Source organism: Campylobacter sp. CNRCH_2016_3089, from assembly GCF_025772505.1.
Lineage (GTDB): Bacteria > Campylobacterota > Campylobacteria > Campylobacterales > Campylobacteraceae > Campylobacter_D > Campylobacter_D lari_D.
In genome coordinates this window covers 57,672-115,342 of sequence record NZ_JAKMSF010000006.1, presented here as the reverse complement: position 1 = coordinate 115,342, position 57,671 = coordinate 57,672, and the positions used below count along the sequence as shown (strand labels likewise).

At 30.1% G+C, this 57,671-nt stretch carries 57 protein-coding genes and 2 pseudogenes (2 of these 59 cut by a window edge); 10 read left to right on the top strand and 49 right to left on the bottom strand.

The window, feature by feature from the left end; all coding sequences use genetic code 11:
• The 27 genes from L8W69_RS05605 to L8W69_RS05475 all read right to left on the bottom strand — a co-directional run.
• A protein-coding gene (locus L8W69_RS05605) for a hypothetical protein (RefSeq protein WP_263664594.1) crosses the window boundary here: on the bottom strand, positions 1 to 1,015 show its 5' portion. It extends 170 nt beyond the left edge of the window; the window shows 1,015 of its 1,185 coding nt (coding positions 1-1,015); it begins with the start codon at positions 1,013 to 1,015; its stop codon lies beyond the left edge, outside the window.
• A 1-nt stretch (position 1,016) separates the two neighbouring features.
• Positions 1,017 to 1,430, bottom strand: coding sequence for a peroxide-responsive transcriptional repressor PerR (perR, locus tag L8W69_RS05600; RefSeq protein ID WP_133319550.1), 414 nt, complete (start codon positions 1,428 to 1,430; stop codon positions 1,017 to 1,019).
• A gap of 81 nt (positions 1,431 to 1,511) precedes the next feature.
• Positions 1,512 to 3,341, bottom strand: coding sequence for a 1-deoxy-D-xylulose-5-phosphate synthase (gene dxs / locus L8W69_RS05595; RefSeq protein WP_263666623.1), 1,830 nt, complete (start codon positions 3,339 to 3,341; stop codon positions 1,512 to 1,514).
• Complete coding sequence (gene fliH / locus L8W69_RS05590) at positions 3,338 to 4,150, bottom strand: flagellar assembly protein FliH (RefSeq protein WP_263666622.1); 813 nt, start codon at positions 4,148 to 4,150, stop codon at positions 3,338 to 3,340. The genes dxs and fliH overlap by 4 nt, the downstream gene beginning before the upstream one ends.
• Before the next feature lie 4 nt (positions 4,151 to 4,154).
• Positions 4,155 to 5,183 carry a flagellar motor switch protein FliG gene (gene fliG, locus L8W69_RS05585; protein WP_039619192.1) on the bottom strand — a complete coding sequence of 343 codons (1,029 nt, stop codon included), beginning with the start codon at positions 5,181 to 5,183 and terminating at the stop codon, positions 4,155 to 4,157.
• Positions 5,183 to 6,868 carry a flagellar basal-body MS-ring/collar protein FliF gene (gene fliF / locus L8W69_RS05580; protein ID WP_133319547.1) on the bottom strand — a complete coding sequence of 562 codons (1,686 nt, stop codon included), beginning with the start codon at positions 6,866 to 6,868 and terminating at the stop codon, positions 5,183 to 5,185. Before fliF ends, fliG begins: the two co-directional genes overlap by 1 nt.
• 14 nt (positions 6,869 to 6,882) lie before the next feature.
• Complete coding sequence (gene hisC, locus L8W69_RS05575; protein WP_263659772.1) at positions 6,883 to 7,974, bottom strand: histidinol-phosphate transaminase; 1,092 nt, start codon at positions 7,972 to 7,974, stop codon at positions 6,883 to 6,885.
• Positions 7,964 to 9,037 (bottom strand): prephenate dehydratase, encoded by a 1,074-nt coding sequence (gene pheA / locus L8W69_RS05570; RefSeq protein WP_070255253.1) that lies wholly within the window; start codon positions 9,035 to 9,037, stop codon positions 7,964 to 7,966. The genes hisC and pheA overlap by 11 nt, the downstream gene beginning before the upstream one ends.
• A complete protein-coding gene (locus L8W69_RS05565; RefSeq protein WP_263666621.1) occupies positions 9,034 to 9,795 on the bottom strand; it encodes an HAD-IIA family hydrolase in 762 nt (253 codons plus the stop codon). The genes pheA and L8W69_RS05565 overlap by 4 nt, the downstream gene beginning before the upstream one ends.
• Before the next feature lies 1 nt (position 9,796).
• On the bottom strand, positions 9,797 to 11,002 hold the full coding sequence (gene lysA, locus L8W69_RS05560; RefSeq protein ID WP_263661983.1) for a diaminopimelate decarboxylase: 1,206 nt from the start codon (positions 11,000 to 11,002) through the stop codon (positions 9,797 to 9,799).
• 17 nt (positions 11,003 to 11,019) lie between these two features.
• The gene (locus L8W69_RS05555; protein WP_263666620.1) at positions 11,020 to 12,081 is read right to left on the bottom strand and encodes an LptF/LptG family permease; all 1,062 of its coding nucleotides are present in this window, start codon (positions 12,079 to 12,081) and stop codon (positions 11,020 to 11,022) included.
• 3 nt (positions 12,082 to 12,084) lie between these two features.
• Positions 12,085 to 12,624, bottom strand: a complete 540-nt coding sequence (gene pth / locus L8W69_RS05550; RefSeq protein WP_263666619.1) for an aminoacyl-tRNA hydrolase — start codon at positions 12,622 to 12,624, stop codon at positions 12,085 to 12,087.
• Between the two features lies 1 nt (position 12,625).
• The gene (locus tag L8W69_RS05545) at positions 12,626 to 13,162 is read right to left on the bottom strand and encodes a 50S ribosomal protein L25/general stress protein Ctc (protein ID WP_133319540.1); all 537 of its coding nucleotides are present in this window, start codon (positions 13,160 to 13,162) and stop codon (positions 12,626 to 12,628) included.
• 46 nt (positions 13,163 to 13,208) lie between these two features.
• Positions 13,209 to 14,180, bottom strand: coding sequence for a transaldolase (locus L8W69_RS05540; protein ID WP_263666618.1), 972 nt, complete (start codon positions 14,178 to 14,180; stop codon positions 13,209 to 13,211).
• Positions 14,177 to 14,803, bottom strand: coding sequence for a phosphoserine phosphatase SerB (gene serB, locus L8W69_RS05535; protein WP_133319538.1), 627 nt, complete (start codon positions 14,801 to 14,803; stop codon positions 14,177 to 14,179). The genes L8W69_RS05540 and serB overlap by 4 nt, the downstream gene beginning before the upstream one ends.
• Positions 14,803 to 15,321 carry a chemotaxis protein CheW gene (locus L8W69_RS05530; RefSeq protein WP_133319537.1) on the bottom strand — a complete coding sequence of 173 codons (519 nt, stop codon included), beginning with the start codon at positions 15,319 to 15,321 and terminating at the stop codon, positions 14,803 to 14,805. Before L8W69_RS05530 ends, serB begins: the two co-directional genes overlap by 1 nt.
• A gap of 4 nt (positions 15,322 to 15,325) precedes the next feature.
• Positions 15,326 to 17,632, bottom strand: coding sequence for a chemotaxis protein CheW (locus L8W69_RS05525; RefSeq protein WP_220566582.1), 2,307 nt, complete (start codon positions 17,630 to 17,632; stop codon positions 15,326 to 15,328).
• 2 nt (positions 17,633 to 17,634) lie between these two features.
• Positions 17,635 to 18,588, bottom strand: a complete 954-nt coding sequence (locus L8W69_RS05520) for a chemotaxis protein (RefSeq protein WP_133319535.1) — start codon at positions 18,586 to 18,588, stop codon at positions 17,635 to 17,637.
• Positions 18,588 to 19,316, bottom strand: a complete 729-nt coding sequence (locus L8W69_RS05515) for a UDP-2,3-diacylglucosamine diphosphatase (protein ID WP_412175226.1) — start codon at positions 19,314 to 19,316, stop codon at positions 18,588 to 18,590. Before L8W69_RS05515 ends, L8W69_RS05520 begins: the two co-directional genes overlap by 1 nt.
• 3 nt (positions 19,317 to 19,319) lie before the next feature.
• Positions 19,320 to 19,805: a transcription elongation factor GreA gene (greA, locus tag L8W69_RS05510; protein ID WP_039619215.1), complete on the bottom strand. Its 486-nt coding sequence runs from the start codon at positions 19,803 to 19,805 to the stop codon at positions 19,320 to 19,322.
• Positions 19,806 to 19,814: 9 nt separating this feature from the next.
• Positions 19,815 to 20,912 carry a lipid-A-disaccharide synthase gene (lpxB, locus tag L8W69_RS05505; protein WP_263666617.1) on the bottom strand — a complete coding sequence of 366 codons (1,098 nt, stop codon included), beginning with the start codon at positions 20,910 to 20,912 and terminating at the stop codon, positions 19,815 to 19,817.
• On the bottom strand, positions 20,909 to 23,752 hold the full coding sequence (locus L8W69_RS05500; RefSeq protein WP_263666616.1) for a DEAD/DEAH box helicase family protein: 2,844 nt from the start codon (positions 23,750 to 23,752) through the stop codon (positions 20,909 to 20,911). The genes lpxB and L8W69_RS05500 overlap by 4 nt, the downstream gene beginning before the upstream one ends.
• 126 nt (positions 23,753 to 23,878) lie before the next feature.
• Positions 23,879 to 25,366 (bottom strand): caspase family protein, encoded by a 1,488-nt coding sequence (locus L8W69_RS05495; RefSeq protein ID WP_263666615.1) that lies wholly within the window; start codon positions 25,364 to 25,366, stop codon positions 23,879 to 23,881.
• Between the two features lies 1 nt (position 25,367).
• Positions 25,368 to 28,019 (bottom strand): site-specific DNA-methyltransferase, encoded by a 2,652-nt coding sequence (locus L8W69_RS05490; RefSeq protein ID WP_263666614.1) that lies wholly within the window; start codon positions 28,017 to 28,019, stop codon positions 25,368 to 25,370.
• A 109-nt stretch (positions 28,020 to 28,128) separates the two neighbouring features.
• Positions 28,129 to 28,701, bottom strand: coding sequence for a cytolethal distending toxin subunit A (locus L8W69_RS05485; protein WP_220566575.1), 573 nt, complete (start codon positions 28,699 to 28,701; stop codon positions 28,129 to 28,131).
• Between the two features lie 9 nt (positions 28,702 to 28,710).
• Positions 28,711 to 29,514 carry a cytolethal distending toxin subunit B family protein gene (locus L8W69_RS05480; RefSeq protein WP_263661997.1) on the bottom strand — a complete coding sequence of 268 codons (804 nt, stop codon included), beginning with the start codon at positions 29,512 to 29,514 and terminating at the stop codon, positions 28,711 to 28,713.
• Positions 29,515 to 29,516: 2 nt separating this feature from the next.
• Complete coding sequence (locus L8W69_RS05475; RefSeq protein WP_263666612.1) at positions 29,517 to 30,323, bottom strand: cytolethal distending toxin subunit A/C; 807 nt, start codon at positions 30,321 to 30,323, stop codon at positions 29,517 to 29,519.
• A 156-nt stretch (positions 30,324 to 30,479) separates the two neighbouring features.
• On the opposite strand from L8W69_RS05475, the gene pepT reads away from it, so the two are divergent.
• On the top strand, positions 30,480 to 31,706 hold the full coding sequence (gene pepT, locus L8W69_RS05470) for a peptidase T (RefSeq protein WP_263666610.1): 1,227 nt from the start codon (positions 30,480 to 30,482) through the stop codon (positions 31,704 to 31,706).
• A gap of 24 nt (positions 31,707 to 31,730) precedes the next feature.
• Here the strand turns inward: pepT and dcuC are convergent, their stop codons facing one another.
• A complete protein-coding gene (gene dcuC, locus L8W69_RS05465; RefSeq protein WP_263666609.1) occupies positions 31,731 to 33,023 on the bottom strand; it encodes a C4-dicarboxylate transporter DcuC in 1,293 nt (430 codons plus the stop codon).
• 9 nt (positions 33,024 to 33,032) lie between these two features.
• The gene (gene pepE, locus L8W69_RS05460) at positions 33,033 to 33,737 is read right to left on the bottom strand and encodes a dipeptidase PepE (RefSeq protein ID WP_263659505.1); all 705 of its coding nucleotides are present in this window, start codon (positions 33,735 to 33,737) and stop codon (positions 33,033 to 33,035) included.
• 121 nt (positions 33,738 to 33,858) lie between these two features.
• On the opposite strand from pepE, the gene surE reads away from it, so the two are divergent.
• The 5 genes and pseudogenes from surE (at position 33,859) to L8W69_RS05435 (ending at position 36,848) form a co-directional block, all read left to right on the top strand.
• Positions 33,859 to 34,632, top strand: coding sequence for a 5'/3'-nucleotidase SurE (gene surE, locus L8W69_RS05455; RefSeq protein ID WP_133319525.1), 774 nt, complete (start codon positions 33,859 to 33,861; stop codon positions 34,630 to 34,632).
• Positions 34,625 to 35,278: a ThiF family adenylyltransferase gene (locus tag L8W69_RS05450; protein WP_220566570.1), complete on the top strand. Its 654-nt coding sequence runs from the start codon at positions 34,625 to 34,627 to the stop codon at positions 35,276 to 35,278. Before surE ends, L8W69_RS05450 begins: the two co-directional genes overlap by 8 nt.
• On the top strand, positions 35,262 to 35,717 hold the full coding sequence (locus L8W69_RS05445) for a GNAT family N-acetyltransferase (RefSeq protein ID WP_263661491.1): 456 nt from the start codon (positions 35,262 to 35,264) through the stop codon (positions 35,715 to 35,717). The genes L8W69_RS05450 and L8W69_RS05445 overlap by 17 nt, the downstream gene beginning before the upstream one ends.
• Positions 35,707 to 36,013: pseudogene (locus L8W69_RS05440) on the top strand (hypothetical protein); the annotation flags it as partial. The gene L8W69_RS05445 and the pseudogene L8W69_RS05440, both read left to right, overlap by 11 nt.
• A gap of 13 nt (positions 36,014 to 36,026) precedes the next feature.
• Positions 36,027 to 36,848, top strand: a complete 822-nt coding sequence (locus L8W69_RS05435; protein ID WP_263664577.1) for a CPBP family intramembrane glutamic endopeptidase — start codon at positions 36,027 to 36,029, stop codon at positions 36,846 to 36,848.
• A gap of 3 nt (positions 36,849 to 36,851) precedes the next feature.
• On the opposite strand, the gene bioC is transcribed toward L8W69_RS05435, so the two are convergent.
• Genes bioC through L8W69_RS05415 form a run of 4 tightly spaced genes read right to left on the bottom strand, consistent with a single transcriptional unit; the run spans position 36,852 to position 39,794 of the window.
• The gene (gene bioC, locus L8W69_RS05430; RefSeq protein ID WP_263664576.1) at positions 36,852 to 37,550 is read right to left on the bottom strand and encodes a malonyl-ACP O-methyltransferase BioC; all 699 of its coding nucleotides are present in this window, start codon (positions 37,548 to 37,550) and stop codon (positions 36,852 to 36,854) included.
• Positions 37,535 to 38,161, bottom strand: coding sequence for a pimeloyl-ACP methyl esterase BioG family protein (locus L8W69_RS05425; RefSeq protein ID WP_263660467.1), 627 nt, complete (start codon positions 38,159 to 38,161; stop codon positions 37,535 to 37,537). The genes bioC and L8W69_RS05425 overlap by 16 nt, the downstream gene beginning before the upstream one ends.
• Entirely contained in the window at positions 38,158 to 39,282 is a 1,125-nt protein-coding gene (locus L8W69_RS05420; protein WP_263666608.1) for an aminotransferase class I/II-fold pyridoxal phosphate-dependent enzyme, read from the bottom strand. Before L8W69_RS05420 ends, L8W69_RS05425 begins: the two co-directional genes overlap by 4 nt.
• Positions 39,282 to 39,794 (bottom strand): tetratricopeptide repeat protein, encoded by a 513-nt coding sequence (locus L8W69_RS05415; RefSeq protein WP_263666607.1) that lies wholly within the window; start codon positions 39,792 to 39,794, stop codon positions 39,282 to 39,284. The genes L8W69_RS05420 and L8W69_RS05415 overlap by 1 nt, the downstream gene beginning before the upstream one ends.
• A 128-nt stretch (positions 39,795 to 39,922) precedes the next feature.
• Between L8W69_RS05415 and L8W69_RS05410 the strand changes: the two genes are divergently transcribed.
• Positions 39,923 to 41,191, top strand: coding sequence for an adenosylmethionine--8-amino-7-oxononanoate transaminase (locus L8W69_RS05410; RefSeq protein ID WP_263666605.1), 1,269 nt, complete (start codon positions 39,923 to 39,925; stop codon positions 41,189 to 41,191).
• Here L8W69_RS05410 and bioD read toward each other — a convergent pair.
• The 5 genes and pseudogenes from bioD to L8W69_RS09370 all read right to left on the bottom strand — a co-directional run.
• Complete coding sequence (gene bioD / locus L8W69_RS05405; protein ID WP_263666604.1) at positions 41,165 to 41,737, bottom strand: dethiobiotin synthase; 573 nt, start codon at positions 41,735 to 41,737, stop codon at positions 41,165 to 41,167. The genes L8W69_RS05410 and bioD overlap by 27 nt on opposite strands.
• Positions 41,738 to 41,744: 7 nt before the next feature.
• Positions 41,745 to 42,059, bottom strand: coding sequence for a DMT family transporter (locus L8W69_RS05400; protein ID WP_087699706.1), 315 nt, complete (start codon positions 42,057 to 42,059; stop codon positions 41,745 to 41,747).
• Positions 42,059 to 42,406, bottom strand: a complete 348-nt coding sequence (locus L8W69_RS05395; protein ID WP_263666603.1) for a DMT family transporter — start codon at positions 42,404 to 42,406, stop codon at positions 42,059 to 42,061. The genes L8W69_RS05400 and L8W69_RS05395 overlap by 1 nt, the downstream gene beginning before the upstream one ends.
• Before the next feature lie 63 nt (positions 42,407 to 42,469).
• Positions 42,470 to 42,994 (bottom strand): methyl-accepting chemotaxis protein, encoded by a 525-nt coding sequence (locus L8W69_RS09375; RefSeq protein WP_375154850.1) that lies wholly within the window; start codon positions 42,992 to 42,994, stop codon positions 42,470 to 42,472.
• 690 nt (positions 42,995 to 43,684) lie between these two features.
• A pseudogene (locus L8W69_RS09370) lies at positions 43,685 to 44,188 on the bottom strand (cache domain-containing protein); the annotation flags it as partial.
• Between the two features lie 462 nt (positions 44,189 to 44,650).
• On the opposite strand from L8W69_RS09370, the gene L8W69_RS05380 reads away from it, so the two are divergent.
• The gene (locus L8W69_RS05380; protein WP_263659513.1) at positions 44,651 to 45,685 is read left to right on the top strand and encodes an isoaspartyl peptidase/L-asparaginase family protein; all 1,035 of its coding nucleotides are present in this window, start codon (positions 44,651 to 44,653) and stop codon (positions 45,683 to 45,685) included.
• Here the strand turns inward: L8W69_RS05380 and L8W69_RS05375 are convergent.
• The 11 genes from L8W69_RS05375 to L8W69_RS05325 all read right to left on the bottom strand — a co-directional run bounded on the left by L8W69_RS05375 (position 45,682) and on the right by L8W69_RS05325 (position 56,549).
• Positions 45,682 to 46,104 (bottom strand): Sua5 YciO YrdC YwlC family protein, encoded by a 423-nt coding sequence (locus L8W69_RS05375; protein ID WP_263666602.1) that lies wholly within the window; start codon positions 46,102 to 46,104, stop codon positions 45,682 to 45,684. The two genes, L8W69_RS05380 and L8W69_RS05375, sit on opposite strands and share 4 nt — an antisense overlap.
• The gene (gene carB, locus L8W69_RS05370) at positions 46,101 to 49,364 is read right to left on the bottom strand and encodes a carbamoyl-phosphate synthase large subunit (protein WP_263666601.1); all 3,264 of its coding nucleotides are present in this window, start codon (positions 49,362 to 49,364) and stop codon (positions 46,101 to 46,103) included. Before carB ends, L8W69_RS05375 begins: the two co-directional genes overlap by 4 nt.
• 97 nt (positions 49,365 to 49,461) lie before the next feature.
• On the bottom strand, positions 49,462 to 50,433 hold the full coding sequence (locus L8W69_RS05365) for a catalase (RefSeq protein WP_263660462.1): 972 nt from the start codon (positions 50,431 to 50,433) through the stop codon (positions 49,462 to 49,464).
• 89 nt (positions 50,434 to 50,522) lie between these two features.
• On the bottom strand, positions 50,523 to 51,266 hold the full coding sequence (mreC, locus tag L8W69_RS05360) for a rod shape-determining protein MreC (RefSeq protein ID WP_133319511.1): 744 nt from the start codon (positions 51,264 to 51,266) through the stop codon (positions 50,523 to 50,525).
• Complete coding sequence (locus tag L8W69_RS05355) at positions 51,256 to 52,293, bottom strand: rod shape-determining protein (protein WP_012662095.1); 1,038 nt, start codon at positions 52,291 to 52,293, stop codon at positions 51,256 to 51,258. The genes mreC and L8W69_RS05355 overlap by 11 nt, the downstream gene beginning before the upstream one ends.
• 2 nt (positions 52,294 to 52,295) lie before the next feature.
• On the bottom strand, positions 52,296 to 53,525 hold the full coding sequence (gene clpX, locus L8W69_RS05350) for an ATP-dependent Clp protease ATP-binding subunit ClpX (RefSeq protein WP_263666600.1): 1,230 nt from the start codon (positions 53,523 to 53,525) through the stop codon (positions 52,296 to 52,298).
• The gene (gene lpxA, locus L8W69_RS05345; RefSeq protein WP_263666638.1) at positions 53,518 to 54,309 is read right to left on the bottom strand and encodes an acyl-ACP--UDP-N-acetylglucosamine O-acyltransferase; all 792 of its coding nucleotides are present in this window, start codon (positions 54,307 to 54,309) and stop codon (positions 53,518 to 53,520) included. The genes clpX and lpxA overlap by 8 nt, the downstream gene beginning before the upstream one ends.
• Positions 54,309 to 54,749, bottom strand: a complete 441-nt coding sequence (gene fabZ, locus L8W69_RS05340; protein WP_039619275.1) for a 3-hydroxyacyl-ACP dehydratase FabZ — start codon at positions 54,747 to 54,749, stop codon at positions 54,309 to 54,311. The genes lpxA and fabZ overlap by 1 nt, the downstream gene beginning before the upstream one ends.
• Before the next feature lie 68 nt (positions 54,750 to 54,817).
• A complete protein-coding gene (locus tag L8W69_RS05335) occupies positions 54,818 to 55,891 on the bottom strand; it encodes an epoxyqueuosine reductase QueH (RefSeq protein WP_133319510.1) in 1,074 nt (357 codons plus the stop codon).
• The gene (bcp, locus tag L8W69_RS05330) at positions 55,885 to 56,346 is read right to left on the bottom strand and encodes a thioredoxin-dependent thiol peroxidase (RefSeq protein ID WP_133319509.1); all 462 of its coding nucleotides are present in this window, start codon (positions 56,344 to 56,346) and stop codon (positions 55,885 to 55,887) included. The genes L8W69_RS05335 and bcp overlap by 7 nt, the downstream gene beginning before the upstream one ends.
• On the bottom strand, positions 56,343 to 56,549 hold the full coding sequence (locus tag L8W69_RS05325; RefSeq protein WP_133319508.1) for a tautomerase family protein: 207 nt from the start codon (positions 56,547 to 56,549) through the stop codon (positions 56,343 to 56,345). The genes bcp and L8W69_RS05325 overlap by 4 nt, the downstream gene beginning before the upstream one ends.
• 100 nt (positions 56,550 to 56,649) lie before the next feature.
• Here L8W69_RS05325 and ilvE point away from each other — a divergent pair, with 100 nt between their 5' ends.
• The gene (ilvE, locus tag L8W69_RS05320; RefSeq protein ID WP_263666599.1) at positions 56,650 to 57,564 is read left to right on the top strand and encodes a branched-chain-amino-acid transaminase; all 915 of its coding nucleotides are present in this window, start codon (positions 56,650 to 56,652) and stop codon (positions 57,562 to 57,564) included.
• A gap of 12 nt (positions 57,565 to 57,576) precedes the next feature.
• Positions 57,577 to 57,671, top strand: the 5' portion of a protein-coding gene (locus tag L8W69_RS05315; RefSeq protein WP_133319506.1) for a prohibitin family protein. It continues 976 nt past the right edge of the window; 95 of the gene's 1,071 nt are visible here — the first part of the coding sequence; its start codon is at positions 57,577 to 57,579; the stop codon falls past the right edge of the window.

The following is a 57,671-nucleotide window of genomic DNA, read 5'->3' as shown; positions in this document are numbered from 1 at the left end:
ATTCTTCTTCATGATTTGTTTGAGATTTTACAATTTTTTTCTTTAAAAAAACTAATTCTTTTCTTAGTTTAAAAGCCACTAAAGACTTTAAAATTTGATTTTTCTCTCCTTGATAAAAACTACAATCATTCTTTAAAATAAAATCCATATCAAGAAAAATATCATTGATTTTTTCATCACTTAAAATAAAAATATATTTTTCTAATTCAAATTTACAAATTTTATCATTACAAATTTGTTTTTCCAAATTCAAAATATAATCTTGAAGTTTATTTTGAATACTCTTTTCAAAAAGAGTGCTAAAAAGCTCAAAGAAAATGCATATTTGCCTAAGACTTACAAAAAATTGCTCAAAACTTTCAAAATTTAATTTTTGTAAAAAATTCAATCTGTCATTTTTTAATCTTTTTAAAAGTACAAAAAGTAAGATTTTACCCGCTTCAAAACTTTGAATTTGATTTGGAAAATGTAAGCTAATATCTTCTTGCTTATCTAAAATTTTAATACATCTAGCACTATCAAAAATTTTAGAAAAATCTCCATATAATGCTAAATTTTTGCTGTAGAAATTTTCATCATCTGAAATCTCTTTATAGCTTTTAAAAAAGTGAGGTAAATTAAATTGCTTTGCTTTTTCAAAAGTAGGAAAAACAACTTTCAAAATGACCAAATCTTGCAGATTATTTTTAAACTTATAAAGTAAAAATCGAGCACTATTAATCTCAAAACTAATTCTAGTTTTCTTAATAACACTTCCTATAAGTTTTTTACTTTGCTGTTTAAATTCTTTTTTAGAAAGTTTATGATTTTTTTTATCTAAAATATCATGCAGTTTATAAAGCGAAAATCGATAATAATTTTTATTAAATTTTTTATATTTAACATCACAAAAAGGACTTATACGCGTAAAGAAAACGCGTATTTTATCCTTAGAATATATAATTTTTTCTTCTTTTAAAATTTTTATAAAGTCATCATTTTTGAGTAAAAAGCGTCTTTGGACTTCACAAACCATCTTATTTTTTACAAGCTTTACAACCATTCACATAAGCAAATACGCCAAGATAATCAATGATATTGCCAATTTTTTTCTCAAGATCTTCTTGGTATTTATTTATCCCACTATCTTCATAACATACATCTTCTATATGATTGCATTTGCTACAAATTACATGTATATGAGGATATTCATAAATATCATAACAAGTTTTTTGATTTGGAGTGTTGATTTCTACAACCAAACCTTGTTCTTTTAAAGTATTTAAATTTTTATACACTGTAGCTAAAGAAATAGAAGGATATTCTTCCTTAATGCTTTCGTATAAAGATTCTATATTAGGATGTTCATGGCGTTTTAAAATTTTTAAAATACAAAGTCTTTGAGGAGTAGCTTTTAAATCACAATTTTTAAGCAATTGAATAAGTTCCATTATTAATTCTCCGATATTTTTTATATAGTATAACGCTTTTTTTATAAAAAAATGATTATATTAAAGGATATTTTTTATCTTTTAATAAATTTTAATCTTTTTACACAAAGATTCAACATCAATTTCTAGAAATTTTTCTACTTCATTTGTTTTACCATGAGTTATAAATTGATCTTCAAATTCAAAACTTACTAGTTTTATATGATAAAGATTTTCTTTTTGCAAGAAAGTTGCAATCAAGCTTCCCACTCCACCTATCTTAGCACTATCTGAAAAAACAAACCAAGTTTTTGTATCTTTTGCCAATTCTTTTAAAAGCTCTTCATCTAAAGGTTTTGCAAAAATCAAATCTATTAAGCTTGCATAATCTAAACCAAGTTTATCTAAAGCTAGTTTTGCCTTAGCCACACCCTGACCAAAACCTAAAAATACTTTATCGCTTTGCACTTTAGATAAAATTTGAGCTTTTGCAAGTTTTATCTCACATGGATTAAAATTTTCATCTAATAAAAAATTACCTCTAGGATAACGAAAAGCAAAAACACCTTGATGAAAATAAGCATACTCCATAATTTTTTCCATCATAGCCTCATCTCTTGGAGCCGCTAAAGTAATATTTGGTATAGCACTTAAAAAACTAACATCAAAAGCACCTTGATGAGTTTCCCCATCTTCTCCTACTACGCCAGCTCTATCCATAGCAATAACTACATTTAAATTCATAATAGCACAATCATGGATAACTTGATCATAAGCTCTTTGCATAAAAGTGCTATAAATCGCTATAAAAGGCTTAAAACCTTCTTTAGCCATAGCTGCCATAGAAGTAACTGCATGTTGTTCTGCAATTGCTACATCCCAAAAACGCTCAGGATATTTTTCCATTAGCTTATCTATTCCAGTTCCACTTGGCATAGCAGCAGTTACACCTACTATATTTTCATATTTTTGAGCTAAATTTAAAAGTGTATTTGAAAAAATTTCTGTCGCACTTTTTTTGTTCATATTAGCCTTTAAACTCTCTCCGCTACTTCTATCAAAAGCACCTACTCCATGCCATTTAGCATTTTTACCTTCAGCTAATGTATAACCTTTGCCTTTGATAGTTTGCGCATGCACTACACAAGGTTTATTCATAGCTTTAGCTTGATTTAGCGCATTTATAACTTCATTTAAATTATGTCCATCAATAGGTCCTATATATTCAAGTCCTAATTCTTCAAATAAGAGTCCAGGTGTAATAAGTCTTAAACCCTCTTCGAAACGCTTTGCCATATAAGATGCGCCTTGAGGAAAATACTCTAAAAGATTTTCTATGCGTTTTTTAAACTTTTGATAAAACTGCGTTGCCATTGCTTGAGAAAGGTATTTTGAAATAGCTCCAATTGGCCTTGAAATACTCATTTCATTATCATTTAAAATAATCACACAAGGATATTCTCTATCACCAAGCTCGTTTAAAGCTTCATAAGCCATACCTGCACTTAACGCTCCATCACCTATTAATACAACAGGTAAGCGATCTTCTTTTTTTAATCTTATAGCCTTACAAGCTCCAACTGCTAAAGATATAGAAGTGCTTGAATGTCCTGCTATAAAATAATCCCCCTCATCAGGCTTTGTATATCCACTCAAGCCATTAAATTGTCTTAAAGTATGAAAATTATCTATCTTACCACTTAAAAGCTTATGTGGATAAGATTGGTGTGAAACATCAAAAATAAAAGGATCTTTTCGCACATCAAAAACATAATGCATTCCTATACTAAGCTCAACTACACCTAAATTTGAACTTAAATGTCCACCATTTTTACTCACTGTATCTATGATAACTTCACGCAAATTACTAGCTAAATTTTCCAGTTCTTTAATTTGCATATTTTTAATATTTAAGTTATTTAAATCTATCATTCATTAACCATGTTTTTGATTTTTTGCAAACGATTGTTAAGGTTTGACTCTATATTACCCGCATCACTTAATATTAAAATACTTCCCTTATTAATCGCATCATCAAGACTAAATTTAATATTGCTTTGTTCTTGCAAGTGTGCTTTTACATATTCAAAATCATCAGGACTTAACTTTAATTCTATCTTAGTAGCATTTTTAAGTTCACTCATAAGTTCTTTTGCTAAATTTAATGCTATAAGTGATGAATTTTCCTCGAGCTCTTTTGCAATCACTTCTTTTGCAATAATTACAGCTGTATCGGCTAATTCTTTTTCATTTTTAGATAAAAACTCATTTAAATTTTGCACTGTATTTTCAAGCTTTTCTACGCTTTTTAAGTATTTTTCCTTCAAGGCTTCTAATTCACTTTCAAAATTCTTTTGTGCTTGTTCATAACCTTCTTTAGTAAATTTTTCCTTTGCATGTTCTAATTCTGTGTTTAAACGATTGTTAAATTCAGCCTCTTGGCTTTCTATCTGCATTTGCAACTTAATGATATTTCCTGACATTTCATCAGTTTTTTTAAGTAAATCTTCAACAAAATCAGGTTGAATTTGTGGTTGTGGGGCTTGTGGAGTAGCTTCTATTGTTTGATTTTCTACTGCTTGTTGTGTGTTTTGGACAGGAGAGACTTGATTTATAGTTTGAATTTCTTCTTGTTTTTGTTCTTCACTAGAGGGCATTTCACTCATAACTTTAAAATGATAACCCTCAACTACATGAGCAGAAATATTTTCAGGTGAAATTACATTGGTTAATTTTGCCATAATCTTACTCTATCATCTCATCAGCCTCACCCACTTGGATAAGACCTTGTTCTGCAAGTTTTTGCACCACTTCTACAACTTTTCTTTGTGCTTCTTCTACATCTTTAACACGCACAGCACCCAAAAAGCCCATTTCTTCTACAAAAGCTTCAGCAGCGCGCGTAGACATATTGGACATAAATTTTTGTTTTAAATCCTCGCTTGCGCCCTTTAAACCTATCATCAAATCACGCTTGTCAGCAGCTTTTAAAACTTCTCTAATCGCATTAGTACTAAGTTGAGAAATATCATCAAAGGTAAACATTAAATCTTTAATGGTTGTAGCAAGTTTTTCATCACTTTGCTCAATATAAGAAAGTGTTGTTTTAGAGGCTTTTTGACCCAAGCGATTAAGCACTTCAGCAACTGCTCTTGGACCACCCACTTCAACTTTATAAGAAGTAAGACTTTCAAGCTTACTTTCAAGCACAGCAGATACTCTTTTGATAATTGAAGGAGATATATCTCCAAGATTTGCCATTCTTATTACAACTTCAGCTCTTAATTCATCGCTAAAATATTCCAAAGTTTCAGCAGCTTGAGTAGTATCCATATGAGCTAAAATCAAAGCTATAGTTTGCGGGTGTTCTTTAATGATAAAGTCTGCAAGTTGTTGTGGTTTAATTTGTGAAAGATAAGCAAAATTTTGATTATTTTCCATACTTTTGGTAAGTTTTTCCAAAATTTTATTGGCAATTTCAGGACCAAAAGTTCTAAATAAAATTTCTTTTGCATATTCCAAACCACCACTTTTTAAGTATTGATTTGATTGCAGTAAAGTATAAAATTCCTCAAGCACTGCAGTAGCAACTGGCTTATCAACATTTTTTGCTAAAGCAATATAGCGAGAAATTTCAGTGATGACATTAATATCCATATGAGAAAATAAAACTGTCGTTACATCTTCTCCAAGTTGGATTAAAAATATGGCAACCTTTTCTGGCATAGAAAGGTCATCATAGACCATTTTTTGTTCTTCACTAAGCTTTATCATTAGATATCCTTCTCACCAAATTCAGCTTCATTTTCAACAAGTTTTTGTAGCAACAATGCCACCTCTTCGCCTTTTTCATTAGCTACTGCTCTTAATTTTTCAAGTAAAACATCATATTGTAATGCATCCTCATCAAAACTATCTCCAAAACCAAGTTGTTCTTCAACTTTTCTACGAGCAGCATTGAATTTTTCAATAGCATCTTCAGCCTCATCAATAATCTGCCCATCCTTACCTTCCATCTCTTCTTCAAGTCTAATATCTGCAAGCATTTTTTGAGAAAATGGCACAATAACTTTTTTGTAAAAGATAAAAAGCAAAATCGCGGCAAATACATACTTAACAGGTGGAATAAAAGGCTCGACAAATCTTGAATAAAAAGTTTGAACCTTATTTTCAACTTTAGCTGTTCTATGAAATTCCAAATTATTTACTTCAACCGCATCACCTCTAGCAAGATTAAATCCTATGGCACCTTTAGTAAGATTTTCAATCGCTTTAATTTCTTTATCACTCAAAGGAATATATTCATTAGTAATATTTCCCTGATCATCAGTAATTACTTTATACTTTCCATCTACCACAACGGCTGCAGAAATTCTTTTAATGGTTGCAAATTGCTTAGTGGTGTTGGTAATTTTTTTAGAAATTTCATTATTAGTTGTAGTTTGATTTTTAGTATAAACCTCGCGCGCACCTTTATCATCCAAACCTTCCACAGGACCGATGTTTGAAACAGCACCTGGTACACCTTGAATTTCTTTATCTTTATAGCCTTCTCTATGCTCTTCCAAGGTTTGCTCACTACGCACAACGGTATTTGGATCATATACTTCACTTTGTGATTCTTCTTTAGAAAAATCATAATCAATACTAACCTTTGCTACTACCCTATCATAGCCACCTGCAAATGGAGCAATAGAAGCAACAATTTTTTGCTCTAATTCATATTCTTGATCTCTTTTATATTTAATTTGAGCAGCAATTAAATCACTTTCAAAAGCACCCTCATCATCTAAAGGAATACCTTTTTGATCCATGATTTTTACATTTTCTGGAGTAAGTTTTGTTACTGAAGAAGCGATTAGGTTTTTAATCCCCATAATTTGCTTTTTATTAAGCTTTAAACCTTCTTTTATAGTCAAAGCTACTGAAGCAGTTGGTGGAACTTGTTGTTGGGTAAAAAGTGTATCTTTAGCAAAAGCAATATGAACCGTAGCACTATGAATAGGCTCTAAACTTTCAATCGTTCTAGCAAGCTCACCTTCTAATGCTCTTTGGTATTTTACCTTTTGCTCAGCTTCTGTGGCTCCAAATTCTTGTTTATCAAAAAGCTCAAAGCCTACTTTATTATCTTTTGGCAATAATCCTGCAGAAGCAATAGCTAAACGCTGTTTATATACTTGTTCATTAGGAACTAAAATCGTTCCTTCATTACGCAAAATATAAGGAACTCCACTTTTTTCAAGTTGAGTTACTATCATCGCCGAATCACTAGTATTAGCATTTTCAAATAATACTGAATATCCAGCTTCGCTAGCTACTGTAGAGCCACTTCTAAAAAGGGTTAAAAATACTAAAAATCCAACTACAACAACAATAGAAGCAGCAATAATAATACGCTGTCTTAAACTTAAATTTTGATAAAGCTGACCTACTTGGTGCAGTATAGTTTTATAATCCATTTATTTCCTACAAACTAAAAATTTTTAGAAAACTCTTCAAAAAACCTTGAATTTTCATACTCTGTACCTATACTTATACGCACAGCATTTAAACCATAACTTTGTAAATTTCTTATTATTATACCGTTTTTAAGCAGTTTTTCAGATAAATCTGTGCTATTTTTTTCATCAAAAAAATAGGTAATAAAATTTGTATAGCTTGGAATGTATCGAATTTTATAATTTTTAGCAAAATCTTCATAAAGTTTCATTTGTGAAAAATTATTTTCTAAGGTTTTTTGCACAAACTCATCATCATCTAATGCAGCAACAGCAGCTTTTAAACTCAAATTAGTCACATTAAAAGGTGCTCGTAATTTATAAAATGCATTGATAATTTCCTTGCAAGCTATACCATAACCCACTCTCATACCGCCCAAACCATAAAGCTTAGAAAAGGTTCCTAGATATACTGCATTTTGAAATTTATGGATTAATTCTTTAGGATTAATATGCTTTTTGCTATCTTTAAATGAAGCAAATTCATTATAAGCTCCATCAATGGCTACCAAACAATCCTCATCAATTTTCTCTAAAAACTCAAAAACCTCACTTGCGTCTAAACACTCGCCCAAAGGATTATTTGGCAAGCATAAAAAGATTACTTTAATTTCATTTTTATGCTTTTGATATAACTCATATAACTCATTTAAATCATGGGTTAAGCTTGGAGTTTTATAAACCTTAACTCCTAGTTGTTTTGCATAAATTTCATACATAGCAAAACTAACCCCGCATTGCAAATAAGCCTTAGAATGATCAAGTTTTGCATGTACTATATATTCTATAATTTGATCACTCCCACTACCTATGATGAGATTTTCTTTTAAAATATCATATTTTTGTGCTAGAGCTTGTTTTAATTCACTCATAGTATCATCAGGATATAAATGAGCTAAATGTGCATTATTTATGATGGCTTCTTTAGCTTTTTTACTTGTGCCATAAGGATTTTCATTACTTGCTAGTTTAATAACTTCTTTTAAACCATATTCTTTAGCAATTAAATCCATATCCTTGCCACTTTCATAAGTTTTAATAGCTTCTAAAAAAGGATTAAATTTCATTACTTTCTCCTGATAAATATGATCCAAGCCATTTTATATGCTCAGCTTTTTTTAATACTCTTTGGACATTTTCATCATCAATATGTCCTTCAAAATCTATATAAAAACTATGCACAAATTCTCTTGTTTTTATAGGGCGTGATTCAAGTTTTGTTAAATTTATCCCCTCTTTTTTAAACTCATATAATAAATCACTAAGCCCACCTGGTTTGTGTGCAGCAAGTGCTAAAATAGAAGTTTTACAATGAGGCATTTGAGGTATTTTTATATCACTTAAAATCAAAAACCTAGTACGGTTTGCCAAATTATCCTCAATCGTTTCAAATAATATAGGTACATTATAAAGTTTTGCTGCAATTTTAGAGCAAATCGCAGCTGAAGTAACATCTTGCGAAGCTAAATAAGCCGCATGAGCTGTGGATTTACTTGCTACAAATTCTACTTCACTTAAATCATGACTTTCTAAAAAATTTCTACATTGATTATAGCCTTGTGGATGAGAATATATGCGTTTAATATCTTTTAAATTTTCACTCATACTTACAAAAGAATGATGAATGTCCATATAAATTTCAGCAAAAATCTTTACATCTTCATATTTTCCAAGACAATCAAGCGTCACACCCACTGCACCTGCTGTATTATTTTCTATAGGTACTACTCCATATTTTGCTTCTTTGTGAGCTAATTCTTTAAAAACATCTTCTATATTTGCAAGTGGAGTATAACGACTCATAGCACCAAAACGCGTTCTTGCTACTTGATGCGTATAACTTCCCTCAGGCCCTAAATAAGCTATGCTTTGAGGCATTTCTAAATTTCTTGATACGGCAAAAATTTCTTGATAAATTGCTTCTATTGCATTTTGATCTAATAAACCATGATTATAATTTTTAAGTCTATTTATAATAGCTCTTTCGCGCTCAGGTCTATAAATACTCCCACCTAAATTTTGCTTAATAACTCCTATATCTTTAACATGAAGCATTCTTTCATTAAGTAAAGCCAAAATTTTATCATCGATAGTATCGATTTTATTGCGTAATTTTTCTATCTCTTTCATTTAAACCTCGATATGTAGTAATCCTTAATACTATCATATACAAAATTAAGTTTAGTTGTATCAAGACCTTGAGTGTTAGAAATTTTACCGCTTAAAACTAAGGCTGTTTGCATGCCAAGCTCATAAGCACCAAGCAAATCACCTTTAAAATCATCACTAATAATCAAAGTCTTTTCAAAACTCACATTACAATCTTGCTGTTTTAATAAATTTAAAGCACTTTCATAAAAAGCCTTGCTAGGTTTTCCTATCACTTTATAATCAAACTCGCATGCATTTTTAAGCATAGACATGATGCTTCCAACGCCTGGATAAAGCCTTGAGTTTTTCTTATAAATACTACCCTCATGCATTGCTATAGCTTGCACGCCATCTTTAATATACTCTATCATATTAGCAAAATCTTGAAATTTAAAATCATCATAACTTGCTAGTAAAAATGCTTTTGGATTTTTATAATCAAGCTCATAACCTAACTCTTGAAGTGAATCTAAAAATTCTTTTGCCCCAAAAGCTGCTATTTTACAAGGTTTTAAATAATCTTTTAAAACACAAAAAGGATCAATATAAACCTTTTCATTAATTTCAAAACCCAAATTTTGCAAATAATTTAAAAAATCTAATTTTTTGGTATTATTAGTAATAATTACATAAGGAATTTTTTCTTTATTTAAAGATTTAATGAGTTCTAAAGCACCATTTATAGGACTTTTATCATGATCTGAAATCAAAGTTCCTTGCACATCTAAAAACAACATTTTAATCCTTTAAAAAATCAAGCTCTAAAGCAATTTGATCCTCATAACTTTCTCTTTTTCTAATCATTCTTACCTTGCCATTTTCACAAGCTAGCTCACATACTCTATTACGAGTATTGTAATTACTACTCATGCTAAAACCATATGCACCTGCGCTTTTAACTATGATCAAATCTCCTGCTTTTGTTTTAGCTAGCTTTCTATCTTTAGCTAAAAAATCTCCACTCTCACAAACCCCACCAACAATATCACAAAGGCTTTCTTCTTTATTTTCACTCAAAAGCTTGATTTCATGATAAGCACTATATAAACTTGGACGCAATAAATCATTCATCGCCCCATCAATAATCACAAAACGCTTTTTATCATTAAATTTTTCATATAAAACTTTAGTAACAAACTCGCCTGCATTTGCTACCAAAAACCTGCCAGGTTCCATACCTATACACACATCAAGACCTTGCAAACTTGCTAAAATTCCTTGAGCATAATCATATAAATTTGGCTCTTGTTCATCTTTATAACAAACTCCTAAACCCCCGCCTATATCAAAGAATTTAATATTAATTTTCAAAACTAAAAGTTCTTTTACTAATTTTGCAACAATCGCTGAGGCCTCATGGATACTACTTATATCAAGAATTTGTGAACCTATGTGAAAATGCACTCCAACTGGCTCTAAAAATTGTGAGTTTTTAGCATAAAGATACATTTTTTTAGCACTTTCTATATCTACACCAAATTTATTTTCATGCAAACCTGTAGAAATATAAGGATGTGTTTTAGCATCTACATTTGGATTTACCCTTATGCTTATACGAGCTATCTTTTGACTTTCTTTAGCAATTTGCTCCAAAAGAAGCATTTCTTCATAACTTTCTAAATTTACATAAAGTATGTTTTGCTCTAAGGCATATTTTAATTCATCAGCACTTTTTCCAACCCCGCTAAAAATAATTTTATAATTTTTAGCCCCTGCTTTTAAAGCTCTATAAATCTCACCCGCACTAACACAATCAAACCCACTATCCAAAGAAGCTAAAAGCTTTAAAACACTTAAATTAGAATTTGCTTTGACTGCATAAAAAATTTGTGATTTTCTTGCCTTAAAAGCATCTTTTAACATTGTAAAACGCTCTTTAATTTTATCAAAATCATAAATATAAAATGGTGTGTTGTATTCTTTTGCTAGTTTTAAATAATCCATAAAAACCTCACTTGTAGTTATTTGTGTTTAAAATAATAAAAACTTCCTATACTTATTAAAATAAATACTGGTAGCATTATACCAAGCTCTGGAAGTAAAATTTCATTTTCACTCAATCTTGTTAATAAAAACAACAAACCCCAAACTAAAAGTATGCACACAAAAAACACAAAAGCTAAAAGTGCGAGATTAAAAAATCTTGCTGTTAAAGGAAAATAATAATACACAATAAGCATTAAAAATGGCGCAAAAAATGGTGTAAGAACTAAAGAATATAAACTTGTTCTAAGTGTATTAGTAGAAATATTTTGTTTTGCAAAAATTGCCATACTTTCTAGCGCGTCTAAAATAGAATAAGAAGGATTGCTCTCTACCAAAGAAATTCTTTCTAAAATTTTTGGAGAAAAGTCTTCTAAACCTTTAATATTTTTAAATTCTTCTATACTCAAACCCTCTTTTGAAACAATCAAATTTTGTGGTACATTAGTAGCTTTAGCGTCATTTAAGTTCCAAGAATCTCCATCAAATTTAGCAGTTTTTGCATGGATTGTGCTTTGAATGTCTAAATTTTTTACATCAAAGATTTTTACATTATATAAGGTTTGAGAACTTGTTTTTTGTATATAAATAAATTTATCATTATATTTAATCAAAACTTCCCCACCCTCTCTATCTACAACACCACGCTTGAGAATATTACTTTTATATTCATCTGCATAAGCAAAGGCACTAAAATTAAGTCCTACATAAACACAACAAAAAAACATAGCCCATAAAAAAGGATAAAAAATCACTTGATTTTTACTTAAACCCAAAGCATATAAGCTAACAAATTCATTCGAGCGTATCATATTAAAAATACATAAAACCAAAGCAAGGACTATAGCTAAAGGTAGTATATAAGAAGCTGCTGAACATGTTAAGAAAAATATATATAAAAGCTCTAAATTTGCACTTTTTGGCAGTCTATTGAAATTGAGTAAAAAATCAATCGCTACGAAGAAAAAAGTCAAAGAAAAAAATAAAATAAAAAATGATTTTAAATACAAAGATGAAATATAGCGAAAAAATATACTCATCGTTTAACTTTTTAAAGAATATTTTGAAGCGATTTTTTCTATATCAGAATTTAAAAGCTCAAATAAGGCTTTTTTACTATGTTCTAAAACCTTAGTTAAGCTTTCTTGTTCTTCTTGTTTAAATTTTCCCAAAACATGAGAAATTACATCTTGTCCTTTTCCTACTCCTATGCGTACCCTCTCATAAGCATTGCCACAAAGATTATCTATACTTTTAAGCCCATTATGTCCACCGCTTGATCCACCCATTTTAAATTTCAATGCACCCAAATTTAAATCTATATCATCATGGATTACAATGATTCTATCACATTTATAATATTCACTAACAGCTTTTACACTTTCTCCTGATAAATTCATATAAGTGGAAGGTTTTAAAAAAAAAGTAGAAGAGCCTTTAAAAAGCTCTCCCTTAAATTTGGGATTTGAAAGCTTTGCTGTTTGCAAATCTTTCAAAATTAAGTCAATTAGCATAAACCCTACATTGTGACGGGTTTGGGCGTATTGTTCTCCTATATTACCAAGTCCTACGACTAAGGTCATTTTATCTTGCTTTTTCTACGCCAACTACAGCTACTCTATCAGCATCAACCATAGTTACACCCTCAGGCACAACTACATCGCGGATTAAAAGTGCATCACCAACATCAAGTTTAGTTACATCTAATTCAAAATAATTTGGTAAGTTTTCAGCTGCACATTTTACTTTCAATCTTCTTTTTGATTGGATTAAAACACCTTTATTTTTAAGACCCATAGCTGTTCCTACGATCTTTACAGGAACCATATATTTAGAAATAACACCTTTTTGTGCTACTTTTAAATCTACGTGTTTTAATTCTGCAGTTACAGGATCTTTTTGATAATCAACTACCACAACATTTAATACTTTATCTGCTACTTTTACATCAAAAGCTAAAGTAGTTTTTTTGCGTACTTCTTTAATAAATTCATTTACTTTAAAAGCAGCATTGATGTTTTCTAATCCTTTTCCGTAGATGTTTGCGATTAGATAACCATCTCTTTTTAAAGCTTTGGCAGCTTTTCTACCGATACTCTCTCTAACGATACCTTCTAACATCTGTTTCCTTTCTAAAAAAATAAACGCTAATTATAGCCAAATAAGTTTATAAAGATTTTAAAATATCTTCATAAGCTATGCAAAATTGCTCCAAACCATCATCAAGCAAATCTTTACAAGCTTTACTTAAAGCATCTTTTGAAATATTTGCATTTAATTTTTTCTCTATACACTCATCTTTTAAAGGCTCTTTAAATATAATTTTCTTACCTTTAAAAGCCTTAATAGCATCTAGTGGTGCAGTATTAATAGCTTTATCATAGAGTAATTCTTTAATATAATAATCTTTTTCTAAATCATCACCCTTAACACCTGTACTTGCAAATAAAGCTCTAATATTTGTTTCATTTTGTTTAATGATATAATTATAAGCCTTTGTTGCAGTAAGAATTCCTATATAATTTTTATCTAAAACTTGATTATTTAATAATCTATCAAAACGGCTTACAAAAATACTAATAACTGCTCGAGGCTCTTTTTTAGCTGTGGTATTATTTTTTCTAAATTCTTTTAAACCTAAATTTAAAGCTTCAAAGCATTTTTTAGTTTGCTCAAAATCAAAAATCAAAGTAGCGTTAACATTAATACCATTTTTCATTAATTCTTGCATTACTTCATAAGAAGCTTCTGTAGCAGGAATTTTCATCATCACATTTTCTTTTGCAATTTGCATGTATAATCTTTTTGCTTCGGCCAAAGATAGGCTAGTATTATCTTTTAATCTTGGATCAATTTCAATACTAATAAAACCATCATTATTTTCATAATAATTAATAGCTAATTTATCCGCAGCCTTAGCTATATCTTCTATCGCAAGATACTCATATAAAGCTTTTTTATCTTTAAGATTTGATTTTTTGATTTTTTCTTTATAAATAGCTGAGTTTAAAATCGCATTTTTAAAAATAGCAGGATTTGAGGTAGCACCATTGATTGTTTTTGAGTAAATTAAATCTAAAAATTCATGATCTAAAAATTCATTTTCTATAAAATCACACCATAGTGAAAATTTTTTCATTGTATTACCTTTATTATTTCTTTTAAATCTTTCTTATCTATACAAATATCTGCATGAGATTTTAAAATTTCTTTGGCACAAAAAGCTATTTTTAATCCACATTCTTTAAACATAGAAATATCATTAGCTCCATCGCCTACACACATAATTTCTTCTGTTTTTAAATTTAAAAATTTCTTAAGTCTTTGTAGTATAATACCTTTTGAGTTATTAAACATAATTTCTCCGCCAACTTTTCCTGTTAAAAAACCATTTTTACTATGTAAAAAGTTAGCAAAACCAAAATCAAAATGAAGTTTATTTTGTATTAAATCAATTCCTTCATGAAATCCACCACTAAAAACGATTATTTTTATATTCTTACTTTTTAAATATTCACATAATTCTTTAGCGCCATTCATCAAAGGTAAATTTTCACAGCATTTCTTTACCTGCTCTATAGGCATACCTTCAAGCAAAGCTACTCTAGCACTTAAGCTTTCAAAAAAATCAAGCTCACCATTCATTGCTTTGTTGGTGATTGCTTTTACAGCATCACCAACATTATATTCTTGCGCTAAAATATCGATAGTTTCCCCATCCATTAGCGTAGAATCAAAGTCAAAGGCACAAAGCTTTATCATTAAAACTCACGCTTTAATAAAGCTTCAGCTTTTAATATAGTCAAGATATTTTCTTCTCTTTTGCCTATACCAAAAATCATACCTTTTTCTTTTAGTAAAGTTTCAGGTGGCGGATCAATCCTGCTTCTGTGAATTTTAATAGCCTCAGTAAGTCTATCAATCACAAAGCCTGCATTACCTGCAGGAGTTTGATTGCCATTTGCTATACCTTTTAAAACAATATATCTTGTTTGAGGAGTCATTTTAGAACTACCTTGATTAAATCTTTTAGCAAGATCAATCAAAGGCATAACATTACCCCTCATATTAAACACACCTAAAACATAATCAGGTACACTTGGAACCCTAGTATATTCTATAGGTTTAATAATTTCTTGGATATTAAGAATTGGAATAGCGTATTCCTCATCTCCTACCACAAAGCCAACAAGCTGAATAATATCCTCTTCTTTATCTACATCAGGTTCTGCAATTTGCGCTTGTTGTTTTTGCAAAACCTGGTTTAATTTATCATTCATCTTCTTATCCTAGTTTTAAATTTTTTCTAACTACATTTTCTAAGTACTCTGGAGAGTAAGGCTTAGTAATATACTCAGTCATTCCTACTTCCACACCTCTTAAGCGGTCTGATTTACTAGTTCTTGAAGTTACTGCAACAAGTGGGAGGTTTTTATATTTAGAATATTTTCTAATTTCACCTGCTAAGGTATAACCATCCATTCTTGGCATTTCAATATCAATCAACACAGCATCAATATCATGCTCGCCTGATTTAATTGTATTTAATGCTTCAACACCATTAGTTGCTTCTATAATACTTACACCTAGTGGCTCTAATGATTTTTGCATGATATTTCTATCCATTTTAGAATCATCCACTATAAGCACTGTATAATCACTTGGTTTTTCTTTAGTTGTTTTTTTAGATTGCGATTCAATTTGTGCTTTAATATCAACTTTAATTTCTTTAGCTATATCCATCATAGCAGCAACATCGATAATCAAAGTTACTCTACCATCACCACGGATAGTTGCTCCTGCTATACCTTGGATATTTTGCAAATACTCACCCATAGACTTGATAACAATTTCTTCTTGGCCTACTAAAGTATCTACTATAATACCAAGCTTACTTTCTGCCACACCTATAACAACTACATAAGTTTGATCAGTATTTTCAAGCACTTGTTTTACGCCAAATACATCTGAAAGTCTTACTAAAGATAAAACCTCATCTCTTAAGCGAAGTACATTTTTACCTTCAATGGTATAAATATCATCAATTGGCACTCTAACTGTTTCAAGAACACTTGCAAGTGGAATAGCATAAAATTCTTCTTGAGTTCCCACAAGTAAAGATTGAATAATCGCCAAAGTAAGTGGAATTTTAAGCTTCATCACAGTGCCTTTTCCAAGCTCACTATCGATTTCAATCACACCATTTAATTTTTCAATATTAGTTTTAACAACATCCATTCCAACACCACGCCCTGAAACATTGGTGATTTTTGCAGCGGTTGAAAAACCTGGTTTGAAAATCAATGCAAATGCTTCTTTATCACTCATTTGATCAGCTTCACGCTCTGTGATTAAGTTTTTCTCTATTGCTTTTGATTTTAACACATCAGCATCTAAACCTTTACCATCATCGGCAATTTCAACAACGATATGATTTCCTTCATTATATGCTTTAAGATTAACCGTTCCTTTTTCTGGTTTACCATTAGCTATACGCGTTGCTGGATCTTCTATACCATGATCACAAGAATTTCTAATCATATGCATAATAGGATCGCCAATTTCTTCTACAATAGACTTATCAAGTTCAGTTTCTTCCCCTGAAATTTCAAGCTCCATTTGTTTACCAAGTTCACGGCCTAAATCACGCACAACTCTTGGGAATTTATTAAATACTTTCGCAATAGGTTGCATTCTTGTTTTCATAACCGCAAGTTGAATATCTGTAGTGACAATACTAAGTTGAGAAACAACTTGATTTAATTCTTCTAAGAATTTTTCTCCATCATATCTTTCTTCAACATCATCATAAATTTTTAACAAGCGGTTTTTACCTAATACAAGCTCGCCAATTAAGTTCATTAAATGATCAAGTCTTTTAACTTCAACCCTAATTGTTTGATCCATATTTGCACCGCTGCTTCCACCACCTGCTGCAGGGACCTTTTTCTCAGCTGCTGCATTTTGTGCCTGTGGAGCTGGCTTACTTGGGGTTGGAGTTGATTCTTGAGTTTTTTTCTTTTCAGCGCGTCTTGCTTGATCTTCAGCTTTTCTTACTTTTAAAAGTCTTTCAATTTCAGCTTCAACTTCATCATCACTAAGTTTATTTACATCAACTTCAGGTTCTTCAGCTTTTGGCTCTTCTTTAACTTCTTCTTTTGGCTCTTCAGCCTTAGCCGGAGTAATTGATTCTAAACTTTCTCCTTCTGAAATTGCGGTTAATCTTGCACAAATTGGAGCTATATCAAGTCCGATTGCTGTATCATTTCCATTATCTCTAATAGAATTTAATAAAGTTTTCATCATATCAATAGATTCTAAAACTACATCCATTACTTCAGGAGTAATTTTAAGCTCATTATGTCTTGCTTTATTTAAAACATCTTCCATATGATGAGTAAGTTTTGTTAAAACATCAAAATTTAAAAAGCTTGATGATCCTTTAACAGTATGCGCAACGCGGAAAATTCTATTTAATAGTTCTAAATCTTCAGGATTTGCTTCTAATTCAACCAAATCATGATCAATTTGCTCGACTAATTCAAAGGCTTCAACTAAAAAATCCTCAAGTATTTCTTGAATATCTTCCATTTTTACTCCTCACCTTTTTCATGTTTTGCTATGATACGAGAAATTTCAGCAAAGAAATCACTTGCATTAAATTTAACTAAATACCCATCTCCACCTGCTTCTTTAACACCTTTATCACTCATAAATTCATTTGATAAAGAAGAGTTAAATACGATAGGAATATTTTTAAATCTCTCATCATCTCTAACTTTTGCTGCAAAATGGAATCCATCCATTTGTGGCATTTCAACATCACTTACAATAATTTTTAAATGTTTATTTAAATCACTGCCATAAGTACTATAAAGCTCTTCTAGTTTATGTAAACCTTCAACACCATCTTTAGCTTCAATTACTTTAAGACCAATTTTATTTAGTAAATCTTTAACAAGTTTTCTTGCAGTTGAACTATCATCAAGTGCTAAAGCCATACCTTCGATTTTTTGAATTTTATCATCGTCAATATCAGTTTGCGGGGTATAAATTCCAAGTTCTTGCACTATACTTTCTAAATCTAGGATAAGTAAAACCTCATCTCCTTCGATCTTAGTTACACCAGTAATTTTACCCTTATCTAAACTACCCGCACTTGTTGCAAAAGTAGCTGGCTCAATATTTTTCCAGTTAATTCTACGAATTCTTTTCGCCTCATGGACAATAAAACCGATTAAAACATTACTAAATTCAGTAATGATAACTCTAGGTTTTATATTTGTCATTTCTGGTTCTTGAATTTGCATCCATTTTGCTAGGTTGATTACAGGAATCACCACGCCACGAAGATCAAAAATACCTTCTACATATTCAGGCACTCCTGGAATTTCAGTCAAAAAAGGAATTTTAATGATTTCTCTAACCTTAGAAACATTTACACCATAAATTCCCTCATAGACTTTATCGTGGCCTTGCTTAAAGATGCGAAAATCAACAAGTTCCATTTCATTTGAACCTGTTTTAACGACATTCTCATCAAACATTATGCCTCCTTAAGTTCTATTTTGTGAAATCTGATTTCTGGCTCATATTTTACTATAAAAAAACTTTCCTTGTATGCAAAAGTAGCTAAATTTAGATATTTTATATCTTCATTTTTTAAAAATACATCTTGATGATAATGACCTTCTATTACAAAGTCTATATTATAGTGCTTTAAACGCTCTTTTACTAAAGCAGAAAAATGGGGAATTTTTCTAATAAGTTGTTTTTTGTTTTGATTTTTTAGAATTTTTTGAGTAATTCTTTCTTTACTAATAACATTTAAAAAATTTAAAAAAAGTAGCAAATAATGATTTCTCAAACTCTTTAAGCAAAACTGCAAAAAAGGTTTTAAAAAAATATCCCCATGGGCTAATTTTACTAAGGTTTTATCTTGAAATTCGCAAAGCAAGGGTTGTTGTTTTATACTAAAAACTTTCACTTTTTTAAAAAATTTAGCTAAATTAAAATCATGATTGCCTTCTAAATAAATGATTTCAATTTCATACGCAAGTTCTTCAAGTAAGTCTATATAAGCTTTTGCAAAATCATGCGTGGCCTTTACTTCATAAATTAAAAGATCAAATATATCACCCATTAAAAAAAGCTGTGGAGTTTGAATTTTTTTATTTTTTAAGGCTTGCAAAAACTCCCAAAAACCACGCCTATTTTTATTTTCATGCGCATCGGCAATAAAAATAGCATTTTCTTTTATAATTATTTTTTGCAAAAATTAAAATTCCAAAGCTTTGTATTCTATAGAAATGATTTCAAATTCACTCTCGCCTTTTGGCAAACGCACTTTAAAATCATCCCCTTCTTTTTTACCAAGCATTGCTTTAGCAATAGGTGAACTAATGGAAATATAGCCTTTTTCTAAATTTCCTTCATTTACCCCTACCAAAGTATAAGTGCTTTGTTTTTCACTTTCTAAATCCTCTACAACAACAGTTGAGCCAAATTTCACACTATCATGCTCATAAGAAGATGGATCGATGATTTGTGCTCTTGAGATCAAATCTCCAAGTTCAGCAATCTTTCCTTCTATAAAAGCTTGTTTTTCTCTAGCCGCGTGATATTCTGCATTTTCTTTTAAATCTCCATGGCTTCTTGCTATGTCTATTTCTTCTACTACTTTTGGGCGTTCAACTTTTTTTAAATGCTCTAATTCTTTTTCTAATTTCTCATAGCCGTATTTACTCATAGGTTCTTTTTGCATGATTTATCCTTATTTGATTTCATAAAGTATTTTAGCTAAATTTTTTGCACTTGCAAATTGCAAATATTCTTTTAAAAAATCTACTTTATCAAAAAATGCCTTATAATCGTATTTAAGATAAGCTTGATATAAATTTTCCACATTCACTTGCTCTTGTAAAAATTCAGGATTAAGCTCGCTTTTTCCTGCAAAATCTAAAAAGATATTTGCAAGGCCTATATGTTTGAGTTTTACAAAACATCTTGCGATAAATACATCAATAGCTTTAGCTTTATAAGCAAGCACAAAAGGCGTGCCGACCAAAGCTGCTTCAAGTGTAGCTGTGCCACTACAAATAAAAGCAAAATCAGCATTTTTTAGAACCTTTGGGGTGTTAGTTTGAATTTCAAAATTACTCATTTCCCCGTAAATTTCTAATCTTTTTAAATTAAACTCGGGCACACAAAGGATTTTTTTACCTTTAAATTTAGTGCTTAACTCTCTAAAAATAGGCATCAAACGCTTTATTTCACTTTTTCTTGAGCCCGGTAAGAAAGCAATGATTTTTTCATCATCTTTTTTTGAAAGTATAGAATTTATATCTTCTTGATTTTTAAACTCTTTTATCTCATCTAAAAGCGGATGTCCCACATAAGTGCTTTTACTAAAAAACTCACTATCAAAAGGTAAAATAGAAGCTAACACATCAAAATGACTTTCTATGATAGGAATGCGTCCTTTTTTCCATGCCCAAACTTGAGGTAAAATATAATAAATTCTTTTTACTTTGGAATTTGCTTTTTTTAAAGCCTTTGCAAAAGGTAAGTTAAAGGCAGGAGAATCTATACATAAAATCGCATCAATTTTTTGAGCAAAACTTAAACTCGCTAGCTCTTTTATGGCTCTTTTAGCTTTTAAAATGAGCGGCAAAACCTCTATAAAACCCATAGCACTAAACTCATGTGAGCTATAAAGTGGCTTGGAATTTAAACTAAATTCTTCACATAAATTCTCATCATAAATTCCCATTAAATCAAATTCTTTATACTCATTTTTATAAGCTTTTAAAACTTCTTTTAAATGTAAATTTGCTGAAGGCTCTAAGGCGCAAACTAAAAAGGTTTTCATTTGAAAATATCCTCTATTGTAGATTTAACAAAGTCTTTTAATTCGTCTGAAAAAGTATAATTTTTATTATAAAAAAACAAATTAACTTTTATACTTTTATCTTCATAACTTAAATTTTTATTTTCAAATATTGCTTTAAAGCCTTTTAATTTAAATCTAGGATTATCTTCTATTTTTAAGCCTTTTGGATCTATAAAATATATAAAAAAATCTCCACTTTGTTTATTTTTTAACCAAAATATAAAATCAGGATAAAATTTTCTTTCTTTTTGTTGTTCTTCATCAAAATAAGGGATATAAATTTCATCTTGATTTTCTACCAATTTAGAAAAATACCATTCATATTGTTCAAAAAAAGATGATTTTAAATTACTTTCTAAATCTTCTAAAAATTCTTTTTCACTTTTATTAGAAATGGCAAAATTAATCTTATTTTCTTTATCATTTTTATTGTAAATGATTAAAGGGCTATAATAATGCTTGCTAAGTTTTGCACTAATTATATAGTTTTGCACTTCCTTGCTTTTTTGACTTTCTTTTATACCTTGCATTAGCTCATCTAAATTTATTTTTTTATTTTCAAAATCTGCTTTTAATTCATCTTCACTTTTTGCATTCAAAACATCTTTTATAGTCTTATTGATTTTTTTAACTGTTTCAAAATCTAACTTTGCTTGTATATTTTTATGGTGCGTTATTTCTTCCTTTAACTTTACAAATTTATCCAAAACTTTGGCATTAGAATTTAACACGCTATTGATTGTTTTTAATGTTGTTTTTTCATTAAATTCTACATTGCCTCCTGATTGTATTTTACTTTCTTTGTCATCGCTAAATTTATAAAATTCTTCTAATGTGGAATATTTAAAATTTTTATACAAACACTGCTCTAAAATCAAAACATCCTCATCGTAAGATTTTATAAATTCTTTTAAAGATTTTGCTTCTTTTTCTGAAATTCTATAGATACTATTTAGTTTATTTTCATTTTTATATTTTGGCACAGGTAAATTAAACGACAATTTTGAATTAATATCTTTAAATCCTTTTAAATGCCTACTTTCCATAAATTCGCATTCTATACCCTCTATGATAGCTTTTATGGCTTCATTATCACTTGCCATTACAAAAAGAGTTTCTAAACCGCATGCTAAATTTACACATCGCTCATCGATTTTAAACATCTCTTTTAAAGCATTTAATCTCTTTCTTATATTTAAAAAAGGTTCTATTCTGACACCTCTTCCTATAGTTTGCAAAACATATTTTTTAGCATTAATGCTTCCTATATTGATAAAAGAAATTAAATTTACGCGGTTGCTATCCCAACCTTCTGAAAAAACCTTACTTCCTAACATTATATTGATAGAAGATTGTGAGCTATTGATGTTTTCAAAATGACTTTGTGATATATCACTTATGCTTTCTACCCCAAGCTCAAGTAAAAAATCTTTTTCCCATTCTTTTGCATTTGAAATATTTAAAAGCATGAAAGGTTTGTTTGAATTTTTACTCTTAAAAGCCAATTCTTTATCATTCCCTTTAATGCTATAACATTCTAATTTTGCATTTGCATTTGCATAAAAAATATTTTCTCTAAGTTCATCGTTATTTGCATTTTTTATATATTTTAAAAAATCATCGCTTAGTGTATTTATACCAAAATACAAATTTTGATTTTGAAGTTTTTCATAAAGCTCTAAAGCTATATTGCCTACATCTACTTTATTTTTTAATACATTATACACTGCCTTAAAATACGCTTTTATACCCGCATCTTGAGTATTTACTTTATCAGAAACTGCTATGATTAAAGGATTGTGATATATAAAATCTTGTCTTTTTAAAAATAATTCTTCTTTTGATTTTACAATAGCATTGAATATTATAAAACTTTCTAAAATCGTTTTAATTTTTGCTTCTTCGTTATTTTCACTTTTAAAATCTAAATTCTCATTTAAAACTGCTATATTTTTACCATATCCTTCTTGATTGAATTTTTGAAGATTATAATTATAAGCACAAGTTATAAAATCTATTTCATCTTCAAAAGTAGCAGAAAAATTAAAAACAAAGCCTTTTGGAAATTCATCTTCTTTGATAAAACCTCTAGCAAGCTCATGATAATAGTTTTTTCTTAGTGATGTTTTACTATCACCTCTATGAGCTTCGTCTAACAATATATACCAACCATCTTTATTAAGATAATTTTTATAGTTTAATCTTTTTGCTTTTTTATCTTTGCCTACATTTTCTTCACTCTCAAGTAAATCACTTCTTGCAAAATACACCACCGCTTCATTTAACAAACTAGCTTCTTTTTCTATGCTTTCAAAATCTTTTAAATCTTTTATTTTGATAAAATTGCTGTGATGATTATTGTATTTGGCTATATTTGCTTTGAATTGATTTAAAATCTTATCATTTGGTGCTAAAAGCATGATAGGCTTTTTAGGTAATTGATTATTTTTAATAAATTCATGTATCAAAGCTATAAGTTTGATCATAACTATAGTTTTACCACTTCCTGTAGCCATCCAAAATGAAGCTCTTGCGATATGTTCTTTTTGTAATTTTAAATTCTCGCTTTCATCTTGATAAAATTCTAAAAGCTTTCTACATTCTTGATTGTATTCATGTGAATTTAATTCATCTTTCATATAAAAAGAAAGTATGGCTAAAGCATTTTTAACACTTTCTTGCTGATAAAATTGTAAATTTATAGCTTGAGAAAAATTACTAAAATTATAACTTTCATCAAGCTTTTGCACTAGTGATTTATCATGGATAAATTTATTTAACAATAAATGTGTTCTTGTGTTTTGTTTTGCTTTAGCCATTATTTTCCTTTAAAGCTTTAATTGTTTTTATCATTTTCAGTATGTAAGAATTTTTTACATACTGAAAATTCTTGCAACCGCTTATCTTGCAAGTGGTATAAAGAATGATGTTATTTCAATTGCTATTTACTCTCTAATTTTTAAATCTTCTTGTTTTAAAATATTAAAAATATTATCAATAATTTTTTGATTATAGTTTTTTATTATTATTTGAATTTTCTCTAAGATCTTATCTTTATCGCAAAAACTTTCTTTACTTTTTATCCAATCTTCAGTATTTATTTTTTTCCAATCATGCCAGTTGTTTTTATAATATTCAATTATATTACTATAAAAAACAATATCAAGATTATTATGAAAATTAATAATATTTATCAAATATCTATTAATATTATCAATATCTTCTTTAGGATTAAGAGATATAGCAATACCTATTGGCAAAATATCATCTACTAAACAAATAGAATTAACTATATTTCTGTATTTTTGGACTTCTTTTTCTTCATAATTCTTACCCAAAAACTGATCATAAGAAAAATGTCCTGTAATATCATATGGATTTTTCTTTTTTGGAACCCACTCTGTAGTAGTATAAGTCTCTTGTCTATATTCAAGATTAATAAAAAAATGTTGTTTATTTTTTTCTATTTCATTATACAACTTATTGATATTACCAATATCATAATCATTGTATTTTTCGATTTTTATATCATAAATTAACTTTATATCATCATTAAACATATTATTGATATTATTTTCATTAAAAATGCATTCAATAGTTTTTTGTGCTACATCTTTATTTATATACTTTTTAGATAAAGTTTTAAGCTTTTCTACTATATCAATTTTATCATTTTCTATTTCTTGAACAATATCTTCGCCATTATTTGTCATGAGATTATTGTTTTCAAATTCTTTTTGTATAGATGTAAGCTCATTAAGAAAAATTTCAGTTGCATTTGATTGATTCACAAAAAACGGCGTTTGCAATTCACTTCTACTGCTAAAATAATCGGCAACATAAGATTGAACATCCATATATCGAATAGAATCTGTTTTATGCGCTAAGATTGATTCTATAATAGCATTTGTAAAATAACTACCCTTATCATCACCCATTGAAGATTGATTATTCATAGAAGAAAAGAAAAAATGACATTTTTTAAAAAAATGTTGAGTTAAACTTTTTTTGACAGATGCTTGATCAGATTCTTTGATATATTGTTGTCCTGATTGACAAGCATCAATTATTTTAATTACCATTTCTGCATCTAAACTTTTAAGCATATTATCCAATTCATCATTAGATAAACTCGTCGTTTCAAATTGCTTATCAGTAAAATTAATTGGCAAATAATAAAATCGCTCTTTAAATAATCCATGTCCAGTATAATAAAATAACAACTCATTAATTTTAAATTTTTCAAGTTCTCTAATAATTTTTGATAATTCACTTTTTAATTGTTCACTTTGGTAATTTTCAAAAATATGAATTTCAAATTTTTTGCTCAAGTTTAATATTTTTTGCATTGAACTAATATCTTCTCTGCAAAAATGTAATTTATTTAAATTTTGATATTCAGAATTTCCCACTAGAATTGCTATATTTTTCATTTTATTTCTCCCACCAAATTAGATTTTTTAGTTTTGGATATTTAATTAAGTCTATATTTTCTAAATTTATAATCTCATCGTTTTCAAATTTGCAAGATTTTATGCCATTTTCATCTATAAAAATATTTTTGATTTTAAGTCCTAAAAGATTTGACATCGTTAAAAATATATCAAATTCTTTATCATAAGCTTTCATATCAAGGCATATATTCTCGCCTTTTTTAAGTGCTTTTATAAGTTTGCGTGATTTTCTATAATCTATAAGTGAGTTTTTATCAAGCTCATACTCACAATTTTCTAAACTTTCTTCATAGCTTTCAAGTTCATAGTATCTAAAAGCGCCACCACCTTTAAATTCTACTTCTTTGCTTATACCACAAACAAAACCATTTAAAACTTTTTTCATTCTTGGGATGATGACTTTGTAAAAATGCTCTCCCATTTCCACTCCAAGCCATTTGCGTTTTAGCTTATGTGCAGTAGCTATTGTTGTACCGCTACCTGCAAAAAAGTCTAAAACAAGTGAATCTTGATTGCTACCTATATCACAAATCCTTTTCAAAAGCTTTTCAGGTTTTGGTGTATCAAAAATTTTTGCTTCAAAAATACTTTTTAGTTCTTTACTACCAACACCACTACCGACAAAATCAATATAGCTTTTAGGTGGATTTATTTTTTTTATTATTGCATAATAATTGTCATTTTCATCAATTTTTATTTGCTTTTTGTCCAACCATTCTTTTTTCAAAACAATATATCTATTATTAGCTTTACGGATGAGTATATCTTCTTTAAAAGTATTAAATTTATCTAACGACCAAGTCCAACGTCCAAGTCTAACACCTTTTTTTGGAGGACGGATTATTTCATAACCCTTCTCCAAAAAAGATAATTGACTTACATAAACTTCTTCTTCGTTATTACTAACTTTTGCCAATTCTTTATCGTAATCATCTTTAGCAAAAAAATCTTTAGTTTGTGGGTTATAATAAATACTATATCCCAAATTTGGTCTAGCGTTTAAAGTTCCACCAGCACCACCAGTTGTAAGTCCAGAACCTTCATAATAAAATTTCCCCGTTTTTTCATCTTTAAAAACCTTTACTTTTTCCTCTTGTATTATTTGATTAATTGGCTTCGATTCAATATTTTTAGCATAACAAAGGATGTATTCTTGATTTTCTTGAATAGTGTTTGTATCATTTTGAGTATTTCCCTTAAGCCAAACGACATTTGCTACAAAATTTTCTTCACCAAAGACTTCATCACATAAAATCTTGAGCCTTGCTTGTTCATTATCATCTATACTTATAAAAATACTCCCACTGCTTTTTAAAAATTCTTTTGCCAATTCTAAACGATTATCTATCATAGCAAGCCATGAAGAATGATTAAATTTATCAGTATATATAAAACCATCATTGCTTGTGTTATAAGGCGGATCTATGTAAATTAGATCTATTTTACCTTGATATTTTGGCATTAAAGAATTAAGTGCTTGAAAATTATCTGCTTTTATAAGCTCTCCGTTTAAAATTTCATCTAAATTTTCAAAACTTTGCAAAAGTTTATAATAATTTTCCTCACTTAAATATTTCGTATCAAATGGTAAGAATTTGTATTTTTCATCATTTATAGCATTTATATCAAACTCATCATTTATGAAATTTAATTCTTTCCATTCTGTAGTTTGCTCATTAAAATTTACATCTTTGTAGATGGATTTTAAAATTTCATCAGCGTTGTTTGAATGTGATTTAATGGTATCTAAGCTAAATACATAGTGAGCGTTTTTAGCAAATTTTGGCTTTAACCATATAGCTTTTAACTCGTTTTCAAAGTCAGCTATCATGTCAATGATAGCAAAAGCGATTTGTTTTAGATCGTTGATCTCATCTATCTTTTCTTTAGTCCAATCAGTAATGCTATCATTCACATAGGAAAACAACCACAAATCAAATTGTTCTTTTAAAAATTCTTTCGCATTTTTATGGATGAAAAAATCTACTTCATTTTGTTTTTTATAAGTTTTAAAAAGCTTTTTTAGCTCTTCTTCTTTTATGTTTATTTGTGCATTTTTTAAAGTCTTTAAAAAAACATCGCTAAATTCACTTGAGTTTTGTTTAAAAACATTTGCGCCATCATTATTTTTAGAATTTATCACTTTTATATTTATATTATCATCTTGTATATTTTGCAAATAAAAATTGATTTTACTTTTATTATTATCAGCATTTTGCTCATACTCATCGGTAAGAAAATTTAAAGTATATTTTTTATCTTCACTTCGCAAGCTTAAAGGATTGTAAATAGTATCTGATTTTACATAGTATAAATTTTGTGTTTTATAAAAAAGACTTGTATCTTTTGAATTTGAATATACCCTTGCATAGATATTTTTATACATAGGTGTATCGTAAAAAAACGGCGTTCCTGTTTCGTTTAAATAAGTGCTAAAAAAATTATAAAGTTTATTATAAGTATCTGTATAAAGATTTTGTGTGTCTAAATAGTCTTTGATTTTTTGAAAATATTTTTCTTTTATAACGAGTAAATTTGTAAAACCATTTTTAGCTTGATTTTGCGAGTTTTTGATTTTCGCACCTAAATAACAATCTTCTAATTTTGAATAAAATGCTTTTTTATAATCCATACTTTACCTTTAAATTTGTAAGTTAAAATAATATCTTTTTTTGACTTAAAAAAATGAATAAATATTGCGTTAAAAAAGTAAAATTTACTTGCTAAAATAGCAAGTAAATTTAATAAATCGGAGTTGCTTCAACAATAGCAGGAGCAAAGAAAAATAACTCTTTTAACTCTATCGGCACAGAAGGATTTACAGTGCAATCATCTAAGCCAAAACGATTTTCTATAGGCACGCGCGCTTCATAAAAGGTACTCATGCATTTTACCCCGCCATGAGTTAAAGATCTAATTTGCACAGCTGAACTTGTAGTAGGCATGATAGAAAAAACCGTTTGCATTTGCCCATCTTGCAAATCTTGCTTGCAAGATTTCACTCCAAAAGATTTTTCACTTAAGACAGCTAAACATACATCAGCACCTCTAGGGTTTATAAACTGCACATAGCCAAAAGGGCGTTGCACGGCATATCTATCTTTTTGTTTCAATTCTTTGCTAAGTATTATTTCCCTTAAAAACCAATTTTGCTCTTCTAATATTTCAGAGCTATATCTAAAAGGACTAAGTGAAATTCCCGTTTCTAAAGATCTTATCGCGAACATAGGTGTAAAATCTTCTAAATCATCAAATAAAACTTCAGCTTTTAAAAAACTTAAAATAAAGCAAAATAAAATACAAATTTTTCTCATCATCTTCTCCTAAGGTCTTCTAAAATTTACAGGAAAATGATCCGAAGCTAAAAAAGTCCTAAGTCCTGCTACAGCTAAGATTGCAAGAATTCTAGGCGGACTATATAAAGATGTAGTGCTTGAATTTCCCGTAATTGCATAATCAATTGTATTGCCACCTGTTTGTGTAAAAGAAGGAGGTGCGACTATATTAATGCGAGATCTTAAATCCGGATCAATTAAATTTACAATAGTCCCAGGAGGTCTGTTGAAATCCCCTAAAATCATCCAATTAACCTGTGGCATATTCCTAAAGTGCATATCCACAGCACTTATAATAGCCCCTGCATCATTACCGCCTCTTGATAAAGCGTGTATGCTAAAAAACGCATCATTTCCTATACGAATTCCTATAATAGGCCTTGAAGCAACGGTTGGAGGTGGTAAAACTATCACCTCATCAGCTCGCGTTCTACTCACAATAGCCATATTTACGCGATTTGCCCCAACATCAACTCTTGAGTAGTATATATAAACTGAATTTGGACGACTTGATGAGCCTAAATTCCACTCATACTCATGAATAGGAATGCCAATTCCCACGGGTTGAACTTGTCTTGGCGTCATTATAGCAGTACTTGGTAAAACTCCTGCTTCTTGAACAGCCAAAATATCCATAGGATTAGCACCGGTTACAAGCTGTCTTATACTAATATTCCACTTACTTTCAGTAGAAGCTGATGCACCTTGTAAATTCCAAGTACCACTATTATAATTTTCCAAAGCAGCAAATAATAAATTAAAACTAAAAATCAAAAATACTATCTTTTTCATCATCACTCTCCCGTATAAGCATAAGGCGATCTTGTTTGAAAAGCAGGCGCGCTAATGCTCCATTGTCTATCTAAATTTTTTTCTTTTGATTTCAAACAAGGTGTCAAATAAATACTATAATAGTCAAAATAAAATTCCTCCATTACATTTCCAACTGTCGTTTGTATACATTGTTGTGTTGCAAAATTTTGAATTTGATAAGCACCATTGCTCATAGGATATAATCTCCAAAATTGTGCAAAATTTGTCTGATCGCAAGGATAATGTACTATACCATTACCATAAGCATTTAAGCAAGTTAAAGTTTTTGCATTTTTAATCATCACAGTATTATTTGGAAATTCAATGAGTTGCCACACTCTTGCATCACCAAAAGATTTACTATCAAATAAATTATACCCCCATATCCAATTGCCTGGATTTAAAGCCCAAACCGTTAATGCAGCTCCATTTGGGTTCATAATAGTTACAAAATCGCTTACAAATCCTATATTTTCATACAAAGCATTTGAAGTAAATCCATTGCTTGATGTAAGCCTTGGTAATGGTCCTTTTACAGCATTATCTCCTTTAAAAGTATTGACTTTCATAAGAGGTGGCTCAAGTGGTATAGCTGGGATTTTCTTACCTTCCACTAAAGTTGGTGTTTTTTGTTTAGCCGGTGGAGTTGGATTTTTACCTATTTTCAAAGGATCTCCATCGCTAAATTCTCCAAAAGAACGCCCTAAAGGATTGATTTCTTTAGAAGAACATCCAATAAAAAAAGTTATAAATACGCTCAATATCATCATAAATCTAAGTTTTTGCATATTCTCTCCTTAAAAAATATAAATTTAAATATATTATCATAATTTTAAATAAATTTTGATAGAAAATATCATTTAATAAAATCTTCTTAGATTGATCAAATATTTTAAAAATGAATTGTTATAATTTTATTAATTTTAATCTAAAAAGGAAAAATTATGGATATTGTACAAAGATTTATAAATTACACTAAGATTAATACCACTACAAGTAGAGAAAATGGCGCCAAAGGCATTATGCCATCAAGCCCTAATCAAATGGAGCTTGCAAAATTACTTGAAAAAGAATTACAAGAACTAGGTTTAAAAGATATCAAAAGAAGAGAAAACACCATCACCACAGCTCTTTTACCAGCAAACACTCCAAATGCTCCTAAAATAGCCTTTTTTGCGCATTTAGATACAAGTATGGAACAAACTAATGACACCAAAGCACAAATCACTAAGTATCAAGGTGGAGATATATGCTTAAATAAAAACTTAGATCTTTATTTGAAAGAAAGTGAATTTAAAGAGCTTAAAAACTACATAGGAGATGATATTATCCACACTGATGGCACAAGCTTGCTTGGAGCTGATGATAAAGCAGCTATTGCAGCTATTATGGATATGCTTGAATTTTTTGTTAAAAATCCTGATATTAAGCATGGTGATATTTATGCTTGCTTTTTACCTGATGAAGAACAAGGTTTAAGAGGGGCAAAAGCTTTTGATATAAAAGAAATTAATGCTGACTTTGGATATTGTTTAGATTGTTGTGAGATAGGAGAATTTATTTATGAAAATTGGAATGCAGGAGATTGTGAAGTAGAATTTATAGGAAAATCTGCTCATCCTATGAGTGCTAAAGGAAAATTAGTTAATTCTTTACTTTTAGCACATAAATTTATCTCTATGCTTCCAAATGGCGAAGCACCTGAATACACAGAAAATAAAGAAGGATATTTTTGGGTTAAAGAACTCAAGGGAAATAGCGCTAAAACTATTTTAAAAATAGATATTAGAGAATTTGATGATGAAAAATACAAACAAAGAATGCAATTTTTACAAGATTTAAACGATAGTTTTAAAAAGCTATATGGAGAAGAAAGAATTAACATTAAGCTTAACGATCGTTATAAAAATGTCTTTAATAGTCTAAAAACAACCAAATCTTTGCCTATTAAACTTGCTTTACAAGCTTATGAAAATTTAAATATCAAAACTAAAATCATTCCTATGCGTGGAGGATACGATGGAGCGGTGCTTTCAGAAAAAGGCCTGTCTTGTCCAAATATCTTTACCGGAGCACATAATTTTCATTCTATTTATGAGTATTTACCTGTTAAATCTTTAAAAGCAGCAAGCAAAGTTATACAAGAAATCATCATCCTAGCTGCAAAATAAATTTAAGCCTTTTAAGGCTTAAATTTATAATAACACAAAAGCAATTACAACCACCGAAACAACACAACCTAAAGCAGTTCTTTTAACAATTTCTAAAGGACTAACCCCTGCTATAGCTGAAACGATAATGCAAGCTCCCAAAATAGGCGAAAGGTATCTTCCAAGCACTGCTGACATTGCCACTGCAGTACCAAGTTTAACTTGATCAAAACCAAGATCTTGAGCATGAATAGTTACAGCCTTATTAAATGCCATAGCAGCAGCATCACCACTACCTGTAACCATAGCCATTAAAAATGGTATAAAAGTTCCACCAAAACGCACATAATGCTGTTCATTTTTAAGCCATTCTATGATAATATCAATTACACCGCATGCTTTTAAACCTGCAACAAAAACACTAGCAGCTATGATAATCCCTATAATCTCTGCATAAGATTTTCCCATACCATTGAAAAACTCTTTAAAAATATTATCAGGCTTACTCATAGTTACTACCAAAGCTATAATCGCCCCTAAAAGCATAGCTTCAGCAACTCCAACTTCTTTTGTCCATGTTAAAAACTCATAATCATTTAAAGGACTTGCGCCTATGATTAGTACAATTAAAGGCACTAAAGGCATAAGCGCATAAAATGCATTTAATTTTTCAATATTATCTTCAGTCTTGTTTTGATTAGCCACTTCAAAAACTTGCCCTTTTTGATAATCTTTAAAAATCACTGCCATAATCATCAAAGAAATCATCACTATCACTCCTGCTGTTAATGCATTTGGAGTTTGAGTTAAAACAATTTCTTGTATATTTTTCCCTGAAATTCCAGAAATCAAAGCCGTATGAGAAACACCTGGACTTAAAATTCCTCCTATAGTTCCACAAAGCACTGTTGCTGCTGCCATGGCAGGTTTTATACCCGAAGCCATTAAAAGTGGTATTAAAGTCGCACCAACTGCAGCTGAACATCCTGCCGCTGAAGGTATAGCTATAGCGATAAAAAAAGTCACCATAAAAGCAAGTGGGATTAAGAAAAATCCTACATTTTTCAAAGGTGTTGTAAGTATTTTAACCAAATGTTTATCACATTTAGTCACTTTCATCACAAAAGCAAAGCCCATACTCGCACAAATTGCCTTAATCAAAGCAGGTTGCACCATAGCATGTGTAAAAGCACTCAAAGCCTCAATGGGCTTAAGTGAAATCAAACATAAAATAAAACCAACACTAATTAAAGCTGTTTTTGTTTCTACTTTTTTAATAAGCAAATAAACCACAGCCACAATACCAAAAATCGCAGCTAAAAGATAAAAAGTTTGCATTTTTCTCCTTTAGATTTTAGTTATTTGATTGACTTTTAAATATTCTACATTAAAAGGATGACTTAGCTTTAACACATCATGATAACCTATGATTTTTAAGCTATCATCTTGCACTTTTAATGCAGAACCCTCCGGTATAGCATAAACAATGTCTTTTGGATTAGTTAATAAAAACTCTTCCAAACGCTCTTCTCTACTTTCTCCGTTGTGTCCAGGAATTTTCCCGCCAATAAAATGTGGGTTGATTTGACAAGGAAAAACCCCTAAACTATCAAAACTTTTTGGCATAACAATAGGCATATCATTAGTTGTTTTTATGCTAAGGCCTGCTATGTTAGAACCTGCACTCCAACCTATATAACAAGCCCCTTTTTCAATACACTCTTTTAACACTTCAAGCAAATCGTTTTCATATAATTTATGCAAAAGCATAAAACTATTGCCACCACCTACTAAAAAAACCCTTGCATTTAAAATCGCTTCTTTTAAATTTTCAAAATGGTGTAAAGATTTGATATTATCTTTTTTCAAGCCTTCTTTTACCCTAGCTTCATAAGCATCATAAGTCCTTCTAACACCTGCATAAGGTATAAAAAGAATTTCTTCATCTTTCATGGAATTTTCTTTTAAAAAATCATCTATAAATTCTCTAGTATGACTTAAATAAGCACTATCTTTATAGCCAGAAGCACTAAAAAGTAAAAGTTTTGACATCATTCTTTCCTTTAAAAAAATTAATCAAAACTATAATTTTAATATTTAAAAAATGAAAAAACAATTTAGTAATAAAAAAATATTGTATTACTTGTGTTAGAATTTAAAAAAAGGAAAAAACATGAAAGAAATTTTAATAACAAACGATGATGGCTATGAAAGTGAGGGTTTAAAAAAGCTTATAAAAATGCTAAGAAAGCATTTTAAAGCTAAAATTACCATAGTAGCTCCTGCTAGTGAAAAATCAGCATGCTCACACTCCATAACACTAACTAAGCCTTTGAGATTTCATAAGGTTGGTAAAAGATTTTACAAGCTTGATGATGGCACGCCTGCAGATTGTATTTATCTAGCTTTACATGCTTTATATAAAAAGCGTTTGCCTGATCTTGTCATAAGTGGAATTAACAAAGGTGCTAATGTAGGCGAGGATATAACCTACTCAGGAACTTGCGCAGGTGCTATGGAAGCAGTACTTCATGGAATTCCCGCCATTGCTTTATCGCAATTTTACAAAGATAATCAAAAAGAGCTTGATTATAAACTTGCTTTAAAACTTACTAAAAAAATAGTCAAAAATATCTTTGAAAAAGGCTTTCCTTTAGATAAAAAAGAATTTTTAAATATCAACTTTCCTTCTAGTAAAACAGCCTTTCAAGGCTTAAAAATTTGCAAAGCAGGTAAAAGAATTTATAGCTATAAAGCACATTCTAATACAAACCCAAGAGGTGTAGAATACTATTGGCTAGCTGCTGCTAATCTTGATCATGAAAATGAAAAAGATTCAGACATAGCACTTTTAAAACAAGGCTATGCCACAATAACCCCTATAATGCTTGATCTAACAGCTTATAAACAAATGAAAAATCTCAAAAAATGGATGAAAAATGGATAGATACACGCGTATAAAATGGCTTATTAATGAAGAAAATTTTATCAAAATTCAAAACACTAAAGTTTTAGTTTGTGGGCTTGGTGGAGTTGGTGGAATTTGTGTTGATGCGCTTTTTAGAAGTGGCTTTAGTAATCTAACTTTAATTGATGCGGATAAATTTGAAACTACTAATCAAAACCGCCAGCTTCATAGTGAAAATATAGGCGAAGAAAAAGCTAAGGTTTTTGAGCGTATTTACAATGCTAAAGGTATAGTCAGTAAAATCGATGATGAGTTTTTGAAAAGTTTTAATTTGAGTGAATTTGATCTTATCATCGATGCGATCGATGATATACCTGCTAAGGTTGCTTTGGCTAATTTACTTGATTTGAAAAAGCAAATTTTTATCTCATCAACCGGTGGAGCTAGAAAGCTTGATCCAACGCGTATTAAAACGACAAGCATATTTAAAACACATGGCGATGCTTTAGCTAAAAAATTCCGCTATGAGCTTAGAAAATCAGGCTTTAAAGGGGATTTTGATGTGGTATTTTCAGATGAAGAAGCCCATTGTAAAGATCTTGGCTCATTTATGGGTGTAACAGCTTCTTTTGGACTTGCTCTAGCTTCTTTGGCTTTAAGGAAAGTGCTTGATAAGAAAGCTTGATATAAAAGACTTAGCTCCTTGTATCAAGCTTTTTAAGCAAAGCGTATCCATTCTTTGTAAAAATGATTATACAAAAGAACAAATTCGTGCTTGGATTAATATAAACCAAAAAGCTTGGGAAGAAAAATTTCAAAATCAACTAGGTTTTATTTATGAAGAAAAAGGCCAAATTGTATCTTTTATAAGTATAAATTTAGAAGAAAAAACACTCGATCTTTGCTTTACTCATGCAAACTATGCTCATCAAGGTTATGGTAAAGCTTTATTAGAATTTGCTCTTAAAAACTACCCTTATAGTGAAATTTATACTTTTGCTAGTCTTAGCGCTAAAAATTTCTTTTTAAAAGCAGGATTTAAAATCATCAAAGAAAACATTGCTATAAGAGATCAACAAGAATTAAAAAATTTTTTCATGAAAAAGAAAATAAAACGATTTTAAAAAAACAAACAAAATGCATTTTATCTGCTTCTACTTTAAAATTTTTAATGTCTTAATTACACTCAATAAAGGTATTATAAAAGATAATAATAAATTTTTCACTACAAAGATAAAAATTATAAATATCATCAAGCTAAGTAAAAACACAAACTGGAATTTAAAACAATATAGACAAATTGTAGGTTTTATAAAAAGTAACAAAATTTACGCTTTTGTCTTAAATATATAAATGTAAATGATTAAAAAAGCTTTACCTAAGAGAAGAAGTAGTAAAACTATATCTAGATCAATTATAAACAAGGATTTTATATGTTAGCTTTAAGCACTCATCTTTTTTTGGCTATTTCTTTGATATTACTTTCATTTGATAAAGTCAAAATTTCGTATATTTTTTTACTCTTTTCAGTCTTGTTGGGATATGTATTTAAAATTATAGATATAACTTTTATAGTGATTAATGTATTAGTTTTTATAACGGCTATATTGTATCAGTATAAAAAAATTTTCATATTAGAAATAGCTTTATTTATCTATGCTTTAGCTTTATTTCTTCATTTTATCCCTGGTGTAAATAACATCAAAGTTTTAGATCAAGTTTATGCAAGCACAAATAGCGCACCTTTTAATCTTTACTTTAGTATTGACAAGCCACTAGGGGTTTTTATACTTTTTATACTTTTTCCTATTTTATTTAAAAACACAAACTACACCAAAGCTTCAGCGATAAAATGGAGCTTATTGCTTTTATCTCCTATTCTTTTGCTGTGCGTGCCTTGGTATTTGGGTGTTATCAAACTAGAAATAAGCATACCATCATGGATTTTATATTTTTTATTTTCAAATCTTTTGTTAGTTGCTTTAGTAGAAGAAGCTTTTTTTAGAGGTTATCTCCAACAAAGACTTACACAATTTATTCACCCCAATCTTGCTTTATTAATCGCAAGCATAGCTTTTGGATTAGTGCATTATAAAAGCGGTGTTTTGATGATTGTATTTGCTAGTGTTGCAGGCGTGATTTATGGCTTAGCTTATAAACACTCAAAAAGCTTATGGATGAGCGTATTGTTTCACTATGGATTAAATTTAATCCATTTGATATTTTTTACCTATCCATTTTACTTAAAACATTAGCGATTATAGTTTTCTAACTAGAAAAAATAAAGGATGATAAGTCAAGGTATTTTGAAATTCTTTTTCATAGTTTTTTAAAAATGCCTTGCTTATAAAAAATTTATCACTCAAAGCATTTACTCCGCTTAATTTCAAATGCCTAAAAAGTTCCAAAGTATGATCAAATTTTAACTCTTTTAACTCTTCTTTTGTTTTTATGATCTTAAAATTTTTAGAAAGCTTTTGCCTAATTTGCTCTAAAGTTAAATACTCAAGTGATAAATTAGTGCTTTGTTTTATTTGAGTGAAATTTTTTTCTCCAAAAGTAGAAAAAAGCAAAATCCCATTTTTATTTAACATATTTGCAAAATTTTCTAAAAGCTCATCTATCTTTAGCCACTGCATACAAGCATTTGAAGCTATAAGATCAAATTTTTTCGTATAAAAATGATGATTTTTAAGTTCATTCATATCAAAAACACCAAATTCATCAAACTTACAAGGATTTTCAAAAGGATAAATATCATTTAAAAAATAATGCTTAAATTTAATACACTCTTGCAAAGCCTTACTAAAAACCCCTACTCCACAGCCAAACTCAAATACCACTTTAAAATCGCTCAAATCATTCTCACTAAGCATTTTACAAAGCTCTTTAGCCATGTCTTTTTGCACTGGTGTATTTGCACTATAAGTATCTTTTGCTCTTATGAAAGTTTGCAAAGCTCTTCCCAAGTGTGGTATTTAAAAAATGCAAAATGTGGCTCATCGATAAACATTGCCTTTTCTTTAAAAAAATTTAAAACATGTTTTGGTGGAAAGATCTTATCCTCTTTGCTAATTATAGCTTTATCCCAAGTAAAATTTTCATTTAAATCTTTAGTGCAAAACTCATATAAACTTAAAAGTTCTGCTTTTAAATGCTCGTTTTTTTCAAAGTAAAACTCATCACTTAAATTCATTCTTTTTTCAAGCAAATTTGCTTTAAAATCCTCTAAAGCAAACCTTTTCATCGTAAGTTTAAAAATGGCTTTTTTAATCCCAAATTCATCATCTATAGGTAAATTTGTGCCATTTATGGCTATTTTTTTATCAAATTTTATATCTTTTAAAATTTTACTCGCCACGCAAACTCCCATAGAAAAGCCAACAAGAGTGATTTTTTCAAATTTATTAAGATCAAATTCCCAACCAAAACTCGTATAATCATACACCATTAAAACATTTACATCACTTTTTAAATGCGTAAAATGGCTAAAATGCGAGCAAAATCCTGAAAAAAATAAAATCAACTCAGATGAATTTGCATTTTCATGTAAAAAATGAGTTTTCAAAATACCTCCAAAACCTTTTCTAAGTCTTTTTTCACTAAACCAGCATGCAAAGAAAAGCGAATTCTAGCTGTATTTTTAGCCACGGTTGGCTCTTTAATAGCAGGTGCAAAAATACCATTTTCTAAAAGCTTTTGTGAAATTTCACTAGCTAGTGCATTTTGCCCTAAAATAAAAGATATCACATAAGCCTCGCCTAAAACTGCACCTTTACTTGCCAAAGCATTTTTAAACCAAGTGCTTAACTCTAAAAGCTCTTTTCTTTGAGCATTAAATTCATGCAAATGCTTAAAAACATGCAAAGTCCAAGCTACATTGATAGGCGCAATGGCAGTTGAGTATATAAAGGCCCTTGCTTTGTTGATAAAAAAATCTTTTTCATCACTTATCATGCAAGCTCCCATGGAAGCTATGGCCTTACCAAAGGTAAAAACTAAAAAATCCACTTCCTTTTCTAAGCCCAAAAATTTCACATAACCCAAACCATCATCTCCAAAACAACCTATGCTATGAGCTTCATCAATATAAATTTTGATATTTTTAAATTCTTTTTTCAAATTTATGAATTCTTTTATAGGCGCAAAATCTCCATCCATACTAAATAGCGCTTCACTTATGATGATAATATTTTCAAATTCTTTATAATGCTTTTGCACTAAGCTTTGCAAATGCTTTATATCATTGTGTTTAAATCTTATAAATTTAGTCCCGCCAAGCCTTAAACCATCGATGATACTTGCATGAACTTGCTTATCTGCTAAAAATAAAGTATTTTTAATGCTTGCTAAAGCTTGCAAACAGCTAACATTTAAGGCATAGCCATTGTTAAAATGCAAGATTTTTCTGCCTAACTTAGCTTCTAAAAAGCTTTCAAATTCATCAAAAATCGCATAATTTCCACTCAAGCTTCTAGAACTTAAACTAGAAAATTTAAATTCTTTTAAATGTGTTAAAAAATCTTGCTTTAATGCTTTTTCATTGCTTAAATTTAAATAATCATTGCTCGCTAAATTTAGTAATTTTTGCTCATTATAAATAACATATTTTCCCTCATGTTTTAATGAGCGTAGAATTCTAAAATTATTTTGTTGTTTTAGCTCATCTAAAATTTGTGCAATTTGCATTATTGTTTAAGCCTTGCGTAGTTTTGACAACCTTTATCGTATTTCAAATCACAAGCCTTGCCAAAATACTCTAAGGCTTTGGAAAGATCTTTTCTAACACCAGATCCATTTACATACATAACACCAAGATTATCACAACCTAATCCATCGTTTAAATCACATGCTTTTTGAAATAATTCCATTGCCTTAAAATTATCTTTTTTTACTCCAAATCCGTCTATATACATAACTCCAAGATCAGAGCAACTTAAACTATCGTTCAAGTCGCAAGCTTTTTGATATAATTCAACCACCTTAAAACTATTTGTTTTTACACCTTCGCCTACACTATACATAATGCCGAGATTATAACAACCCGTTCCATTATTTAAATCACAAGCTTTTCTAAGATATTTTTCAGCTTTTACATAATCACCATTTTCATAGGCTTTAATTCCTTTTTCAACCAAATCCTCTTGCGAATATGCAAAATTTAAAAATAAAATCGCTAAGATAATCAAAACTTTTTTCATACTTTACCTCTAAATTTAAGATAAAAGCTAATTATATAAATATTTTCTAAATAATCCTTTTTCATTTTAAGGCATAAATTTGAGTAAAAATTGTAGTATCATTAGTAATAAAAATCAAAGAAGTAAAAATGAATTTAAAAGAACTAGACTTAAAACACATTTGGCACCCTTGCACGCAAATGAGCGATCATGAGTTTTTGCCTTTAATACCTATAAAAAAGGCCAAAGGAGTGTATTTGTATGATTTTGATGAAAAATCATACATAGACTGCATTAGCTCTTGGTGGGTAAATATCTTTGGCCATTGTAATGAATATATCAATGAAAAAACCAAAGATCAACTTCAAAATTTAGAGCATGTCTTGCTTGCAGGCTTTTCACATGAGCCTATCATAAAGCTTTCACAAAGACTTTGTGAGCTTTTACCTTTTGATAAATGCTTTTTTGCAGACAATGGTAGTTCAGCCATAGAAGTGGCTTTAAAAATGAGTTTTCAATACCACCTAAACAATGGCTCTAAAAAGGATAAATTCTTATCGCTTAGCAATTCTTACCACGGAGAAACCTTAGGTGCATTAAGCGTTGGCGATGTAGCACTTTATAAAAAAACCTATGAGCCTTTACTTTTAAAAAGTATCACAACACCTGTGCCAACAAGCAAGGACTATACAAAAGAACTTGAAATTTTAGAAAGTATTTTAAAAAATCATCATCATGAAATTTGTGCTTTTATACTTGAGCCTTTACTTCAATGTGCGGGCAATATGCACATGTATGAGCTTGGGTATTTAGATGAGGCAGTTAAACTTGCTAAAGATTATGGCGTGCAAGTGATATTTGATGAGATAGCCACAGGTTTTGGACGCACAGGGGAAATGTTTGCGCTTGATTATTGCTCACAAAGCATTGATTATATATGTCTTTCTAAAGCTATTACGGGTGGGTATTTACCACTTTCAGTGGTGCTTACTAAAGATGAAATTTATGAGAAATTTTATGATAGCTATGAGAGCCAAAAGGCCTTTTTACACTCTCACTCTTACACGGGTAATGCCCTAGCTTGTGCGGCGGCTAATGCGACTTTGGATATTTTTGAAAAAGAAAATATCATCGCAAAAAATAAAATCAAAAGTACTTTTATAAAAACTCAATGGGAGAGTTTAAAAGAATTTGACTTTTTAGGAAATTTTAGAAATTTAGGTATGGTAAGTGCATTTGATATACAAAAAAGCAAATATCAAAGAGCAGGACTTGAAGTCTTTCAAAGAGCTTTAGAAAAAGGCTTGCTTTTAAGACCACTTGGAAATACAATTTATTTCATGCCACCATATGTTATAAATGAAGATGAGATTAATTATGTAGTGGAGTCTTTAAGAGAAATTTTCAAGGATTTTTGAAAGTTTTTCGCATACTTTATCATCAAATTCTATGATAGGAATTTTAGCGTAATTGCTTATAAAATCCTTGCTAAAAGTATCTTGAGTTTTTAAGATTAAAGCAAGGATTTTAATATCTCTTTGTTTTAGTGCTTCTATGCTTAAAAGCGTGTGATTGATACTTCCTAGATAGTCTTTTGCGACTAAAATCGTAGGGTACTTAAACGCACTCATATAATCAATCATTGTTTTTTCATCATCAAGGGGCGAAAAAAGCCCACCAGCTAGCTCGATAATGAGTTTTTCACTTTGTGGAATTTGTATATCAAAGGCTTTATAGTTTAAATTTTCTAAAATCCTACCTTTGTGCGGTGAAGCAGGGGTTTGTAAAAACACACCTTCTTTGAAAATCTTAGTTTTTGGGCCAAACTCAGCTACTACCTCACTATCTTTTGGCGTGCCTGCTTGGATAAGCTTAAAATAATCAAAACCCAATTCTTTACAAATTCTAGCACTTAGATAAGTTTTGCCAACATCTGTGTCTATACCGCTAATGTATATTTTCATTTTAAACCTATGAAAGTATTTTTAAACCCACGGTGCAAGCAATGATAAGAGCGATCAAAAAAAGCTTTAAAAAGCTTTTGCTTTCTTTATAAAAAAGCACCCCTATGATAACCCCGCCTGCAGTTCCAGCTCCTGTCCATATAGAATAAGCCACACTCATAGCAATACTTTGCATGCTAAGGCTTAAAAATCCAAATGAAAAAGCAAAACACACTATCAAAGCTAAAAGATAAAGCTTATTTTTAGTGCTTACAAGTTGTTTCATAATAATCACGCCAAAAATTTCAAAAGCAGTCGCCAAAAACAAAAAGAACCATTCCATTACTTAGCTTCCTTGCTAATGATTTTAAGACCTATGATACTTAAAAGCAAAATGGCTATTAAAGTAAGCTTGGCAATAGAGCTTGGCTCATTGAAAACAAACATCTCATTAAGCACCACTCCAACCGTGCCAATACCTACAAAAACACTATAAGCAATGCTTACTTCAAGTCTTTCACAAGCTTTTAAAAAACATGTAAAAGATATACAAACTCCAATGGCTGTTAAAGCATAATGCCAAATTTCAGTAGAGTATTTTAAACCACTTACCCAAAAACACTCAACCAAACCACCTAAAATTACCATAAACCAACCAAAATTAGAACTTATTTTTGTTCTTTCAATCATAATCTACCTTTTTTTAAAAGTGCAAATTATAACCAAAATTACAAAATAATAAGCTCCTTGGTATTAAATTTTCTTACTTTCTACCTCTTTTAATATATCTTGAGAAATATCCCCTACTTCTTTAGTAGTTTCATTAGTAAAATTAGCTATTTTTACATTTTCTTTTGTGACATCTTCTAGTTGAATTATCGCATCATTAATTTGTGAAATACTTTGAGTTTGTTCATGCATTGATATAGAAACATCATTAACACTTTGAACTAAAATATTTACATTAGCTTCTATCTCACCTAAACTTCTTTCTGTCTTTTCAGCCAAATGACGCACCTCATCAGCAACCACAGCAAAACCTCTGCCATGTTCACCCGCACGAGCAGCTTCTATGGCAGCATTTAATGCTAATAAATTTGTTTGTTCTGCTATGTCCTTGATCACATTTACTACTTCTTTAATATTTTCAGCTTGAGAAACAACCTCTGTAGTTTTACCTCCAACATTTTGCATAGAAATGTTTATTTGCTCTACTGCTTTTATGGATTTTTCCAAAGAATTTGATTGAGAATAAGTTCCATCAACAAGTTTTTGCATAAATTCTTCTAGTTTTTCACATTGTATAGTTAGTTTATGTGCAAATTTAGAAGAAGAAATCAACATCTTTTTGATTTCTGAACCTAAAACATTTGTTGTTATTTCTACACTTCCTTTTGCATTTTCAACCTGTGTTGAAAAATCTAAAGCCTTATAACTTTCAAGCACTCTATCAAGCTCGTTGATGTTTGATCCTATTTTCTCTTCTAAAATATCAAGCAATTCATTTAATACATTTTTTAACTCTATTAGTTGAGGATTTATAGGATCATTATCAATTCTAACAGATAAATCTCCAAGCTCTATCTCTTTCAACTTTTGAACACTTTCAAACACAGCCTTCTTGTCTTGCTTTAAATTCTTTTGGATATTTTTTATACCATTATTGATTTCTTTACCAATAATAGCAAATTCATCATTTCCTTTGATATTTAAATCTATATCTTTCATATCGCCTTTGTAGTTTAAACTTTCAAAAAAATCTTCTAAAGCTTCTTTAATAAATATAATTTTCTTAAGAAAATGCTCTATCATACCACCCAAAATAACGATAATAACAAGGACAAAAATCACACCAAATATAACTTGGGTAATTAAAAGTCCGTTTAAAACCTCATCATAATCACTCAAAGCATTAGAAGAACACAAAGTTAAAGAATTTTCTCCCATAATACACACAGCTAAGCGTTCTTGACCTTTAAGTTTATACAAAATCAAATCAGTAGTTTCATTTGGAGTTACACTTGCAACATTAACAAAATTTTTTAACACTTCTTTAACTTCATTGTCTTCATAAAAATCTATATTAGCAGAAGAATGAGCTATCATTTCCTTTCTTTCATTGATTAAAAACACATTATTACTTGCAGTAGTTTTTAATCTTCCAAAAGCATTGCGTATATCATCTAGAAAAAACTCACCTGCTATAACTCCATAAAATTTCCCATCAATAACAATCGGAATTGACACTGACAAAGCTATTTTTTTAGTTACGACATCTAAAAAAGGTTCTGAAATGCTTACCTTATTTTTATTTTTTGCATTTTGATACCACACGCGTTCTCTAGCATCAAAACCATCTTTTTCTTGATTTAAAATAAAATGTTTTCCTTTAGAATTAATATCTACATCAATCAAGCTACCATCTTTTTCATACCCAACATAAATAGCATTAAAAGAATAAAAACCAAACATCTTTTCTAAAAAAGAACCAATATATTCCTCACTTACATTTTTATGTTCAATAATATTTGCAGCGATTTTTTTAATATTCTCTATCTTAGTATTGAAGTATAAATCTGAAAAATTTTTTCCATTTTTAACACTTTCTTGCTTTCCACTTACAATACTTTGAAGAATATCCGTTTTAGACGAATAATAATTTAGTCCAACAAAAATACCAAATCCAACAACCAAAATCAAAGCTGTGAAAAATGATATTTTCTTAGCTACAATAGTTTTAAACATTAAAATACCTCCTAATTTTGCAATAAATATAAAAACATTTTAATTAATTTCTAAAAAATTTTTCAAAAATAACACCTATAAAAATAAAAAGTAGAATTTTTGTCCTAAAAATACTCATTTATTAATTAAATTTTAGTTATATTTAATTTTTATTAAATATAATAAATAATTTTAAAAAAGGAGTAAATAATGAAATTTTTAACCTGTAGTAAAAGAATTTTATTGACATTAACTAGTTTAATATTTTTACTAAGCAATAATGTCTTTGCAAAAGATTTTGAGCCAATTATCGTTATACATGGTGGAACAAGTGGCTTAGGACTTACCAAAGAAGAATTTGCCAAAAGAGAAAAGGTAATGAAAGAATCTTTAAAAGCAGGTCAAAGCATACTTGAAAAAGGAGGGAGCTCGGTTGATGCAGTTATAGCCGCTATTAAAGTAATGGAAGATAGTCCTGAATTTAATGCTGGGAAAGGTGCTGTTTTTACCTCTGATGGATTTAATGAGCTTGATGCATCTATAATGGATGGAAAAAATTTAAAAGCAGGTGCAGTTGCTATGGCTAGGACGATTAAAAACCCTATAGAGGCAGCAAGACTTGTTATGGAAAAAACACCCCATACTTTAATAGCGGGCGAGGGTGCTGATAAATTAGCCAAAAAACATGGCTTAGAAATAGTAGGACAAAAATACTTCTTTACAGAGCACAGATACAAACAACTTCAAGAAGCTAAAAAAAGCAAGGAAGTTTTATTAGATAGTGATAAGGCAAAAGCTCATCTTGGTGTAAGCACCGAGCCATATTTAGGCACAGTAGGTGCAATAGCTTTAGATAAAAATGGCAACCTAGCAGCAGGTACAAGCACAGGTGGCACTACAAATAAAATGACAGGACGCATTGGGGATTCTCCTATCATAGGAGCAGGAAATTATGCAAATAATGACTCAGTAGCAATTTCTTGCACAGGAACAGGTGACATTTACATAAGAGTAGCTGCAGCCCATGAAGTTGCGTCTTTGTATAAATACAAAAAACTTTCAGTGCAAAAAGCAGCCCAAGAAACTATCAAACAAGTTGCAAAACTTGGTGGTACAGGCGGAATTATTTCAATAGATAAAAATGGAAAAGTTGGTTATGCTTGGACTAAAGATAAACTTGGAATGTATCATGGACAAGCAAAAATCGGCGAAGAGCCAAAAGTATTTTGGCCGCTTGGAAATTAACGCAGTTTAACTTTTTTAATGCCTCGAAGTTTAAAAATCTTTGAGGCTCCACTTTCAAAAAACTTTTCATCTACTATTTTATCTGCATTTTGCATAGCCCAATTTAGATCAAATTTTTTTCCATGAATGTTTGCAGAAGTAGAATAAAGCCAATCAAACTTTTTTAAAAATTCCTCATGAGTGCAATCTTTCACAACGCGTATTGCTTTAGAATTAGGATATAAAAAAGTAGTTTTTTTGGATTTTCTAATAGTATTTTTAAAATAATTTGGCACTCTTGTAAGTTTTTTAAGCTCACTAAATTTAGCCGTAGTAATTAAACAATCTTTCTTTAAGGGCCTTTTTTTTAAAGTATTAAGGGCTTTTAAGTCCTTACTTAAAAACCCTGCTGTTGTATCAGTTTGAGCAAGATAAATCATGTTTTTAAGTATTCTTGTAAGCTCTTTACTTCAAGACATGATTTATTTTGTATAGCTTTGATAGCTTTAATCCCCGCATAAGCTGCTCTTAGATTTGTAAAATATGGGATTTTAAAGCGTAAAATATTTGCTCTAATTTTTTTAGTGTCGCCTTTAAAACTATGCTCATCGCTAGTATTTATAGCAAGTTGAATTTGAGAATTTTTTAATTTATCCTCTACATTCGGGCGTCCTTCAGAAATTTTATGCACAAACTCACACTCCAAGCCCGCTTCTTGTAAAACTTTATAAGTTCCACTCGTAGCAATGATTTTAAATCCTAGCTTAATATACTCATTAGCTAAATCTACTGCATATTTTTTATCTTGCTCTCTTAGTGATAAAAACACATTACCACTTTCTGGTAAGAAATTTGAAGAAGCAAGTTGGCTTTTTGCATAAGAGTTATCAAAATCTTTACTTACTCCCATAACTTCACCGGTTGAGCGCATTTCAGGTCCAAGCTCAAGATCGCTTCCGCTAAGTTTAGCAAAAGGAAATACCACTGATTTTACACTAATATGTTTTGGTTTTTTAGCTCTTAAAATTCCGTTTTTTTCCTCTACCACTTTAAAGGTGTCATAAAATTTCAAGCTTTCTCTTAAATTTCCTTGCCACATCACGCGCGTTGCAACCTTAGCTAAAGGAATTCCTGTGGCTTTGCTCACAAAAGGCACGGTTCTACTAGCTCTTGGATTTACTTCTATCATATAAAGTTTATTATCATAAATAGCAAATTGTATATTTAAAAGTCCTACTACACCTAAATTTAAAGCAATATCTTTTGTTTTTTGCTCAATCATTTCAAGCATAGCTTCATCAATATTTACAGCAGGTAAAGAGCAAGCGCTATCGCCTGAGTGAATTCCTGCTTCTTCAATATGCTCCATAATACCTGCTACATAAACTTCTTTTCCATCACTTATCGCATCTACATCAAGCTCAGTTGCATTATCTAAAAACTGATCGATTAATACCGGAGATTTATCACTCACATCTACTGCTTCTTGCATATAAAGTCTAAGCTCACTCTCATCATGCACTACACGCATTGCACGACCACCTAAAACATAACTTGGTCTAACAAGCACAGGATAACCTATCTCATTTGCTTTTATAATCGCTTCTTCTACACTTATGGCTGTGCCATTTTTAGGTTGATTTATACCTAGATCTTCAATAAATTTAGCAAATTTCTTTCTATCTTCAGCTAAATCTATTACCCTTGCACTTGTTCCTATAATCTTTGCTCCAAAAGCACTAAGGCGTTTTGCAAATTTAAGCGGGGTTTGACCACCAAAATGCACTATCACTCCATCGGGTCTTTCTCTATCAATAACCGCTCTTAAATGCTCAAAATCAATTGGCTCAAAATACAAAATATCACTCGTATCATAATCTGTTGAAACCGTTTCTGGGTTACAGTTATACATTATAGTTTTTACACCCATATCTTTTAGAGCAAAAGAAGCATGCACGCAAGCATAATCAAACTCAATGCCTTGTCCTATGCGGTTTGGTCCACCACCTATAATCATCACTTTTTTATCTTTTTTATCTTTACTTTCTTTTACTTGCGTAGCTTCATTTGTATTAATACTTGAGTATAAATACGGGGTCAGTGCTTCAAATTCTCCTGCACAAGTATCTACTTCACTATATTGAGCGATGATTTTGTGTTTCATTCTTGCATAATAAATATCATTTTGGCTTAACTCAAGATTATCTTTTTGATTAATTAAGCTAGCAATTTTTTTATCTGAAAAACCTAAGGTTTTAGCTTTTCTTAATAGTTGCTTATTACTTAAAATATCCATATCTATTTGATTTTCAAATTCCACTATTTCTTTGATTTGATTTAAAAACCAAGGATCTATTTTGCAAAGCTCAAAAAGCTCTTGTGTGCTAAAACCTTCTCTAAAAGCTTGTGCTATATAAAGCAAGCGTTTTTCATTAGCTTGGCGGATTTTTGCTAAAAGCTCATTTTTATCACATTCTATAGTATCAAACCCACTTAAATTTCTCTCAAGTGAGCAAAGTGCTTTTTGAATACTTTCTTTAAAAGTTCTCCCTATAGCCATAACCTCACCCACGCTTTTCATAGCAGTGCCAAGCTCTGTGCTTGCATTTGGGAATTTTTCAAAAGTAAAACGAGGAATTTTAGTTACGATATAATCAATTACCGGTTCAAATGAAGCAGGAGTTCCTGTGATATCATTTTTAATCTCATCTAAACTAAATCCAACTGCTAAAAGCGTAGCTACCTTAGCTATAGGATAGCCCGTAGCTTTACTAGCTAGGGCTGAAGATCTTGAAACCCTAGGATTCATTTCAATAACTATCATTCTACCATTAGTTGGATTGATAGCAAATTGCACATTTGATCCACCTGTATCTACTCCAATTTCTCTTAAAATAGCAAAAGAAGCATTACGCATCGCTTGGTATTCTTTATCAGTCAAAGTTAAAGCAGGAGCTATAGTAATAGAATCGCCTGTATGAACTCCCATAGGATCGACATTTTCAATAGAGCAAACGATAATACAATTGTCATTTTTATCTCTAATGACCTCCATTTCGTATTCTTTCCAACCAAGCAAGCTTTCTTCGATTAAAATTTCATGGATAGGGCTTAGCGCTAAAGCAGTATTTGCAAGTTCTGCAAACTCATCCATATTATATACCACGCCACTTCCTGCACCACCTAAGGTAAAAGAAGCTCTAATCATCAAAGGAAAGCCAATCTCATCAACAGCTTTTAAAGCCTCTTCATAATTATACGCATACATAGATTTTGGTAAATCCATGCCAATTTTTTTCATGCATTCTTTAAAAACTTGTCTGTCTTCGCCTTTTTTAATCGCTTCAGGATTTGCACCTAAAAATTTTATATCTGCAAGCTCGCCACTTTCATAAACTTCCATAGCAACATTCAAAGCAACTTGGCCACCCATAGTAGGTAAAATCGCATCGATTTTTTCTTTTTTGATAATACTTAGAATACTTTCTTTGGTAATTGGTTCTATATAAGTTGCATCAGCAAATTCAGGATCTGTCATAATCGTAGCCGGATTAGAATTGATCAAAACTACTCTATAACCTAGCTCTTTTAAAGTTTTTGCCGCTTGAGTTCCTGAGTAATCAAACTCACAAGCTTGACCTATAATGATAGGCCCACTGCCTATTAATAATATATTTTTTATATCTGTTCTTTTTGGCATGTATTTTCCTAAGCTGAATTTTTAGCCAAATTATAACAAATATAAGTTTTTTAGAAGTTGAATTTAACAAAGAATTTAGCTCTTAAAGAGCTAAATTTTATTGACGCTTACCAAAAGTTATAGCATAAGCTTCATTTCTTACATCAAATAAAGGATCTTGTGGTGGATTAACCCCTTGAGGTACATCCGAAGGAAAATATACATCAAAATTACAATCTTCATCGCTCAAGGCATTAACCTTAAAAGTCCCAACTAGACTTTCTTTGTGCTTACCGCTCCATAAAGCCGTTGTTTCATTGGTAATATCATTTTTATTTGCATATACTAAATACATTTTATACTCAACCGGCTTATTAGCTTTTACACGATTTTGGAAATCTTCTTTTAAAAAATCACTACTCGCACTTTTCATTTGTGCTTCATTTAAATATGCCACACCTTCACTTGGAACTAATTTCCATCTTGCTGGTAAATAGTTTTCTCCGTTTGCTTGTTTAAAATAAAAAGTATGAATACTAAAAAATGGAGTATTTGCTACACTTTTACTAATGCCAATTTTATCAGTATATGCAGCAAAATTTCTATAAGAATCAACCTCTTGCATCATCTTGCTTATTTTTTCTTGATCGACTTTACCATTTACAGGAAGTCTCATTTCAAAAAACTGACCGAATTCTTTAGGATTTTTTGCGAAATTTATTTCTGTATTTAGCATAACCATAGTCCAAGAAGCAGAATCTTTAGGATCAGTAATTCTAATAGCCATACCTCTTGTTTTGCTTTTATCATCTTTAAAAGCTCCACCCAAAGAATATCTTACTTGGATTGGCAAACTTTTTTGTGTTAACAAAGGCACATCAACTTCTTTATTGATAGACAAAGCTGGCTCAAAAGTTCCCATAGCACAAAAGCCTTTTGCATGATTAACTTTTGCTTTTGGATTTTTAGGATCAGCATTAAGTTGATAAAAAATATCTGCTATTTTTTGTGCATCATATTCCACTTCATTTGCATAAATAGCACCACTTAAACAGCAAAAAGCTAAACAACTACTGATATATTTTTTCATTTAATCTCCTAAATTTTTAAAATTCGGAGATAATTCTAATATTTAATAGTAAATAATAATTTATATCAACTAAAATAAATAACTTTTTATTAAAAATTTTCTACCATATAAAAATAACTTGGTACTTTCATTTTTACATAAGGTTTAACATATGCATTTTGATAGGCGCCTTCTTCTTCTATTTTAAAAATTTCGCCCACTGGAATTCCTGAAAAGAAAATCTCATCTAAGCCACTTGTATAAACCTTATCGCCCATTTTAAGTTCAAGCCATTTAGGAATATATTTAACTAAAACATAATCATTTCTACCATGAGCTATACCTGGTGCTTGTTCCTTACCTATATATACGGAAAAAATACACTCTTCATCACCTTGTAAAAGTCCCAAAGCTCTACCATTTTTTTCTATAACTATGCCTGCTGTATAGCCATTATAAATTAAGCCTTTAATTTTTCCTTTATAATCCACATCAAGCCAAACCTTATGATAATCACTAATTTGAGCATAAGAAGTTGCCTTAACTAAACTAACATTAGGATAATAAAAACTTGAATTTTTATCACTTAAAATATTGTTTAATTCATTGGCAAAGTTTTTCATATAGATATTGTTTTTTTCAAGTTCAGCATTTCTTTCTCTTAATTTTTTAATTTCTTGAGCTTGATTAAAATGCTCATTAAATTTATCTTTTAAAAGATTAATGCTTTGAGAAAACTGATTAACAATAGCAATATTTAAATCTAAAACATTTCGTTTTATTATATCTCCATAATAAAACGAAACAAACACTAAAAAAGATAAAATTAAAACACTAAGAATTTTACTCTTCATTCGTTAGTTGGTGCAATAAAGAAATTTCTTCCAAAGCTTTACCTGTGCCTTTTGCCACTGCTAAAAGTGGCTCATCAGCTACATATACTGGAAGTTTTACAATTTCAGATAAATATTTATCAAGACCGCGTATTAAAGCTCCGCCTCCTGTTAAAACAACACCATTTTCAACAATATCAGCTGCAAGATCAGGCGGCATCATTTCAAGAACGATTTTTAATGCATCAGCAATTTCTTTTAAATGCTCACGCATAGCCTCTCTTACATCTTCACTTGTTAACTCTATTCTATTTAACAATCCTGTTACTTGATCGCGTCCTTTAACTACCATAGAAAGCTCTTTTGGAAGCTGAACTGCTGAGCCTATTGCGATTTTGATTTCCTCGCCCGTTCTTTCACCTATGACAAGATTGTATTTTTCTTTTACATAATTTACTATACTAGTATCAAGCTTATCACCAGCTGTTCGGATAGATTTTGAAATCACAAGACCGCCCAAAGAAGTAACACCAATTTCAGTAGTACCACCGCCAATATCTACCACCAAGCTCCCTTGAGGCTCTCTAATTGGTAAATTTGCACCAATAGCTGCTGCCATAGGCTCTTCTATCAAAAATACTTCTCTAGCACCCGCACTTAACGCACTTTCTCTAACCGCTTTTCTTTCTACTTGGGTTAATCCATAAGGAACTGAAATGATAATTCTAGGTCTTAAAAAAGATTTTCTTCTATGAGTTTTTTCTATAAAATAACGGATCATTTTTTCAGTCATATCAAAATCAGCAATCACACCATCTTTCATAGGACGGATTGCTTCGATATTACCTGGGGTTTTTCCTACCATTTCCTTAGCTTCTTTTCCAACAGCTAAAATTTTAACCCTACCATATCTTTCACGCTCTACCGCAACAACCGAAGGTTCATCAATCACTATACCTTTATCTTTTACCAAAACTAAAGTATTTGCAGTACCTAAGTCAATCCCCATATCGCTTGAAAAAAATCCAATTATTTGATCTAAAATCATTCTCAGCCTTTAACTTTTTTATTTTTTATAAATAAAGGTTTTGCACCTTCTTTGATCACTTCTTTAGTAATTACTATGCTATATCCATTATACTCTGGCAAATCAAACATCAAATCTACCATCATTTCTTCAATAATACTTCTTAAACCTCTAGCGCCTGTTTTACGCTCTAGCGAAAGCTTAGCAATCTCTCTTAGCGCTTCATCTTCAAATTTTAATTCCACATTGTCAATAGCAAAAAGTTTTTGATATTGCTTAATAATGGCATTTTTTGGCTCAGTTAAAATACGCACCATGCTTTCTTCATCAAGCTCTTCTAAAGAAGCAAGCACATGCAATCTTCCTATAAGTTCAGGAATAAGCCCAAAATGTACCAAATCATCAGGCTCTAGTCTTTGAAGTAAAGCTTCTTTTTCATCTTTTTTATCATCAGTAAAAAAGCCCATAACATTATCGCCTAATTTTCTTTTAATAATATCACTAATACCATCAAAAGCCCCACCACACACAAATAAAATATTAGTTGTATCTATTTGTATGAAGTCTTGATTTGGGTGTTTTCTACCGCCTTTTGGTGGGATATTTACCAAAGATCCTTCGATAATTTTGAGTAAGGCTTGTTGCACACCCTCACCACTTACATCTCTTGTAATGGAGCGATTTTCACCCATTCTTGCGATTTTGTCTATCTCATCGATAAATATAATCCCTTTTTGTGCTCTTTGCACATCTCCATCAGCAGCTTGCAAAAGACGAGTAAGGATATTTTCAACATCTTCTCCCACATAACCTGCTTCAGTTAAAGAAGTCGCATCACAAATTGCGATAGGAACATCTAAAAATCTAGCTAAAGTCTGTGCTAGTAAAGTTTTTCCACTTCCCGTTGGGCCTACTAATAAAATATTTGATTTTGCTAATTCTGTATCATCATCTTCTAATTCAGATCTAAAAAGCCTTTTGTAGTGATTATATACCCCTACACTAAAGATTTTTTTAGCTCTATCTTGCCCGATAACATATTTATCTAAATATGCTTTTAATTCCTTAGGAGTAATATCTTTAAAATTTTCTTTATCAACTTCTTTATTTTTTAATTCTTTTTCCTCTCCAAAGAAAATATTACAAGCACTTTCGGCACAATACTCACATATAAAGGCATTATTATAATCATTTACTAAAATTCTTCTTTCACTTGTTTCTATTTCATTGCAAAAACTACATCTTTTAACCATGACTTTTTTCCTTATATATAGGAATTCCTCTTTTTGTTTCTAAGATAAAATTACACATTTTTTTCACATTTTCACTAGAAGTATTTTCTAGCAAACTTAAAGCATTATCTTTTAAATTTCCTTGTCTGAATAAAAATTTAAAAGCCTTACTTAAAACATCTACTTCTTCTTTATCAAAGCGTCTTCTAATGCCTACTAAATTTAAACTTCTAATGCTTGCTCGATTTCCTTCAGCTAAGCAAAATGGCACCACATCTTGAGAAAGCGCACTAGCACCTGCTATCATACACCCCTCACCTACCTTAACAAACTGATGTATTGGAGTAAGTCCACCTACCACAGTATAATCTCCAAGTTCCACATGACCTGCTAAAGTAGCATTATTTGCTAAAATAATATTATCTCCAAGCAAACAATCATGTGCAATATGAGAATAAGCCATTATAAAAGCATTATCACCTATTCTTGTAAAACCATCGCCCTTAGCTGTACCTGAATTTATAGTAACAAATTCTCTAATAACTGCATTTTTTCCTATAATAACACCTGAATTTATCTCATCTTTATAAGATATATCTTGTGGGATATCTCCAACTATGGCATAAGAAAAAACTTTAGAATTTTCACCTATGCTTACATTAGGTAAAATTCTTGCACCTTGTTTGATGATAGTATTTGCACCTATATTGGCATTTTTTCCAACATAGGCATAGGCCTCTACTACAACACCATCTGCTATAATAGCTCCATCTTCTATAACAGCACTTGGATGAATTTTGCTCATCATTTATCTACTATCATAGCTTTAAGTTCAGCTTCTGCAACCAATTGTCCATCAACAAAAGCTTTTCCTTGAAAAATCCACATATTTCCACGATTTTTCACCACACTCATCTCATAATCAAGCCTATCACCTGGACGCACTGGATTTCTAAATTTAGCATTATCAATACCTGTAAAATACACTACTTTAGTGCTTGGATCTACCTTATCATCCATACTTTCAAATGCTAAAACCCCTCCAGTTTGTGCCATACCTTCTAAAATTAACACACCCGGGTAAATTGGATGATCTGGAAAATGTCCCATAAAAACATGGTCGCTTATACTAATATTTTTATAACCTCTAACAACTTCTTTATTTTTTAATTCTACGATTTTATCTACAAGTAAAAATGGATACCTATGTGGTAAAATTTTTTGAATTTGCATTACATCTATCATAAATTTAGCCTTAAAATATATTCAAAATTCAGATTTTACAAAAAAAATATTAACAAACTAGTTAAGTTTTATAACTTCACAATCTTTTCTTTACTATCAAAATAAATTTCACTTTTTGCTATAAATTCATAAGCGCCTTTTGTGATATTTTCAACAATAATCACCGGCGAAAGATCATAAGCACCAAAATGCTTTTGCCTTATTTTGATTTCTTGCTCTATTTTTAAAGGATTTTGTAAAAAATCTTCAAAACTTTTAAATCGCATTTTGCACAAACTATTTAAATAATCAAAACTCCATAAATTAATCTCATCCTTTACGCTTTTATAGCACTTTAAATCCTCTTCTAAAATACTAAATTTAGTGTAAGAATTTTTAAAATGAGAATAAAATAAAACATGAGTTTTTATGGCTTTTTTGTTTTCTTTTATCAAAGCTCTTAGTAAGCGATAATTTAAAAATTTCTCTCTTTGAATTTCAAATTTAACACCCTTTTTTTCTAATTTTTTTACTTGATTGTAAAATTTTATCTTTTCTTCTATGCTTGAAGGTAATATTTGTTTATTTATAGGACTCATAAGCTCATCTATAAAAGCTTTTTGGCCTTTTTGTTTAGAAAGTGCATAAATACACCCACAATAATTTTGATGATAAAGCATATCTTGCTTAGCTAAGGCAAATTGTCTTTGCGTGCCTCCATTTTTTCTAAAATCAGGTGCCAAAAACTCTATACCAAATTTATCGCATTCTTTTTGTAAAGCTAATTTTAACTGCTCTAAGTCTTTTTTAGGGGATGTTAAAAGGGTTGTTGTAAGTTTTTTTTCACCAATTTTTTGAGCAAATTCAACACTTTTATGCATTCTAAAATCAAAACAAATTTGACATCTTGCGCCTTTTTCAGGTTCGTCTTCATAACCCTTTACACCCTCAAGCCATTTTTCATACTCATATTCACCTTTATAAAGTTTAATGCCTAATTTATCACAACTGCGTTTAACATCTAAAAATCTAAGTTCATGCTCACTATATGGATGAATATTTGGGTCATAAAAATACCCAATGATTTTCTCTTCAGGATAAGTTTTGCTTAATTCTTGTATAAAATAATGGCTATCCACGCTACAGCAAATATGCACTAGCATAATTCTTTTAACACCTTAAAAGCATGATCTTTAGCTTTTACATTTTTATAAATTTTTAAGATTTTTCCATTTTCATCAATCACAAAAGTAGATCTTATAAGCCCTTCATACTCTTTACCATAATTTTTCTTTAAACCCCAAGCACCATAAAGTTTACAAATTTCTTTTTCACTATCGCTTAATAAAGTGTGTTTTAAATCATATTTTTTTATGAAATTTTCATGCGATTTAACACTATCTGGACTAATACCTATAATCACAGCATTTTGCTCTAAAAAATCCTCATAACTTTGACTAAATTCACAAGCTTGTGTGGTACAACCTGGGGTGTTATCTTTTGGATAAAAATACAAAATAATTTTTTTACCCAAGAAATCACTTAAAGAAATTTTAACTCCATCTTGATTTAAAAGTTCAAACACAGGAGCTTTATCACCAATTTGCAATTCTTTCATTTTTTATCTTTCAATCTTAATTTTTCTACACTTTCGCCACCAAAAGCAATATTATATGGCTCAATATCTTCTAACATAATCACTATATTTTGCTTTGGCTTGTTGTATTTTGTATGTAAAAGTTCTGTAATATCTGCTATTAGCTCTTCTTTTTGTGTTTTGCTAAATTCTGGTTTAGCTAATTTGATATTTATAATTGGCATGATTTTTCCTTGTTTCAAATATAATAATTTTACTATATTCTAGTAATTATTAGTATATTTTTGATAAAATTAGTTTTATTTTCAACAAAAAGGCTTAGTTATGATTAGGGCAAAAAAAATTTGGATGGATGGAAAAATCATTGATTTTGATGATGCAAAAATTCATGTTTTAACACATTCATTACATTATGCAAATGCAGTTTTTGAAGGAACAAGAGCTTATAAAACACAAAATGGTTTAGCAATTTTTAGATTAAAAGAACACACCAAAAGACTTTTAGAGTCTGCAAAAATTACTTTAATTAATTCTCCTTTTTCTCAAGAAGAACTTGAAAATGCACAAGTTGAACTTTTAAGAGCAAATAATTTTCAAAATAACACCTATTTGCGACCATTAATCTTTTTAGGTGATGGTACTATGGGAGTTTATCATGCTAAAGCTCCTGTTAGGGTAGCTATTGCTGCTTGGGAATGGGGTGCTTATTTAGGTGAAGAAGGCTTAGAAAAAGGTATTAAGGTTAAAATTTCTTCTTTTGCTAGAAATAGTGTAAAATCTAGCTTAGGTAAAGCAAAAGCAAGTGCAAATTATTTAAATTCTCAAATGGCTAAATATGAAGCTATAGAAGCAGGATATGAGGAAGCCTTAATGCTCGATGAAGAAGGTTTTGTAGCAGAAGGAACAGGTGAGTGTTTTTTTATGATTAAAGATAATAAGCTAATCACACCACCAAATGATTTTTCATTAAAAAGTATCACTCAAGATACTGTTTTAAAAATTGCACATGATTTGGGCATAAGTGTAGTGCGTCAAAGAATTTCAAGAGATGAAGTTTATGTAGCTGATGAAGCATTTTTCACAGGAACTGCAGCAGAAATAACTCCGATAAATAATATTGATGCAAGAATTATAGGAGATGGAAAAAGAGGTGAGCTAACGACAAAGCTTCAAAATGCGTATTTTGATATAGTTTATGGACGCAATGAAAAATACGCTTCTATGCTAACTTATATTTAACAAAGGAACTAAATGCCAGCTGATTTGAATGATTATTTTAATAAAAAAAACAATCAAAACAACAATAAGCAAAATTTAAACTTCAAAACACCAGAATTTAATTTCAA

What these genes read in the sequence shown, in the direction of transcription:
- greA (WP_039619215.1), bottom strand. Translation starts at nt 19,805, where the DNA reads ATGCAAAAAGAACCTATGAGTAAATACGGCTATGAGAAATTAGAAAAA.
- fliH (WP_263666622.1), bottom strand. Translation starts at nt 4,150, where the DNA reads ATGGCAAAATTAACCAATGTAATTTCACCTGAAAATATTTCTGCTCAT.
- bioD (WP_263666604.1), bottom strand. Translation starts at nt 41,737, where the DNA reads ATGAAAATATACATTAGCGGTATAGACACAGATGTTGGCAAAACTTAT.
- clpX (WP_263666600.1), bottom strand. Translation starts at nt 53,525, where the DNA reads ATGGTTAAAAGATGTAGTTTTTGCAATGAAATAGAAACAAGTGAAAGA.
- L8W69_RS05355 (WP_012662095.1), bottom strand. Translation starts at nt 52,293, where the DNA reads ATGATTTTAGATCAAATAATTGGATTTTTTTCAAGCGATATGGGGATT.
- surE (WP_133319525.1), top strand. Translation starts at nt 33,859, where the DNA reads ATGAAAGAAATTTTAATAACAAACGATGATGGCTATGAAAGTGAGGGT.
- L8W69_RS05540 (WP_263666618.1), bottom strand. Translation starts at nt 14,180, where the DNA reads ATGAAAAAATTTTCACTATGGTGTGATTTTATAGAAAATGAATTTTTA.
- dcuC (WP_263666609.1), bottom strand. Translation starts at nt 33,023, where the DNA reads ATGCAAACTTTTTATCTTTTAGCTGCGATTTTTGGTATTGTGGCTGTG.
- perR (WP_133319550.1), bottom strand. Translation starts at nt 1,430, where the DNA reads ATGGAACTTATTCAATTGCTTAAAAATTGTGATTTAAAAGCTACTCCT.
- L8W69_RS05450 (WP_220566570.1), top strand. Translation starts at nt 34,625, where the DNA reads ATGGATAGATACACGCGTATAAAATGGCTTATTAATGAAGAAAATTTT.
- serB (WP_133319538.1), bottom strand. Translation starts at nt 14,803, where the DNA reads ATGATAAAGCTTTGTGCCTTTGACTTTGATTCTACGCTAATGGATGGG.
- L8W69_RS05415 (WP_263666607.1), bottom strand. Translation starts at nt 39,794, where the DNA reads ATGAAAAAAGTTTTGATTATCTTAGCGATTTTATTTTTAAATTTTGCA.
- L8W69_RS05480 (WP_263661997.1), bottom strand. Translation starts at nt 29,514, where the DNA reads ATGAAAAAGATAGTATTTTTGATTTTTAGTTTTAATTTATTATTTGCT.
- L8W69_RS05525 (WP_220566582.1), bottom strand. Translation starts at nt 17,632, where the DNA reads ATGGAAGATATTCAAGAAATACTTGAGGATTTTTTAGTTGAAGCCTTT.
- lpxA (WP_263666638.1), bottom strand. Translation starts at nt 54,309, where the DNA reads ATGAGCAAAATTCATCCAAGTGCTGTTATAGAAGATGGAGCTATTATA.
- pepT (WP_263666610.1), top strand. Translation starts at nt 30,480, where the DNA reads ATGGATATTGTACAAAGATTTATAAATTACACTAAGATTAATACCACT.
- carB (WP_263666601.1), bottom strand. Translation starts at nt 49,364, where the DNA reads ATGCCAAAAAGAACAGATATAAAAAATATATTATTAATAGGCAGTGGG.
- bcp (WP_133319509.1), bottom strand. Translation starts at nt 56,346, where the DNA reads ATGAAAGAATTGCAAATTGGTGATAAAGCTCCTGTGTTTGAACTTTTA.
- L8W69_RS05475 (WP_263666612.1), bottom strand. Translation starts at nt 30,323, where the DNA reads ATGCAAAAACTTAGATTTATGATGATATTGAGCGTATTTATAACTTTT.
- L8W69_RS05555 (WP_263666620.1), bottom strand. Translation starts at nt 12,081, where the DNA reads ATGAGTATATTTTTTCGCTATATTTCATCTTTGTATTTAAAATCATTT.
- L8W69_RS05395 (WP_263666603.1), bottom strand. Translation starts at nt 42,406, where the DNA reads ATGATTGAAAGAACAAAAATAAGTTCTAATTTTGGTTGGTTTATGGTA.
- lpxB (WP_263666617.1), bottom strand. Translation starts at nt 20,912, where the DNA reads ATGAAAACCTTTTTAGTTTGCGCCTTAGAGCCTTCAGCAAATTTACAT.
- fliF (WP_133319547.1), bottom strand. Translation starts at nt 6,868, where the DNA reads ATGGATTATAAAACTATACTGCACCAAGTAGGTCAGCTTTATCAAAAT.
- L8W69_RS05545 (WP_133319540.1), bottom strand. Translation starts at nt 13,162, where the DNA reads ATGTTAGAAGGTATCGTTAGAGAGAGTATCGGTAGAAAAGCTGCCAAA.
- mreC (WP_133319511.1), bottom strand. Translation starts at nt 51,266, where the DNA reads ATGAAGAGTAAAATTCTTAGTGTTTTAATTTTATCTTTTTTAGTGTTT.
- L8W69_RS05410 (WP_263666605.1), top strand. Translation starts at nt 39,923, where the DNA reads ATGAATTTAAAAGAACTAGACTTAAAACACATTTGGCACCCTTGCACG.
- L8W69_RS05530 (WP_133319537.1), bottom strand. Translation starts at nt 15,321, where the DNA reads ATGAATGATAAATTAAACCAGGTTTTGCAAAAACAACAAGCGCAAATT.
- fabZ (WP_039619275.1), bottom strand. Translation starts at nt 54,749, where the DNA reads ATGATAGATGTAATGCAAATTCAAAAAATTTTACCACATAGGTATCCA.
- pepE (WP_263659505.1), bottom strand. Translation starts at nt 33,737, where the DNA reads ATGTCAAAACTTTTACTTTTTAGTGCTTCTGGCTATAAAGATAGTGCT.
- L8W69_RS05375 (WP_263666602.1), bottom strand. Translation starts at nt 46,104, where the DNA reads ATGATTTATCTTGCTCAAACTGATACAACAGCAGGGTTTTTAAGTAAG.
- dxs (WP_263666623.1), bottom strand. Translation starts at nt 3,341, where the DNA reads ATGATAGATTTAAATAACTTAAATATTAAAAATATGCAAATTAAAGAA.
- L8W69_RS05335 (WP_133319510.1), bottom strand. Translation starts at nt 55,891, where the DNA reads ATGCTAGTGCATATTTGCTGTAGCGTGGATAGCCATTATTTTATACAA.
- L8W69_RS05495 (WP_263666615.1), bottom strand. Translation starts at nt 25,366, where the DNA reads ATGAAAAATATAGCAATTCTAGTGGGAAATTCTGAATATCAAAATTTA.
- L8W69_RS05365 (WP_263660462.1), bottom strand. Translation starts at nt 50,433, where the DNA reads ATGAAAAAATATATCAGTAGTTGTTTAGCTTTTTGCTGTTTAAGTGGT.
- L8W69_RS05400 (WP_087699706.1), bottom strand. Translation starts at nt 42,059, where the DNA reads ATGGAATGGTTCTTTTTGTTTTTGGCGACTGCTTTTGAAATTTTTGGC.
- L8W69_RS05325 (WP_133319508.1), bottom strand. Translation starts at nt 56,549, where the DNA reads ATGCCAATTATAAATATCAAATTAGCTAAACCAGAATTTAGCAAAACA.
- ilvE (WP_263666599.1), top strand. Translation starts at nt 56,650, where the DNA reads ATGATTAGGGCAAAAAAAATTTGGATGGATGGAAAAATCATTGATTTT.
- L8W69_RS09375 (WP_375154850.1), bottom strand. Translation starts at nt 42,994, where the DNA reads ATGCAAAAACTTGTTGATGGAACTTATTCTCAATCAAATTCTTTGGAA.
- L8W69_RS05435 (WP_263664577.1), top strand. Translation starts at nt 36,027, where the DNA reads ATGTTAGCTTTAAGCACTCATCTTTTTTTGGCTATTTCTTTGATATTA.
- L8W69_RS05380 (WP_263659513.1), top strand. Translation starts at nt 44,651, where the DNA reads ATGAAATTTTTAACCTGTAGTAAAAGAATTTTATTGACATTAACTAGT.
- L8W69_RS05420 (WP_263666608.1), bottom strand. Translation starts at nt 39,282, where the DNA reads ATGCAAATTGCACAAATTTTAGATGAGCTAAAACAACAAAATAATTTT.
- pheA (WP_070255253.1), bottom strand. Translation starts at nt 9,037, where the DNA reads ATGAAAGAGATAGAAAAATTACGCAATAAAATCGATACTATCGATGAT.
- pth (WP_263666619.1), bottom strand. Translation starts at nt 12,624, where the DNA reads ATGACCTTAGTCGTAGGACTTGGTAATATAGGAGAACAATACGCCCAA.
- L8W69_RS05485 (WP_220566575.1), bottom strand. Translation starts at nt 28,701, where the DNA reads ATGAGAAAAATTTGTATTTTATTTTGCTTTATTTTAAGTTTTTTAAAA.
- L8W69_RS05565 (WP_263666621.1), bottom strand. Translation starts at nt 9,795, where the DNA reads ATGTTGTTTTTAGATGTGCAAGGAACTTTGATTTCAGATCATGATAAA.
- L8W69_RS05520 (WP_133319535.1), bottom strand. Translation starts at nt 18,588, where the DNA reads ATGTTTGATGAGAATGTCGTTAAAACAGGTTCAAATGAAATGGAACTT.
- L8W69_RS05500 (WP_263666616.1), bottom strand. Translation starts at nt 23,752, where the DNA reads ATGGCTAAAGCAAAACAAAACACAAGAACACATTTATTGTTAAATAAA.
- fliG (WP_039619192.1), bottom strand. Translation starts at nt 5,183, where the DNA reads ATGATAAAGCTTAGTGAAGAACAAAAAATGGTCTATGATGACCTTTCT.
- lysA (WP_263661983.1), bottom strand. Translation starts at nt 11,002, where the DNA reads ATGGATTATTTAAAACTAGCAAAAGAATACAACACACCATTTTATATT.
- L8W69_RS05490 (WP_263666614.1), bottom strand. Translation starts at nt 28,019, where the DNA reads ATGGATTATAAAAAAGCATTTTATTCAAAATTAGAAGATTGTTATTTA.
- hisC (WP_263659772.1), bottom strand. Translation starts at nt 7,974, where the DNA reads ATGAAATTTAATCCTTTTTTAGAAGCTATTAAAACTTATGAAAGTGGC.